The sequence below is a fragment of the Telluribacter roseus genome (assembly GCF_017355915.2).
Classification (GTDB): domain Bacteria; phylum Bacteroidota; class Bacteroidia; order Cytophagales; family Spirosomataceae; genus Telluribacter.
The window spans coordinates 115344-173014 of the sequence record NZ_JAFEUV020000001.1; the positions used below are offsets into that span (position 1 = coordinate 115344).

48 protein-coding genes (2 of these 48 cut by a window edge) are annotated in these 57671 nt (G+C 50.5%); 35 read left to right on the top strand and 13 right to left on the bottom strand.

Translation table 11 applies throughout. The features are described from left to right. Positions 1–46 carry the 3' portion of a M42 family metallopeptidase gene (locus tag JTN23_RS00495; RefSeq protein ID WP_247231445.1) on the top strand. It extends 1025 nt beyond the left edge of the window, so 46 of the gene's 1071 nt are visible here — the last part of the coding sequence; its start codon lies off the left edge, out of view; the stop codon is at positions 44–46. Between the two features lie 117 nt (positions 47–163). On the opposite strand, the gene JTN23_RS00500 is transcribed toward JTN23_RS00495, so the two are convergent. Further along, positions 164–922 carry a DeoR/GlpR family DNA-binding transcription regulator gene (locus JTN23_RS00500; RefSeq protein WP_247231447.1) on the bottom strand — a complete coding sequence of 253 codons (759 nt, stop codon included), beginning with the start codon at positions 920–922 and terminating at the stop codon, positions 164–166. A 107-nt stretch (positions 923–1029) separates the two neighbouring features. Between JTN23_RS00500 and JTN23_RS00505 the strand changes: the two genes are divergently transcribed. Then, a complete protein-coding gene (locus JTN23_RS00505) occupies positions 1030–1560 on the top strand; it encodes a 5' nucleotidase, NT5C type (protein ID WP_247231449.1) in 531 nt (176 codons plus the stop codon). Positions 1561–1577: 17 nt separating this feature from the next. Continuing rightward, positions 1578–2438, top strand: coding sequence for an ABC transporter substrate-binding protein (locus tag JTN23_RS00510; protein WP_247231451.1), 861 nt, complete (start codon positions 1578–1580; stop codon positions 2436–2438). Positions 2439–3042: 604 nt separating this feature from the next. Here JTN23_RS00510 and JTN23_RS00515 read toward each other — a convergent pair. Beyond that, entirely contained in the window at positions 3043–3591 is a 549-nt protein-coding gene (locus tag JTN23_RS00515; RefSeq protein WP_247231453.1) for a TlpA family protein disulfide reductase, read from the bottom strand. A gap of 278 nt (positions 3592–3869) precedes the next feature. Here JTN23_RS00515 and JTN23_RS00520 point away from each other — a divergent pair, with 278 nt between their 5' ends. After that, positions 3870–5216, top strand: a complete 1347-nt coding sequence (locus JTN23_RS00520; protein ID WP_247231455.1) for a tetratricopeptide repeat protein — start codon at positions 3870–3872, stop codon at positions 5214–5216. A 119-nt stretch (positions 5217–5335) separates the two neighbouring features. On the opposite strand, the gene JTN23_RS00525 is transcribed toward JTN23_RS00520, so the two are convergent. Genes JTN23_RS00525 through JTN23_RS00535 form a run of 3 tightly spaced genes read right to left on the bottom strand, consistent with a single transcriptional unit; the run spans position 5336 to position 7017 of the window. Continuing rightward, complete coding sequence (locus tag JTN23_RS00525) at positions 5336–6049, bottom strand: superoxide dismutase (protein ID WP_247231457.1); 714 nt, start codon at positions 6047–6049, stop codon at positions 5336–5338. Positions 6050–6080: 31 nt separating this feature from the next. After that, positions 6081–6695 carry a recombination mediator RecR gene (gene recR, locus JTN23_RS00530; protein WP_247231459.1) on the bottom strand — a complete coding sequence of 205 codons (615 nt, stop codon included), beginning with the start codon at positions 6693–6695 and terminating at the stop codon, positions 6081–6083. A gap of 46 nt (positions 6696–6741) precedes the next feature. Then, a complete protein-coding gene (locus JTN23_RS00535; RefSeq protein WP_247231461.1) occupies positions 6742–7017 on the bottom strand; it encodes an ATP-dependent Clp protease adaptor ClpS in 276 nt (91 codons plus the stop codon). Positions 7018–7128: 111 nt separating this feature from the next. Here JTN23_RS00535 and JTN23_RS00540 point away from each other — a divergent pair, with 111 nt between their 5' ends. Together JTN23_RS00540 and JTN23_RS00545 are read left to right on the top strand one after the other, a co-directional pair. Beyond that, the gene (locus JTN23_RS00540; protein ID WP_247231463.1) at positions 7129–8577 is read left to right on the top strand and encodes a sodium:solute symporter; all 1449 of its coding nucleotides are present in this window, start codon (positions 7129–7131) and stop codon (positions 8575–8577) included. A 490-nt stretch (positions 8578–9067) separates the two neighbouring features. Further along, a complete protein-coding gene (locus tag JTN23_RS00545) occupies positions 9068–9466 on the top strand; it encodes a hypothetical protein (protein ID WP_247231465.1) in 399 nt (132 codons plus the stop codon). 69 nt (positions 9467–9535) lie between these two features. On the opposite strand, the gene JTN23_RS00550 is transcribed toward JTN23_RS00545, so the two are convergent. From JTN23_RS00550 to galE, 7 genes are all read right to left on the bottom strand, one after another. Beyond that, entirely contained in the window at positions 9536–9865 is a 330-nt protein-coding gene (locus JTN23_RS00550; protein WP_247231467.1) for an MGMT family protein, read from the bottom strand. Beyond that, entirely contained in the window at positions 9852–10439 is a 588-nt protein-coding gene (locus JTN23_RS00555) for a DUF3109 family protein (RefSeq protein WP_247231469.1), read from the bottom strand. The genes JTN23_RS00550 and JTN23_RS00555 overlap by 14 nt, the downstream gene beginning before the upstream one ends. Positions 10440–10477: 38 nt before the next feature. After that, positions 10478–12727, bottom strand: a complete 2250-nt coding sequence (locus tag JTN23_RS00560; protein WP_247231471.1) for a LysM peptidoglycan-binding domain-containing protein — start codon at positions 12725–12727, stop codon at positions 10478–10480. Positions 12728–12773: 46 nt separating this feature from the next. Continuing rightward, positions 12774–13418, bottom strand: coding sequence for an O-methyltransferase (locus tag JTN23_RS00565; protein ID WP_247231473.1), 645 nt, complete (start codon positions 13416–13418; stop codon positions 12774–12776). 133 nt (positions 13419–13551) lie between these two features. Continuing rightward, the gene (gene rfbA / locus JTN23_RS00570; RefSeq protein WP_247231475.1) at positions 13552–14415 is read right to left on the bottom strand and encodes a glucose-1-phosphate thymidylyltransferase RfbA; all 864 of its coding nucleotides are present in this window, start codon (positions 14413–14415) and stop codon (positions 13552–13554) included. A 174-nt stretch (positions 14416–14589) separates the two neighbouring features. Next, entirely contained in the window at positions 14590–15648 is a 1059-nt protein-coding gene (rfbB, locus tag JTN23_RS00575; RefSeq protein WP_247231477.1) for a dTDP-glucose 4,6-dehydratase, read from the bottom strand. A 44-nt stretch (positions 15649–15692) separates the two neighbouring features. Continuing rightward, complete coding sequence (gene galE, locus JTN23_RS00580) at positions 15693–16721, bottom strand: UDP-glucose 4-epimerase GalE (protein WP_247231479.1); 1029 nt, start codon at positions 16719–16721, stop codon at positions 15693–15695. Positions 16722–16919: 198 nt separating this feature from the next. Between galE and JTN23_RS00585 the strand changes: the two genes are divergently transcribed. Further along, on the top strand, positions 16920–17768 hold the full coding sequence (locus JTN23_RS00585) for a transglutaminase-like domain-containing protein (protein ID WP_247231481.1): 849 nt from the start codon (positions 16920–16922) through the stop codon (positions 17766–17768). On the opposite strand, the gene JTN23_RS00590 is transcribed toward JTN23_RS00585, so the two are convergent. Further along, a complete protein-coding gene (locus tag JTN23_RS00590) occupies positions 17765–18397 on the bottom strand; it encodes a 4'-phosphopantetheinyl transferase family protein (protein WP_247231484.1) in 633 nt (210 codons plus the stop codon). The genes JTN23_RS00585 and JTN23_RS00590 overlap by 4 nt on opposite strands. Positions 18398–18509: 112 nt before the next feature. Here JTN23_RS00590 and JTN23_RS00595 point away from each other — a divergent pair, with 112 nt between their 5' ends. From JTN23_RS00595 to JTN23_RS00730, 28 genes are all read left to right on the top strand, one after another. Beyond that, a complete protein-coding gene (locus JTN23_RS00595) occupies positions 18510–19412 on the top strand; it encodes a WD40 repeat domain-containing protein (protein ID WP_247231486.1) in 903 nt (300 codons plus the stop codon). 184 nt (positions 19413–19596) lie between these two features. Next, positions 19597–20610 (top strand): DivIVA domain-containing protein, encoded by a 1014-nt coding sequence (locus JTN23_RS00600; RefSeq protein ID WP_247231488.1) that lies wholly within the window; start codon positions 19597–19599, stop codon positions 20608–20610. Between the two features lie 153 nt (positions 20611–20763). Beyond that, positions 20764–21114, top strand: coding sequence for a dihydroneopterin aldolase (gene folB, locus JTN23_RS00605; RefSeq protein ID WP_247231490.1), 351 nt, complete (start codon positions 20764–20766; stop codon positions 21112–21114). Positions 21115–21149: 35 nt separating this feature from the next. Beyond that, positions 21150–21908, top strand: coding sequence for a DUF2490 domain-containing protein (locus tag JTN23_RS00610; RefSeq protein WP_262918381.1), 759 nt, complete (start codon positions 21150–21152; stop codon positions 21906–21908). A 306-nt stretch (positions 21909–22214) separates the two neighbouring features. Beyond that, positions 22215–23183: an alpha/beta fold hydrolase gene (locus JTN23_RS00615; protein ID WP_247231494.1), complete on the top strand. Its 969-nt coding sequence runs from the start codon at positions 22215–22217 to the stop codon at positions 23181–23183. After that, a complete protein-coding gene (locus tag JTN23_RS00620; RefSeq protein WP_247231496.1) occupies positions 23170–23847 on the top strand; it encodes an acetoacetate decarboxylase family protein in 678 nt (225 codons plus the stop codon). Before JTN23_RS00615 ends, JTN23_RS00620 begins: the two co-directional genes overlap by 14 nt. Positions 23848–24060: 213 nt before the next feature. After that, positions 24061–24660, top strand: coding sequence for an RNA polymerase sigma factor (locus JTN23_RS00625; RefSeq protein WP_247231498.1), 600 nt, complete (start codon positions 24061–24063; stop codon positions 24658–24660). Positions 24661–24889: 229 nt separating this feature from the next. Continuing rightward, positions 24890–25963, top strand: coding sequence for a FecR family protein (locus JTN23_RS00630; RefSeq protein WP_247231500.1), 1074 nt, complete (start codon positions 24890–24892; stop codon positions 25961–25963). Positions 25964–26131: 168 nt separating this feature from the next. After that, positions 26132–29644, top strand: a complete 3513-nt coding sequence (locus tag JTN23_RS00635) for a SusC/RagA family TonB-linked outer membrane protein (RefSeq protein WP_247231502.1) — start codon at positions 26132–26134, stop codon at positions 29642–29644. An 11-nt stretch (positions 29645–29655) separates the two neighbouring features. Next, positions 29656–31497: a RagB/SusD family nutrient uptake outer membrane protein gene (locus JTN23_RS00640; protein ID WP_247231504.1), complete on the top strand. Its 1842-nt coding sequence runs from the start codon at positions 29656–29658 to the stop codon at positions 31495–31497. An 81-nt stretch (positions 31498–31578) separates the two neighbouring features. Then, positions 31579–31953 carry an SGBP N-terminal domain-containing protein gene (locus tag JTN23_RS00645; protein ID WP_247231506.1) on the top strand — a complete coding sequence of 125 codons (375 nt, stop codon included), beginning with the start codon at positions 31579–31581 and terminating at the stop codon, positions 31951–31953. 18 nt (positions 31954–31971) lie between these two features. Next, entirely contained in the window at positions 31972–32958 is a 987-nt protein-coding gene (locus JTN23_RS00650) for a DUF4466 family protein (protein ID WP_247231508.1), read from the top strand. A 243-nt stretch (positions 32959–33201) separates the two neighbouring features. Continuing rightward, complete coding sequence (locus tag JTN23_RS00655; protein WP_247231510.1) at positions 33202–35259, top strand: right-handed parallel beta-helix repeat-containing protein; 2058 nt, start codon at positions 33202–33204, stop codon at positions 35257–35259. 45 nt (positions 35260–35304) lie between these two features. Continuing rightward, a complete protein-coding gene (locus JTN23_RS00660) occupies positions 35305–36540 on the top strand; it encodes an alginate lyase family protein (RefSeq protein WP_247231512.1) in 1236 nt (411 codons plus the stop codon). 3 nt (positions 36541–36543) lie between these two features. Further along, positions 36544–38460 carry a heparinase II/III domain-containing protein gene (locus tag JTN23_RS00665; RefSeq protein WP_247231514.1) on the top strand — a complete coding sequence of 639 codons (1917 nt, stop codon included), beginning with the start codon at positions 36544–36546 and terminating at the stop codon, positions 38458–38460. A 10-nt stretch (positions 38461–38470) separates the two neighbouring features. Further along, complete coding sequence (locus JTN23_RS00670) at positions 38471–39799, top strand: BNR repeat-containing protein (RefSeq protein WP_247231515.1); 1329 nt, start codon at positions 38471–38473, stop codon at positions 39797–39799. 27 nt (positions 39800–39826) lie between these two features. Continuing rightward, positions 39827–40906, top strand: coding sequence for an alginate lyase family protein (locus JTN23_RS00675; protein WP_247231517.1), 1080 nt, complete (start codon positions 39827–39829; stop codon positions 40904–40906). 43 nt (positions 40907–40949) lie between these two features. Next, positions 40950–42899: a heparinase II/III domain-containing protein gene (locus JTN23_RS00680; protein ID WP_247231519.1), complete on the top strand. Its 1950-nt coding sequence runs from the start codon at positions 40950–40952 to the stop codon at positions 42897–42899. 346 nt (positions 42900–43245) lie between these two features. After that, positions 43246–43740 carry a hypothetical protein gene (locus JTN23_RS00685; RefSeq protein ID WP_247231521.1) on the top strand — a complete coding sequence of 165 codons (495 nt, stop codon included), beginning with the start codon at positions 43246–43248 and terminating at the stop codon, positions 43738–43740. Positions 43741–44167: 427 nt separating this feature from the next. After that, positions 44168–47236, top strand: a complete 3069-nt coding sequence (locus JTN23_RS00690; RefSeq protein WP_247231523.1) for a SusC/RagA family TonB-linked outer membrane protein — start codon at positions 44168–44170, stop codon at positions 47234–47236. A gap of 40 nt (positions 47237–47276) precedes the next feature. Beyond that, a complete protein-coding gene (locus JTN23_RS00695; RefSeq protein WP_247231525.1) occupies positions 47277–48947 on the top strand; it encodes a RagB/SusD family nutrient uptake outer membrane protein in 1671 nt (556 codons plus the stop codon). A gap of 232 nt (positions 48948–49179) precedes the next feature. Continuing rightward, positions 49180–50112, top strand: coding sequence for a sugar phosphate isomerase/epimerase family protein (locus JTN23_RS00700; RefSeq protein WP_247231527.1), 933 nt, complete (start codon positions 49180–49182; stop codon positions 50110–50112). Positions 50113–50224: 112 nt separating this feature from the next. Further along, complete coding sequence (locus tag JTN23_RS00705; RefSeq protein ID WP_247231529.1) at positions 50225–51604, top strand: 3-keto-disaccharide hydrolase; 1380 nt, start codon at positions 50225–50227, stop codon at positions 51602–51604. A gap of 43 nt (positions 51605–51647) precedes the next feature. Continuing rightward, positions 51648–52988 (top strand): Gfo/Idh/MocA family protein, encoded by a 1341-nt coding sequence (locus JTN23_RS00710; protein WP_247231531.1) that lies wholly within the window; start codon positions 51648–51650, stop codon positions 52986–52988. A gap of 123 nt (positions 52989–53111) precedes the next feature. After that, positions 53112–54116, top strand: coding sequence for a DUF6807 domain-containing protein (locus JTN23_RS00715; RefSeq protein ID WP_247232327.1), 1005 nt, complete (start codon positions 53112–53114; stop codon positions 54114–54116). 180 nt (positions 54117–54296) lie between these two features. Next, a complete protein-coding gene (locus JTN23_RS00720) occupies positions 54297–55343 on the top strand; it encodes a DUF6807 domain-containing protein (RefSeq protein ID WP_247232328.1) in 1047 nt (348 codons plus the stop codon). A gap of 131 nt (positions 55344–55474) precedes the next feature. Beyond that, positions 55475–55900: a Dabb family protein gene (locus JTN23_RS00725; RefSeq protein WP_247231533.1), complete on the top strand. Its 426-nt coding sequence runs from the start codon at positions 55475–55477 to the stop codon at positions 55898–55900. A 50-nt stretch (positions 55901–55950) separates the two neighbouring features. Continuing rightward, positions 55951–57671: the 5' portion of a glycoside hydrolase family 9 protein gene (locus tag JTN23_RS00730; RefSeq protein WP_247231535.1), read on the top strand. The gene runs 34 nt beyond the window's last position; only the first 1721 of its 1755 coding nucleotides appear in the window; its start codon is at positions 55951–55953; its stop codon lies off the right edge, out of view.

Consider the following 57671-nt stretch of genomic DNA (forward strand, 5'->3'; position numbering starts at 1 on the left):
GCTCCTGACGCTGAAAGGAGATGAGGACTACCGCTATATCAAGTAGGTAGTAGATGTACTTTGACTTATTTAGGATTCCACAGCCTAAGCTGTGGAATCTTTTTTTTGTCCTGGAAGTATAAATTACCTTAGGACCTCAGGAATCGGCTAATCGATCTGACATTTACCAGATTTCTACGCCTAGTGCCTGGTACGAACTTAATCGCTCCTGGTCCAGTGATGAATCAGTAATCAGCAAATCCAGTTCATCATAATCACAAACCCGACAGGTTTCGGCCGTGTCAAACTTGTCTTTCCAGGCAGTGGCTACCACCCGTTTGGAGGCTCCGACCATCGTCTGTTTTACGAGGCATTCTTCATAATTAGGCGTTGTTACTCCCAGCTCGGAATGAATACTGCAGACACCGACTATGCAAAGATCTGCCTGAATTAGGCGAAATATCTCCACCGTACCGGCCCCGATGGCTACCTGAGCCGATTTGAGCACTACCCCCCCCACCAGTATTACCTCCAGCCTATGATAGGAGCAGAGTATCTGGGCTATGGGAAGGCTATTGGTAAAAATGGTCGCCTGCAGGTCGACAGGGAGCATTCCTGCAATGATCATATTGGTAGAGCCATTATCCAGGATGATTGTCTGCCCGTTTTCAAAAAGTTGCAGGGCCTTCGTGGCTATGACTTCTTTCTCACTACGGGCATAGGCGATCCGTTCATTAAGATTATGGGGCGCCGGGGCTTTGGGTATGAGAGGTACCGCGCCACCGTGTACTTTTCGAAGCTGCCCTGCCTGCGCCAGTTCATTCAGATCACGTCGAATGGTATCGTCTGATACCTGAAGCTCCTCACTCAGGAGCTGAGAGGATACCCTTTGCTGCCTGGCAAGTTTCTGCCGAATATATTCCAGACGTTCTTCTCTTAGCATTTGTGCGGTATTGTGCGTTTTTGTTAAGCAAATTTAATACAAATATCTTAAATAGATGCGTTTTGTTTCGGTATATTTGCGTAAACTAATTTAAAAAACGAAACATCATGAAAAAACAACGCATTGCCATTGATATGGATGACGTACTGGCCGATGCCAACGGGCGATTCAGGGAGTATGCCATAAACCACCTGAGTGTTGATCTGTCGGCAAGTTTGGATACGCCAAATCTGAGTTGGGAGCATGCCTTCCCGGAGCATCAGCCCCTGATCCGCACCTGGATAAGGAACGAGGGGTTCTTTGCGGGTATGCAGGTACTGCCCGATGCTCAGGAGGTAGTAGAGAGGCTCACCCATCGTTACGAGGTTTTCATCGTATCGGCAGCTATGGAGTTCCCGCTATCCATGAAGGAAAAGCTGGAATGGATGAACCAGCATTTCCCGTTCATTGACTGGCGCTTCATTGTCTTTTGTGGGCATAAGTATATGATAAAAGCGGATTACCTGATCGATGATCACGAAAAGAATCTGAAATACTTCGAAGGGCATCCTTTGCTGTTCTCAGCCAGTCACAACCTCGATTTGCAAGGCTATACCCGTGTGAACAACTGGCGTGAGGTAGAGGCGATGCTTCTTTGAAAGTAAATGGCTTACTAGTGGTTTTCGTTATCTTTACCGAAACCATCCTGTCCGCCATGGCTCACTATACCGATCAGACTGGCTTTACGATTGAAATCACTACCCTTCCCCAACGGATAGTGTCGCTGGTACCCTCTCAAACTGAGCTTCTCTTTGATCTGGGGCTTAATGAGCAGGTCGTAGGAGTGACTAAATACTGCGTACATCCTGAGCCTAAAGTGCGGGATAAGGTAAAGGTAGGAGGTACCAAGAACCCCGATATAGCCCTGATCCGTGAGCTGAATCCTACACTTATCATCGGCAATAAAGAGGAGAATACGCAGGAGGTCATTGAGCAACTCCGGACTGAATACCCCGTATGGCTTTCGGATGTCAATACGTTGGCTGAGGCTACTGGGATGATACGCAGCCTGGGCGAATTAGTATGCAAAGAGCCCTCTGCTCAGTGGATTGCAGATAAAGTGCAGGAGCGTTTTCAGGAGCTTGCTGATGAACTGGCTCAGCAGCCACCAGCCAGGCATAAGACAGTACCTCGTCGGGTAGCCTACTTTATCTGGCGTAAGCCCTGGATGGTAGTTGGCTCTGATACCTTTATTCATGCCATGCTCGAAGCTGCCGGATTCAGTAATGTATTTGGCGATCTGACCCGCTATCCGGCCTGCTCGGAAGGAGAACTAGACCAGTTTAATCCCGATGTAGTACTCTTGTCTTCGGAGCCTTATCCGTTCAAGGAAAAGCATTTAGCCGAGCTGCGTGATATCTATCCCAGGGCCACTATCCGGCTGGTAGATGGTGAGCTATTCAGTTGGTACGGGAGCAGGCTGCTTCGTACTCCTGATTACCTGCGGCGCTTGCGGGAGTCGTTACTTCAGCCCTGATTTACTAAAGGAGTTTTACTACCTCACTCTTCTGTTCTGGCCTCCGCTTCGGGGGCTTTTCTGCTTCCTATCCGGTACCTTCCGATCTTTTTTAGGGCTTTTCCAACTTTTGTACAGAAGTTAGAATCCTGATTTATATCATTTTTGATAACCGCTTAATAAAAAATGATTATCTAAAAGATAGAAATGGTATTATAAAAAGAAGAAATAGCCGATTAGGTACATTATTAAATCATTAATTATAAAATTTCGAGAAAAAGTATTCAACAAAAAAGTGTAACTTCACGTTATATTAGAAAGCGAAAATTCGCGATCTGCTTAGTCAACTAGAAAATTTACTTTAAAATTTGTAACTTTATAAAGAGAGCCATCCATGAAAAAAGCATTTTGGTTATTTCCGGTAGCATTAGCTGTAAGTACAGCCGCTGTATTTGTTCGTAGACGTAAGCCCCAGACTAGATTTGAATATCTTGGTGTGTAAGAGTTATAGTCTGTTAGAAGAATGATATATAGATCTACTTCTTAGTCAACCGTACATAATAGCAAAAAGAGCAGGTCGGACCCAAGTCTGACCTGCTCTTAGTATATAGTCCTACTACTACTCTTACAGCGTTCGCAGCTGTTGTTCAATAAAATCTATCACCTTGGGATCGTCCCACCGGTTAGCACCGATCTCCGCAGCAAGTACCTGCCCGTTGCGAAGTATATAGGTACGCGGTATGGCGTCGCCGTTTAGTTCGGGTGGATATATACCTTCATACTGGTAGAAGGGAAGCTCATACCCCTTGCGCTTGATGAAAGGAACCACCGTATTCGGAGCCTCATCCGAAATAATGTAGAAGGCTATCTTACTATTGCTCTTGTACCGGTCGTATAGCGCTTGTATACTGGGCATCTCCATGTTGCAGGGGCCACACCAGGTAGCCCATACATTGATAAATACCAGCTTGGTAGAGTCCATGGTTACCGGAGAGCCCTCCAGAGTAGTCAATGGAAGATATACTGACCCATACGGTACGGGCAGAGCCGACGATTCATCCGCGGGAGTAACATATTCGGTAGGCTCAGGCTCTGATACACTATAATAAATAGCCAGAGCAGCAAAAAGCAGCAACACTAGTATCAGGGTGTATTTTACATATTTTGATCTCATAGCCTGTCTGGTAATAGTTAGTATATTTTATTTTAACGGCAAACTACCGAATTGGATTGTATTAGCCAAACCGGCAGGGCTACCTCCTGAGGCCCAAGTTGAGTAGTCCGAAAAGAGAATCAGTAGCTAAATAAGGCTGCCTCGCTAGCTTACGAATGAGTTTATAACCGTTCAAAAAATTTAACAAGGCTGTGTTTGCCCCTCATCCTATATTTGAATACTTTTAGGGCCTCATTGAGTACCTGTCGCTATTATCCAATTAACTCCTCGCGGTTTTCATGAAAAAAATTTTCCTTTCTCTGGCTTTTGTAGCCTTTTGTGCCAGTGTGCAGCACCAGGCAGTGGCTCAGCGTTCTGCGGCTGAGTTCTTCGAAGAAGGTAACACCAAGGCCCGTTCCGGTGATTTTGCGGGAGCTCTTCAATCGTACAGTGCAGTACTAACTATGAGCCCTGAACATGCTCCCAGCTATTTTAACCGTGGTTTGGCCAAAGCCAATCTGAAAGACCATCGGGGAGCCATTATTGATTATGACAAGGCCATTGATATCAATGCCAAAGAAGCACTTTACTACCAGAGCCGTGGCGTTAGTAAAAGTATGCAGGACGACCACCGTGCTGCGGTACAGGACTATACGCGGGCTATCGAGCTCAATCCGGACGACGCCAGGTCGTACTACAACCGTGGTGTAAGCCGCGCCAAGCTCAACAATAACAGCGGAGCCCTGGAAGACTTCAACAAAGCCGTAACCCTTGATCCCAATGATGCGGTGGCCCTGTACGCCAGGGGAACCAGCAAGCAGCAACTGGAAGACTACTCAGGCTCTCTGGCTGATTTTTCGCGGGTGATAGATCTTAATCCCAAGAAGTCCGGAGCGTTCATTGGTCGTGGACACGCCAAGGTAAAGCTGGCCGATTACAAGGGAGCAGTGGCTGATTTCACCAAGGCCATTGAGCTAAGCCCTCAGGATAATTTTGCGTACGGTCAGCGGGCCTATGCCAAGTCTAAGATTGATGACTTTGCCGGAGCTATTGCCGACTATGATAAAGTATTACAGGCTGACCCGGCTAATATTGATGCGTACTACGGCCGTGGATTTGCCAAGAGCAAACTGGGTGATCAAAAGGGGGCCATCCTGGATCTGAACCAGGCTGTTGATATCAATAACACCTACACCACCGATCCCAAGAAGATCGTATACATAGGACCGATAACCCGCCCGGTACTGGACAACCTGCGTAGCCAGGTACAGGAGCACATCAAGATTAACGAGCTGTCTGATGTAAGAGCAGAAGCTTACTTCGTACGCGGACTGAGCAAGAGCAAGAGTGGCGACAGCAAAGGGGCTATTCAGGATATGAACAGTGCCATTGAACTGAACCCTTTATACGCGGATGCTTTCTTCTCACGGAGTATTGTTAAATCAGCTATCGGTGATCAGATGGGAGCTATCCTGGATTGCAGCAGTGCCATTAAGCTACGCGCGAGCTATCCCGAAGCGTACTACCTGCGGGGTATTGTCAAGCACAGCCTGGGTGATGTCAACGGGGGATGTCTGGATCTGAGTAAAGCTGGCGAACTAGGCTATACTCCATCTTATAAGGTCATCAGTGATTTCTGTAACTAGGCCGGAAGGTAGTTTGGAAGTAGGTAGCTATAAGAGCACTTCTAATATATAGTAACCAGAAGAGCCTCGGTGATCAATCACCGAGGCTCTTTTGGTTTTGCTGTTATATGAACAACTGCTTATTTGGCTTTAGTAAGATTGTCGGCTACTGTGTCCCAGTTGACTACGTCCCAGAATGCACTTACGTAATCAGCCCGCTTGTTCTGGTATTTGAGGTAGTAGGCATGCTCCCACACATCCAGCCCCAGTACAGGCATACCTTTGAAATCAGCTACATCCATAAGTGGGTTGTCCTGGTTGGGAGTAGAGCCCAGCGATAGCTTGCCGTTTTGGGCGGTAAGCCAGGCCCAGCCTGATCCAAAGCGTCCGGTAGCTTCCTTACCAAAGGCTTCCTTGAACTTATCGAATGATCCGAACTGAGCGTTGATCGCATCAGCTACGGCTCCTTTGGGAGCGCCTCCTTTGCCCGGTGCCATGACGTTCCAGAAGAACTCGTGGTTCCAGTGACCTCCGGCATTATTACGAACTGCGGCAGGAGCGCCTTTTATGTTTTTTAGAATTTCTTCAAGAGCCATGTTCTCGAACTTGGTACCCTTTACCGCGTTGTTCAGATTAGTAACATAGCCAGCATGATGCTTACCATAGTGGATTTCCATGGTAGTCTTGTCGATGCTTGGCTGCAGGGCATCAAAAGCGTACGGTAGGGGCTCCTGCTTGAAAGGGGCTGCCAGCACTCCCGAAGATGAGGTACCCTTAGCGAATGACTGCGTAGAGAAAGCACCAAACGCCAGCGCAGAGCCAGCCAGAGAGCGAAGAAATTCGTTGCGATTCATAATAATGTGGTTATAGGAATTAATAAACGGATCAATCGTAAGCCACCCGGCTTACGATACTACGCCCGAGTGTAACTTCATCGGCGTATTCAAGATCACCACCAACGGGTACACCCCGGGCAATGGTACTTACTTTTACTCCGCTGGGTCTGAGTTTTTTCTGTAAATAAAAAGCCGTAGTATCTCCCTCCATGGTAGGGCTCAGGGCCAGTATTACTTCCCGCACGGGCTCATCAGAAGGCGAGTCTGCTATACGCCTCACCAGCGATTCGATATGCAGGTCAGCGGGGCCTATGCCTTCCAGCGGAGAGATAATCCCACCTAACACATGATACAGGCCGTTGTACTGGCTGGTATTCTCGATGGCGAGTACATCACGGGTATCGACTACAACACAAAGCAGGGAACTATCGCGCTTAGGACTCTTGCAGATGTTGCAGAGCTGATCATCAGCTATATTGTGGCACTGCCGGCAAAACTGAGTCTGGGTGCGCATGGCTACCAGCGCATCCGACAGCGAGCGGGTATGTTCTTCTTCTCTTTTGAGTAAGTGTAATGCAAGTCGTAATGCTGTTTTTTTGCCTATCCCCGGTAACTTGGAAATCTCATTAACAGCATCTTCTATTAATTTGGAAGGATAATTCATGGGCTAACGATACAAACGGTCGTATGCAATGGTAGTGAATATAAAATCAGAGAATCTCGGCTGAGATACCCCGGCGGCATATTTCGTTCCGCATAGGTACCAGCTCTTCAAAATCCCCCTCCTTGACGCGGCATTTACCCTTATAATGAATGATAAGAGTACACTGCTCGGCCTGCTGAGGAGTATGTTCGCAAACCTCTATGAGTGTTTCGATAACCCAGTCAAATGTATTGACGTCGTCATTAAAAACGACAAGCGCTTTTACTTCCTTCTCAACGGTTTCTTCTACTATTTCGACGTCGGTTTCTATAAAGGGTTGCATAATCTTCAAATTTCCGTTTGATTAGCAAATCTAATCATAAAAAGGCACTAAAGGAAGCCCTTCAGCTCCTACTTTACAACGTAGAAATCCTCTAAAAAGTTACCGTAATACATGAATCCTTACATTGCTCTTGCCATATTAGTAGTCTATTTTGGTATGCTGATCATAGTGTCAGTATATACGTCAAGAGGAGCTGATACTAATACTTTTTTTACGGCCAACCGGCAGTCGCCCTGGTACCTGGTGGCGTTTGGTATGATCGGTACTTCGCTATCCGGCGTGACCTTTGTGTCGGTTCCGGGAGCAGTAGCCAATATCCAGTTTTCGTACTTTCAGGTAGTGATCGGGTACATACTGGGGTACCTGGTCATTGGTACCATACTGATGCCCCTGTACTATAGGCTCAACCTGATTTCTATCTATACCTACCTGGACCAGCGCTTTGGCTTCTGGTCGTACAAGACCGGCTCGGCCTTCTTCCTGCTTTCGCGTACGGTCGGGTCGGCGGTGCGGCTGTATGTAGCAGCGGGGGTACTGCAGCTGGCTATATTCCAGCCGCTTGGGGTACCTTTTGAGATATCCGTAGCAATCACCATTCTACTGATCTGGATCTATACCTTCAAGGGGGGGATCAAGACCATCATCATTACTGATACCTTACAAACAACCTTTCTGGTCACGGCGGTGATCCTGACCATCATTCTGGTATCCAGAGAGCTGCAATTAGGCGGTCTGGTGGATATATTCACTACCGTGCAGGACAGCGATTACTCCAAGATATTCTACTGGGATGGCAATGATCCCAAAAACTTCTTCAAGCAGTTTTTTGCCGGAGCGTTTATCGCCATAGTGATGACGGGCCTGGACCAGGACCTGATGCAGAAAAACCTGACCTGTAAGAACATCGGTGAAGCCCAGAAAAACATGTTCTGGTTTACAGTAGTACTGGTTATCGTTAACTTCCTTTTCCTCTCGCTGGGGGCGCTGCTGTACGTCTACGCCAATGCCAAGGGAATACCTACCACGGCCCGTACGGACGACTTCTACCCGATGCTGGCGCTCAATCACCTGGGACTACTCGTCGGTATCACGTTTCTGCTGGGTATTACGGCTGCGACCTACGCCAGCTCCGACTCAGCTCTTACGGCGCTTACTACGGCCTTCTGTATCGACTTTATGAATGTAGAGGGCAAGCCCGAAGCCCAGCGGTCACGAATCAAGTTTTGGGTACATATAGGCTTCTCGGTACTTTTCTACCTCGTGATTATCGTCTTCAATCAGCTTAACAGCAAGGAAGTTATTACGGCCGTCTTTGATCTGGCAGGCTATACCTATGGTCCTCTGCTCGGGCTTTTTTCGTTTGGTATGTTCCTGAAGCGGCCGGTTCGTGATCGGTGGGTACCGGTAGTATGCGTACTTTCACCAGTACTTACGTACATAGCCAATCAAAACTCGGCAGAGTGGTTTGGAGGGTACCAGCTGGGCTTTGAGCGTCTGATCCTAAATGGCCTGTTCACATTCATGGGGCTGATGCTGCTGTCAGTAGGGCGTAAAGCCTGATTTTTCTACAAGGCAACCGGCGCTCGGGAAACCTATTCCACAAAGAAGTCCGTTAAAAAGCCATTTTAGGCCGAAATCAGCAGGGATTGGTTTTTTACTATCTATTATCGAAACCAATAATAGATATAGATATGGATGCTTTACTATTTTTTGTTGCTTCGGTCACCAGTGGTGTTTGGTGTGCCTACCTGGTAGAATACCTGGAAAAGCGAGAGACTCAGCGTGAGCTCTAATACATATACCTAGTTAAAAAGTAAGAGTACCTGGTGAGCAAGTGTCCGGTTGTCCGGCATCGCACAAAAATGTTCGATTCTGAACAGATAGCCGTAGCCTTTACTAGCTTCCAGTTTTATAAATATATTTGAATATAGCTCATTTATAGATAGTTGCAGATAGTGGTGGCTTGTGAATGGTAGAGGTTGGCACGATTGGCATGGACTTTTCAATAAGTATAATATAGCCATGAAAAAAACCTTAAAATAGAAAAGCCATGAAAACGTTCGTTATCTCTACCATCATTACTCTTTTGTTAGCTCTTGTACTTCCTGTTACTTCTGCCCGTGCCGATAACCACATGCTTCGGCCTACAGATGCTAAGGCTCCCAAGGCATTCAATGTCGGAATGTACCGGATTGTTAATTCGTCTAAAGTAAGCCTGGCAGTAGCAAAGCACCCTTCTTCTCGTATGACCATTACGCTGAAAGATGAAAACGGAGACGTACTCTATCAGGAGAATCGGGGCAAAGGGACAGAGCTCTACAAAAGAAAGTTTGACTTCAACCAGATCGGCAACGGTACTTACTACTTTGAAGTAGAAGTAGACGGCCAAAAGGTTACCAAAAGCATTCAGTTGTTAACAGCTGTACAGCAGACTATTGAAGTAGAATAGTCCCAAATCCTTACAAGCAAAGAAGTCCGGGCTACTCAGCCCGGACTTCTTTGCTTTAAGATAGATAGGTCAAACCAGCTCAACCAGAGGATCCCAGAAATAGCGGCTCCATTCCTGCACCTGATCGTCTTTGACGGGTACTCCCTCGGCCTCGAGTAGTTCCTGCATGGCCGTAGGGCTGCCAAAACAATGCTTGCCGGTCAGTAGGCCCTGGCGGTTGACGACGCGGTGGGCGGGTACATCGGGCCGGCTGTGGCAATTGTTCATGGCCCAGCCTACCATGCGTGCTCCCCGTTTAGAACCCAGGTACGCAGCAATGGCACCGTATGAGGTAACGCGCCCGGATGGAATAAGCCGAACCACCTCGTATACATCCTCAAAGTAATCACCTTTTGGCATTACTGGCGGCAGTTCGCTCATCAATCTCCTGCACCAGTTGTTCGTACCAGGCCTCGCCATAGGCACGGATCAGCGGCTCTTTCAGGAATTGGTACAGAGGTACGCCCAGGTCCTGCCCCAGCGAACAGGCCGGGTTACAGATTTGCCAGCGATCGTAGTTGATGGCGTGGTACTGATCGTACTTGGTTATACGAATAGGGTACAGGTGGCACGAAATCGGCTTCTTGTAGTCGATCTTACCGTCATTGTAAGCCGCTTCAATACCACATTTAAGGGTACCTTTCTGGTCGTAGAAGGCATAGGCGCACTCCTTGCCATCAATCACCGGCGTAACCAGATCGCCTTCCCAGTCTTTGGTATACACTCCTTCTTTGGCGATTACCTGCTTGCCCGCTTCGGTCAGGTAAGGCTCTACCTGTGGGTAAATCTGCTCAAGAATAGGTAGTTCCTCGGGCTCAAGCGGGGCTCCCGAATCCCCCTCTACACAGCACGCACCTTTGCATTTTTCGATATTACACACAAAAAACTGATCCCCGATATCATCGCTTATGCAGGTGTTATCAATCAAAATCATAATGAGGGGGTGTTATATTTTCTTAAATTAAATGGTTATCAGCGCTTCGGAATTTTGATCTTCTGCCCAACTTTTACCGTGTTATCCTTCATATTGTTGAGCACTTTGAGCTCCTCTATGCTGGCCTGGTAGTTCTGCGAAATCCGGAATAGCGTTTCACCAGCCATAACAGTATGAAACTGATATTCGTTTCCGGCCGGAGCAGTTCGTGCCGGAGCAGAGACCGGAGCTGTGCTATTGCTACTACTGCTACCGCTGCTCTGTTTTACCTGAAGGCGCTGCCCTACGTATAGTTTGTCATTGGTGGTAAGGTTGTTCAGCGAAAGCAGGTTATTGACCGACATGTTATACATCTTGGAGATGCTGAAGTAGGTCTGTCCGCTTGCTACCAGATGATAATCAGCGTTAGGTGCCGTGGCCACCGGACGACTCTCTACCGGGCTGGTGCTGGTGCTTACCGGGCGGGTGCGAGTGGTAGGTACATCGGAGCCCCAGTCGGAGGTGGTGATGTTGGTAGAGGCAACGGTGCTGGTACTTGGGCTGGTGCTTGTACTGTTACTCATAGCAGCGGGGCGTCTGTCCTCTTCCGTAACAATGACGATGCGGTCGTTGGTATTACCGGTAGAGGCAGCTGCTGACGTAGTGGCCGGTGACTTGGTCGCTACTGTTTCGGGCCGGCTGGGCTGATAGATACCTACCTGAGCAGGTGTACTCTCAGGTTTGGCCGTGCTGGCCTGCTGGGGCGCACTGGTACTTGTCTGGCTTGTACCAGCTGTGCTGACGCGTGCGGGTATGGAGGCCGCAGGAGAGGCCTCTGATGGGTATGATGTATCGGCCAGCTTGGGAGTATACTTCTTGCGATCGGCCGCTGTCTGAGGTATCTCTGAGCTGGAAGCAATAGGTGCCGTGGCGGCAGGGGCAGGCTTAGTATCCTGTACGGGACCTTTGCCAGGAACAGGGCTATTGATTACCTCAACCGGCTGACTGTTCGGACGCTTTTTCATGAGCCACATTACCCGTCCTGTCTGCAGGCGCAGGTTCCGGTTGGTGAGCCGGTTGTACTTCATAAGCTCCCTGAGTCGCATACCATAGGTTTGCGAGATTCCCCGCAGGGTTTCTCCCTCCCGCACCGTATGGAAAGGTACGATGGCTTTCTTGTTCTTGCTGGCCAGGTAGTAGATCTCATTGGCTACAATGGGATCGTTGATGGTCATGTCGTTGTAGCGCAGAAAGCTCGATACGCTGATCTTAGCGGCTTTGGCCAGGGTAGCAGGTTTATCACCCTGCCGGGCCTGGATACCGGGTAGACCATTGATTTCGTAGTAGGTGTGGTCGTTGCGGCCTTTCATTTGTACACTAGCCTTGCGCAGTACCGGAAATCCAATGTCCTCACGAGCGTATTCAACTCTGCCGGCAGATGGTCCCATGGCTAACTTTTCCCTTACTACATTGATCTGATTGGTCGCGACCGGGATCGTCAGCATGTAGTCTTTGTCAGCGGGTATCTGATCTCCATTGACCCAGCGGTTGTAGTTTCGGAGTTCCAGGGCATTGATACCCAGATCGGCTGCTATGTCATCAAAGTGACGTCCCTTACCAAGGGCCGACTCGAGTAGCACGATGGTATTAGTGGTACGGTGGTGATCCAGTGCGGCTTCAAAAGCGATTTTATGGGCAAAGAACCGCAGTACGTAGCGGTCTGTCTTGGCATCCAGGGTAATCTGGCGGGCGTATGACCAGTCGGCGGGGACGATCTGGCTGATGCCACCCATGCCCAGGTAGTAGGAGTAGAGGGCCGATACCCAGTTGTTGTACTGCTTGTTGCTGCGCTTGAGGTATTTAGCGGCGGCATGCGTGGAGGCCGAAATACTCTTGCGCTCGTCTATTTCATTATCCACCCGGATACCGAACTCTACGGCGGTTTCCTGTTTGAACTGCCAGAAACCTACGGCATTGGATGTCGAAACGGCGTCAGGAGCCAGTGAGCTTTCCTGTACGGCCAGGTACTTAAAATCAATAGGTACTTCCTCTTCAATAAGTACTCCTTCAATGATTGGAAAATACAATACAGCCTTATCCAGTTTGTCTTCCCAATAGCGGCGATTGGCCATCAGGCTACGTACATCTGATTCGACTATACGTCTTGCACCCGGGTCCAGTTTAACATTGATTCCTGCAAAAGACAGGCTGTTGGGAATGTCTGGATATTCCTGAGCAAATACATCTCCGCACGTTAATCCTACGCACGTCCAGATGAGGAGAAGGTATTGTAGAGGGAATTTTAGCATAGTATAAGTAGCTAAAGGGTACAACAATGAGAAACACGATTAACTTTTATATCTTTTCTACGATCATCAGACCGTCACGTATGGGTAGCAGCACGTTCCTGACGCGGGTGTCATCCTGAACCATACGGTTAAAATCCAGCAGGGCCTGGGTCTCCTTATCGACTTTTTTGAGGCCTTGCTGTACTACCTTACCGCTCCAGAGCACATTATCAGCAATGATGATGCCACCCGGCCTTACTTTGTCAAAAATCAGGTGGTAATAGGTCGCGTAGTTGACTTTGTCGGCATCGATAAATACCAGATCAAAGGTTTCGTCCAGGTCGGGAATAATGTCGGCGGCCCGCCCAATGTGAAAATCAACCCTGGATCCATATCCGGCACTATTCAGGTAGCGGCGTACCAGAGCTTCCAGTTCCTCGTTTTTGTCGATGGTAATAAGTTTGCCGTCGGGTGATAGGCCTTCGCAGAGGCAGAGGGCTGAGTAACCGGTATAGGTACCTATTTCAAGAATACGCCGGGGGCGGATCAGGCGGGAGATCATTGACAGGAACCGTCCCTGCATGTGCCCCGAGAGCATCCGGGGCATGAGTACTTTGGCGTGTGTTTCGCGGCTGAGGGCACGAAGAAGGTCACTCTCAGCTTCGGTATGGGCTTCGGCGTAGGCTTCGATCTCTTCGGGTAAAAACTCCATTCCGTAGGGTAGGGGCAAAAATAAAGATGTCGTTTCTTCAAATTTATCAAAGAAAACGACATCTCCTTCTTATTCCAGTACAAAAATATCCGGGGTAGGTAGCTAAGCTATTCAGTACTAACGGATAGTTCTACTATTGTTCAATAATCTGCATGAGGTACTTTCCGTAGCCACTCTTCATCAGAGGAGCCGCTACCTCTCTCAGCTGCTGCTCTGTGATGAAGCCCATGCGGTAGGCCACCTCCTCAATGCATCCCACTTTCAGTCCCTGCCGGTCCTCGATCACCTGTACAAACTGTCCTGCCTGCATCAGCGACTGGAACGTACCTGTGTCCAGCCAGGCGGTGCCTCTATCCAGTACTCCTACTTTCAGGTTACCCCGTTCCAGATACACCCGGTTCACGTCCGTGATCTCCAGCTCCCCGCGGGGTGAAGGCTGGATGTTCTTAGCGATGTCTACCACATCGTTGTCGTAGAAGTACAGCCCCGGCACGGCGTAGTGCGACTTGGGCTGCTCGGGCTTCTCCTCGATGGAGAGCACGTTGAAGTCCTTGTCAAACTCCACCACCCCGTAGCGCTCCGGATCGTGTACCTGGTAGGCGTAGATCACGCCTCCCTCGGGATCGTTGTTGGACTGCAGCAGCTTGGACAGCCCCGAGCCGTAGAAGATGTTGTCACCCAGGATCAGGGCTACCTTGTCGTCCCCGATAAATTCCTCACCGATGATGAAGGCCTGCGCCAGTCCGTCCGGGCTGGGCTGCACGGCGTAGCTGAACTGGCATCCGATGCGGCTGCCATCGCCCAGTAGCTTCTCGAAGTGGGGCAGATCGTGCGGCGTGGAGATGATCAGGATCTCGCGAATGCCCGCCAGCATCAGGATCGAGAGCGGGTAGTAGATCATGGGCTTGTCGTAGACGGGCATGAGCTGCTTGCTCACGGCCAGCGTCAGGGGATGAAGCCTTGTGCCGGAGCCTCCGGCCAGTATAATTCCTTTCATGGTAGTTATTGAGTGAATGAGTGATTTAGAGATTGAGCGGACGGAGGAGCCATCGTGCGACGGTCGCCGTGGCAGCGGCGCCTCCCGCCGCACGGAGAATAAGCGAACAATTTCATAATTATTCACTCATTCACAACTCGCTCAATCACCGCGCGGCGGCCGCTCAATGATATCTTACCTTCCCGCGTACATGTCGTCGTAGTACTTCTGGTAGTTGCCCGTGGTGACGTTCTGCAGCCACTGCTGGTTGGTCAGGTACCATTCTACGGTCCGCTCCAATCCCTCGGCAAACTGCAGCGAAGGCTCCCAGCCCAGCTCTTCTTTGAGCTTGGTGGCGTCAATGGCGTAGCGCAGGTCGTGGCCGGCGCGGTCGGTGACGTAGGTGATCAGCTGCTCGGAAGTACCCTCGGCGCGGCCCAGCTTCTGGTCCATGATGCGGCACAGCAGCAGCACCAGGTCGATGTTCTTCCACTCGTTGTGGCCACCGATGTTGTAGGTCTCGCCGTTAGCTCCGCGGTGGTAGATCACATCGATAGCGCGGGCGTGGTCCTCCACAAAGAGCCAGTCGCGGATGTTCTCACCCTTGCCGTAGACGGGTAGCGGCTTGTTCTGAATGATGTTGTGGATCATCAGCGGGATGAGCTTCTCGGGGAAGTGGTTGGGACCGTAGTTGTTGGAGCAGTTGGAGATCACAACCGGCAGCCCGTAGGTATTGTGGTAGGCTCTCACGAAGTGATCCGACGAAGCCTTGGAAGCCGAGTAGGGGGAGCGAGGATCATATTTGGTCGTCTCCAGGAAGAACTCGTTGGGGTCGTGCAGCTCACCGTATACCTCGTCGGTAGAGACGTGGTAGAACCTACGGTCCTCCATATTGCCCTTCCAGGCGGTACGGGCGGCGTTCAGCAGGTTTACGGTGCCGATGACGTTGGTCATCACAAAAGCCAGCGGATCGGTGATCGAGCGGTCCACGTGTGACTCGGCCGCCAGGTGGATCACCCCCTGAAAATCGTGCTGGGCAAAGAGTTGGTCCAGAAAATCAGCGTCCACGATATCACCTTTGACGAAGGTGTAGTTGGGAGCGTCTTCAATGTCTCTGAGGTTCTCGAGGTTGCCGGCGTAGGTCAGCGCGTCGAGGTTGAAGATATGGTACTGGGGGTACTGGGTCACGAAGCGGCGCACCACGTGTGAGCCGATAAAGCCCGCGCCACCAGTGATTAGGATTTTCCTGGTCATACTACTTTTTAGCTATTTCAGGTGTAGGTACTTATTAGTTGAAATTAAACGTTATCAACACTATTAGTGATTTTTTGCTGCCACCGCCATGCGTCACGCAACGCATCAGCCAGTGATTTTTCGGCCTTCCATTTCATCACAGTATTTACTTTGTCCGACTGGGCGTAAATCTTCTCAACATCACCCGGGCGTCTGGGGCCGATGTTATAGTTAAGTTTAACACCATTGACCTCTTCAAAGGTAGTGATAAGCTCCAGTACGGTATGGCCTTGCCCGGTGCCGACATTAAAAACATCATAATAGTCACTAATTGTTTGCTCGTCGAGCAATTCTATGGCTTTTACGTGTGCTTTAGCCAGGTCCACTACGTGAATAAAGTCACGAACGCAGGTACCATCAGGGGTATCGTAGTCGCTGCCGAATACAGTCAGCGAATTGCGCAGACCCGCCGCTACCTGAGTGAGGTAAGGTACCAGGTTGCTCGGTACTCCGTTAGGAAGTTCGCCGATCTCGGCCGTAGGATGGGCTCCAACGGGGTTGAAATAACGAAGGGCTATCGCTTTCAGAGCCGGCTTTGAAAATACATGGTCCCGGATGATGTCTTCGCTGATAGCTTTGGTATTGCCATAGGGCGAGGTCGCCGGCTGACGAGGTGTACTCTCGGTAACAGGTAGCTCGTTGGGTTGCCCGTAGACGGTACACGAAGAAGAAAACACAAACTTATTGATCCCATACTCGCGCATAGCCTTAAGCAGAACTATGAGCGACATGAGGTTGTTTTCATAATAGGCTAATGGCTTTTCTACTGATTCGCCTACTGCTTTATAGGCTGCGAAATGGATAACGCCATCAAATTTTTCCTTTTCAAACAACTCACGAATCGCCTGCTCATCGTTGCAGTCAATGTCGTAGAAGGGTACTTCCTTACCGATAATATTATATAGCCCGGTCAGGACGTCCCGGTTTGAATTGTACAGGTTGTCAATAATGACGGGCGTATATCCTGCGTTGTGGAGTTCTACTACGGTATGGGATCCTATAAAGCCTGCTCCCCCGGTAACCAGAATTTTCATAATGTAGAATTAATGTGGAAATGTTATCTATATGTCTGTTAAATAGGATCTGGATATCGTTATGACCAAAAATCAGCCACAAAAAGCCCCTGGTACGTCAATAGTAAAGTTTGAGGTAGGGCAAAAGTAGAAAATTTGATAGCCATACAAAAATTGTTTTTATTTAAGCATTCGTTACCAAAACAAAGCTAGAAAGGTATGACTGATAAGGAAATAAAGGCATTAGTTTCTTTGCTGGATGATGAGGATGCGGAGGTTACTACCCATGTGGAGGAGAAAATTCGTTCGCTGGGAAGTAGTGTTATACCCTTCCTGGAGACAGAGTGGGAAGAAAGTTTTAGCCCGGTAATACAACGAAAGATAGAAGAACTGATCCATGATCTGCAGCTGAGGGTGATGATCGAGCGCCTGCAGGACTGGAAAAACGGTGGTGCCCTGGATCTGCTGGAAGGTATGTGGATCGTAGCTACCTATCAGTACCCGGAGTTGTCTCTGGACAAGCTCCGCTCTGATATAGAGCAACTATACTATGATATATGGCTACAGGTAAAAGAGGACATGAACCCGGTAGACCAGATCAAGATGATGAACGGGATCTTTTATGGAAACATGAATTTCGGGGCGAATACCAAAAGCTTCCATTCGGCCTCTAACTCCATGATCAACGTAGTACTGGAGAGCCGCCGGGGCAACCCTATAACGCTTTGTGTGATATATATGCTGATCGCCCGTAAGCTGGGTATGCCTGTACATGGCGTTAATCTGCCTAATCTGTTCGTGTTGACGTATAAGCAGGATAAGCTGCAGTTCTATATCAATGTATTTAACCGGGGGATTATTTTCTCCAAGACGGATATAGATCATTACATTGCGCAGCTTAATCTTAAGCCCAAAGATTCGTTTTACCAGCCCTGCTCCAACCTGGAAATCGTGCAGCGCGTACTACGTAACCTGATCCTTTCGTACGAGAAGGCCGGTGAGCCCGAGAAGATCAAAGAAGTGGAGTCGATCCTCAAGTCCATCATTGATGATCTGATCGAGGACTAGATGGCTAACGCCAGACAGTAGTCATCCACCCAGCGGATGTAAATGCGGGCTCTGATCTGGCGGTCCGTATCTGTGAGGGTACCCTCCAGTACCGTAGCGCTTTCGGTAAAGGGGGCAATACTGATGGAGTCTCTGAAACTTACTTTCTTACGGCCGTTGAGCTTATAAAGCGCTTCCTTGGCGCACCAGTACATACAGAGCCGGACCAGATGGTCACCGGCCTGATGTACTTCCGGGTCCGAAAGAAACTTTCGGGCAGTGCGTATCAATTTGGGATGTACCTTTTCCATATCAATGCCTACGGGCGAACTCTGATGCAGTACCCCGGCCACGTACTCGGAGGTGTGGGTAATAGAGATAGGGCAGGAGACACCTACCAGAAACGGCTTCCCGTGTTCGTCCTTCCACATGCCCTGGTACTCTGCACAGGCCTGTTCCTCGACCAGTTTCTTTACCAGCACCCGCCCGGCCAGCCATTCGCGCCGCTTTTGGGGGTGGGTAATCGTGTCCAGTTCGGTGTGATCGTCGGTAACGGGCAGCAGCTCACGTAGTTGGTCTTCGTCTTCATCCAGCTTCCATAGCAATAGCCGGCAGTAGTCCGGCGTGGTTTCGGCATAGTGAAGCGGCATAGGCGTTAAAATGGATGGAGCAATAGATTAATAAACTAAAACCGATTGGCAACTTATTACGTTGTTTCATACAAACCAAGCCTCATTGCATTTTTTAGGTAATCCCTCTCTCATGAATATTCGTAAAGTCGATACTTTCTCCGGTCACCGCGACTGCGTCTATACCCTTGCTCCCGGTCATATCCCCCAGCAATTTTATTCAGCCGGTGGCGACGGGCTGGTTGTAAAGTGGGATCTTAACAAGCCCGATCTGGGTGAACTGGTAGCGCAGGTAGGTGCTTCCATCTACGCGCTCGCTTACGATGGTACTTCCCAGCAGCTTTGGGTAGGTCATAACTTCGAAGGGATACAGGTAATAGACCCGGTCAATAAAGCGCAGATAGCTTCTTCCAAAATCGCTTCCGCGGCTATTTTTGATATCAAACTACTGGGTGACAAAGCACTGCTGGCCCTGGGAGATGGGGTGATCGTTGTAATGGACATTCCGACCTTTGCCGTACAAAAGCATATCAAGGCCTCGCAGAAGAGCATACGTTCGCTGGCGGCCAATCCCCTTAGCGGCGATATAGCCGCCGGGAGCAGCGACTGGCACATTACCGTCTTTGACAGCGACGGCTTTACCCTCAAAAAAAGACTACCGGCTCATGTCAACTCGGTGTTTACGGTACAGTACTCACCGGATGGCCGTTATCTGCTTTCGGCGGGCCGGGATGCCCACCTGAAGGTATGGGATGTTACCAATGATTACGAACCGGTACAGGATATTCCGGCGCATATGTTTTCCATTAACCACCTGACGTATAGCCCTGATAGGAAATACTTTGCAACTTGTAGTATGGACAAGTCAGTAAAAATATGGGATGCAGTGACTTTTCAGCTTAGAAAAGTAATTGACCGCGCCCGACACGCCGGACATGGTACTTCAGTCAATAAACTACTGTGGTCAGAATACGAGGATCTGCTGGTTTCGTGTAGTGACGACCGGACTATTTCGGTGTGGGAGGTAAAGGAATAAAATGTGGGGTAGTAGTGGCAATGAAAGGTACTATTTTCTTTATTTTGCCCTAGTTACTTACCGATAGTACATTGATTTGGAAATTATGTTTTTGAAATTTGTAATTTTAGTCAGTAATTGACGAATTAGGTAACTAAGTGAGCAAGGTAATCAAGTAAGCAAAACACCAAAACGTACAGTCCCAATGAAGATTTCACCCATTGATATACGGCAGCATACTTTCGAAAAAGGATTCAGGGGGTATGATGTAGACGAAGTAAGTGCATTTCTTAATTCACTTTCGCAGGAATGGGAGCGGGTGACCAATGAGAATAAAATGCTCAAGATGCAGCTCGAAATCGCCGAAAAAGAGCTGAACAAGCTCCGGGACGTAGAACTGACGCTTTTCCGTACGTTGAAGACTGCCGAAGATACCAGCACTCAGATTACCGAGCAGGCCAACAAAGCCGCCGAAAAATACCTGCAGGAGTCGCGCCTCAAGTCCGATGAAGTGATTAATGAGGCCAAGCGCAAGGCTAGTATGCTTATACAGGATGCCGAAAATCAGTCGCGCTATATCAAGGAAGAACTTGTCAATGAGCTTAAGAACCAGGAGCGTGACTTCAAGGCCATCGAGAAGTACCGTGACAACCTGATCGTTCAGCTCAAGACGCTGGTGAACAGTACCAACGATACCGTAGATCGGTTTGAGAAGAAATTCTCAAAGGACTCGTACCAGACCCGGATCGATGACCTCAAGCAGCAGATCGCCGAGACGGGCAAGAACAGAGGGATTGAGGATCAGAACATACAGACCGAAGCAGGCGTAGAAGAAGCCGTAGTAGCCCAGGTAGAGGAAACACCGGCTCCCTCCCTGGACGATACTACCGCTACCACTACCATCGTTGATACACCCGTTGAGGTAGTAGAAGTGACGGAAGAGGCACCGGCTGAGGAAGTGGTTGCCGAAGAGGTAGCCGTGGAGGAAGTAGCCCCGGCTCCGGTGGAGGAAGTAAAGGCAGAGGTAGTTACTGATACCGAAGTAGCCGAACCCCAAGTAGAAAAGACAACTCAGGAGGACGCCAGCGTGGCCATGGCTGAAGCAGAGCAGGTGGCGGAAACGTCGCAGCAGGCTAGCGGAGCCCTGAAGCAAAACCGGAATCCGGAGCCCGTTGAGGAGAAAAAATCAGGAGGTTCGTTCTTTGACCAGATCGGTTAGAGAAGAAGCCCGATAGATCTATAAAAAGTGCAGCAGTGATCGCTCCCGTGCGGTCGCTGCTGCACTTTTTATATACTGTCTGAAACTAACTACCTTTGGTGATTAGTTTGATAGGCTAGGGATTAGCAAGTACATAATCAAAACACAACTACCTTGGGGACAATAGCACTAGAAGGTCTGGAATTTTTTGCCTACCATGGCTACTACGCCGAAGAGCAAAAGATCGGAAATAAATATTCCCTCGATATTACTATCAAAACTGATATTGAAGATGCCGCACAGCGTGATCGCCTGAGCGAAACGGTAAACTACGAAGAGTTGTACCGCATAGCCGCAGATGCCATGCAGGAGCGGTCCCGGTTGCTGGAGCACGTAGCCTTTCGGGTTATTGAGCGCATCAGGGAGAAATACCCTGCCGTAGAAAAAGTAGTGGTATCCGTATCCAAATTTAATCCCCCCGTGGGAGGTGTATGTACCCGTGCCCGCATAACCCTCGAAGGGTAGTCTTCTTACCTTGATCATACACCAGGTCATTTTCCATGTTTTTAGAAACAAATAGTAAAGGTGCTGCAAAAGTAATTTGTAGTTTTATACTATTTTTTTGGATTAGTAGTATAGGTATAGCTTATGCTCAGAATCGTGTCCATCAGCAACTCTACTGGACACGGATCAATTTGCAGTCGCAGGTATCTGACAAATGGCAGGTAAATGCTGAGGTGGATAACCGGCGCTTCATGGATCCGGACAGGCAGCAGCAGATTATCTTCCAGACCCAGGCACTCTATACAATCCGGCCCGGCATATTGGGAGGTACAGGGGTATCTCTGTCATGGGTCTATACGCCCACTAAGTCAGGTACAATGGTGGTACCTGAGATACGGCCTTTTCAATCCATTGTAGTTACTCAGCCCCTGTCGACCCGACTGATACTTCAGCACCGCTACCGGATTGATGAACGCTTTTTTCATAAACATGATGGTATACGCCTGACCGAAGGGTATCGGTTCAACTGGCGTTTTGCGTACCAGGCACAACTGAGTTATCCGGTAGTGGCAGTTAAGCCTGGCTCTTTTCTTAAAATATCAAATGATATTATGGTCAATGCGGGAAAAAACATCGCCAGCAACTTTGACCAATACCGCTTCTATGCCGGATTTGAATACCCTATTACTCCTCATTGGGCCACCGAGGCTGGCTATATGTACATATACCAACAGGGACGCCAGAATTTACTGGTCAGGGATGTATTGCGTCTGACCATTTTTGGCCGCTTCGGGGGAGCCAGGTACCCCCGGTAGGTACCCCCTTCGGCTTGTTGTGTCTTCTGCTTCGGCACAGTTTTTTATTATTTTCTTTTTAAAGAATGTTAAAAGCGATTTGGCATCTTGGGTACTACCGGGTGCTGTATCTGTCTGTTATCAGGAAAACCTTGCTCCTGAAATATTGATCTTCTGTTTAGGGGAGATCATGGGTAAGCAGCGTTGCGGAGCAGGAATAGCGACGAGGAGATAGGATCGAGTACATATGAATGTAGCTAATCAGATAATAGCAGAGAGCTCTTTATCATGGTCTGCATTCGTTGTATGTATTATATCTATTTCAGCATGAAAAGCTTTCAGAAAAAATCCGTTTGTGGGGTAGTAGTCATGATTACCCTGCTGTTGGTGCTCACGGCCAACTCCTGCACCAAAGTACCCGAAATACCAGTAAGTGAGCTGTCCCGAAAGTACAATATCAGACCTACCGACTTTGTGGCGGTGGATGGGATGGATGTACATTTCCGGGCCGAAGGCCCCGCGTCTGATTCCGTTCCGCTGGTACTGATTCACGGAACGGGCTCCTCGTTGTTCACCTGGAATGAATGGACTCGCCACCTCAAGGACAAGCACCGCATCATCCGGATGGATCTGCCCGGCTTTGGCCTGACGGGCCCTCATCCCAAGGATGACTATACCCTGGATATTTATGTAGACTTTCTCCATTCGTTCCTCAAAGCGCTGAACGTAAAGCGCTGTATACTGGCTGGAAACTCGCTAGGGGGGGAGATAACCTGGCAGTATGCCCTTAAGTACCCCGAGCAGGTCCAGAAAATGATCCTGATCGGCGCCGCCGGCTATCCTACCAAATCCAGGAACGTGCCCCTGCCTTACATTGTCATGCGACTGCCGGTACTGAGGGAGGTATTTGAGAAGTCAACTACTCCTGCGGTTATTCGCAGTAGTCTGGAGTACCTCTACGCTGACCCGAGCAAGGTAACAGATAGCCTGGTTAACCTGTATTTTGATATGACCTGCCGAAACGGAAACCGGGAAGCGCTGACCGAGCGGATGGAAAGCATTGCTGAAGATGGCCCCTGGAAACTACTACCAACGATCAAGACGCCGACCTTACTCGTGTGGGGAGCGAAGGATCAGTTGATCCCCCTGGAGTACGGGCATAGATTTGATAAGGATTTGCCTAATAGTACGCTGGTCGTGATTCCGAACGCGGGGCATATGCCTATGGAGGAGTCGCCGAAGGAGTCAATACGGCCAGTACTAAGATTTATCAAAGAGCCTGATGATCATCTATGACCCATTTTCGCCGGTTCCGTCCCAGATAGCGCCCGCTCCCTGGCAGCTAACAGGTAACGGGTATATTTTTCTGTTTCGGTACCGCAAAGAGTGGGTTTATGAGCACGGCTTTCTTTTACCTTTCCAGCAAAGACACTACAAGCTCTCTGTGGGAGCCGTCATCATGGCTGATTATCACAGCTCCGATGTAGGGCCTTATCGGGAGCTGATGTTTATTCCCGGTCTTTTCAGGCTAGGCGGGCGTTACTTGTTTTCAATTTCCAAAATCTACGTATCCAGCTACGACAGCCTCTGGAACGGCGTAGAAAACTGGGGTATTCCCAAAGAACTGGCGGACTTTCATATAGACACCACTTCCGGGCAGCAGGAAACCTGGCAGGTAAGCCGTGGGGATAAAGCTGTCTTCTCTGTCAATCTAAAAAGCAAAGGCTGGTCATTCCCCGTCACTACTACGCCCTTCCCATTCCGGATCGGGCAGGACCTTCGGGGGCAGCTACTCATTACCGAGCCCAACGTCTCCGGCCGGTGCCAGTTGGTCACCTCAGATAGCTGGCATACCGACCCCGATTATTTTCCTCCCGTCAACCAGCTACGCCCGTGGCTTGGCTTCTCCATCCGTAACTTCCGAATGACATTCCCGAAGGCGGTTAAGTCTGTAATCTGAGATAGGTTAAAAATAAATGCGGAAAAATGATAGAACGGAGTAGGGGAGCCCGTGCTAATATTCGTCAACCTTTATGGTAACTGGCAGTGCCATAGCGGTGAAGTCCTCAAGCCGACAGATACTTGTCAACTTTTCTGAAAATTTAAATGATTAGAACCTTGTTGATGCCTGCTTTACACAGCATAAACCGGGTATCGTGTTAATTAGTCTTGCATGAAGTTGGAGAGCGTTATATCCCGTACGGAAGCTCAGCAGTGGGAGTTGCTACGAGCAGGTGATCCTGCCGTATTCGAACAAGTATTCAAATCATACTACAATTTTCTGTATAACTACTGCCTGCGTCTTCAGGATGATGAGGATGAGGTTAAAGACTGCATTCAGATCCTGTTCCTGAACCTTTGGGAGCGACGGGAGTACCTAGGGCCTACTACTTCCATCAAGGCGTATCTGCTGGCTTCGCTGAGGCGACTGGTGCTGAAGCGGATGAAGGCAGGTACTATATTTCAGGTCATTGATCCCGATACCTTTGATCTGCAGCCGGAGCTTTCGTCCGAAGCCATCATGATCCGGGATCAAACCGTCAAGGATAATCTGCAGCTCCTGCAAAGGGCGCTGGATAAGCTGCCAGTCCGGCAGAAAGAAGCGCTTTACCTGAAGTTCTACGGAGAGCAATCCTTTGCCGAAATAGCCACGGTAATGTCTATTTCTACCCGCGCTGTCTACAAGCTTGTCTACAAAGGGCTGGATTCGCTGGCCGAAGAGCTCCGTATGAGTCCTTCCAAGCTCCCTTTCCTGATGAATTTCCTTCTTTGAGCCTCGCATTCTAAGGCAGTTCTTCTCCCCGTACAGCTGATATATGGGGAGCTCAAGCCTTTATAGTACCTACCATCTTCGGCTTATTTACTGCCGGCTTTCTCAAACCGGTAGCCTTTTCACTGCTTCATTTTACCCAAAGTATTTTTTTTAGAAAAAATTTGATTCACAGAGGGTCACTTCAGAAATAGTCAAGCTTTATAGTAGTAAAAGACAATTTGTAAAGCTATTGGAAAAGCAGCGCTATACGCATTTTAGTGCATCGGACTTCCTACTGGATGCTGATTTTCTGGCCTGGGTTCAGGGGCAGGCTCCCGAATCGGACCAGATCTGGCAACAATGGCTGGCCGAAGATCCCACCATGCAGGCAGAGATAAAAAAGGCAAAACAACTCTATGCAGCTTTGTCATTCAGGGAAAAGAAAATCAACTCCCGCCAGGTTGACGCTGAATGGGAGAAAATGAAGCTGGTCTTTGAATACAGAGAGGTAGACATGTACCCTGAAGAGACTACGGGAAAAAAGAAGGTGCTGCCCGTGTTGCTGCGCGTAGCGGCAGCCGCGGCACTGCTCCTGATGGTAGTGTGGGTAGGGAAGGGGTACCTATCAGCGGGTGGCCCGGGAGCTACTGCTATGATGCAGCGTGAAGTAGCCAATGGTCAGCAGCTTACCATCAAGCTCACCGATGGTACCGTCATCAGGTTGAACGCGGGTTCTACGCTGTCATATCCCGAGAAGTTCCGGTCCGAAAAGCGTGAGGTACACCTTACGGGTGAGGCGTACTTTGAAGTCGCTCCCAATCCCAGTGCCCCTTTTATTATTCATACCGGTGATGTTCAGGTCAGAGTAGTAGGTACCAAGTTCTCCGTGAAGGCTTATCCCGAAGGTGACGAAGTAAAAGTGGCTGTAGTAGAAGGCAAGGTAGGTGTCAATACATCGGCACCGGCCTCGGCTCAGCCGGGTACTGCCGCTCAGGCGGAAGAGGTATACCTGACCCCGAACGAGATGGCCACTTTTGAGAAAGAGAATAAGGAGATCAACGTCACCTCCTTTGACAAGGCTGAATTGCTCGGCTGGAAGGACGGCATCCTGTACTTCGAGAAAGCCGACTTCACCGAAGTGGTCAGAAAGCTGGAGCGGTGGTACGGGGTAAAGATCAGGATACAATCAGGAAAGAAAGTAGACCCCGAGTGGCGGTTTAGCGGGAAGTTTGAGAATAAGTCGATTGACTACATTCTGGACATTTGCAGCTATCCCGACCGGTTTACCTACGAGGTAACGGATAGGGAGGTAATCATACACTAACTCGTAAGCAAAGACACATGCAACCACTGGATAGTAGCTAAGAGTAAGGTCGGCAACCACTGATTGCCGACCTGTACTTATGGCTTAGGTCATGCACTGAGTTGGCGCTCCTGGAGCATGACACTGGCCTTATTCAAAACACGGTACGTATTTCAAACACTTAAATATATGAAATTCAAACTACTACCACAAATCATAGCCATGTCGAGGTATACAATGATTGGGGCTTTGGTCCAATGCCTGTTCGTGGGGTTGCTGACCGCGGCCGACCTGAGGGCACAGGAGAAAAGCATTGAAAACATCTACCTCTCCGCTGATATGCGCAATGTCAGTCTGGAAGATGCTTTCGTTCAGATCATCAAGATGACGGATCTGAATTTTCAGTATGATCAGAAACTGGTAGCCAGCAAGCGGCTCAACCAGAACTTCCGGAACGAGAGCCTGGGCAAGGTACTTCGTTCTATCTCCAAAGAAGCCGGACTGAGCTTCCGTCGGATCAACGAAACAATTTATGTAGCTGATAATCCGGGTAAGAAGGAGGCCGTATCAGAAGTAGTGATTCCGGCCAAAAATGTTCTCCCGGTACATCTGGCCGCGCGCGAGACTGCCAGTGGACTACCGGTACCTTTCCGTACCAATCCTATTTCGATGCAGCCTGCTAACAAAGTACAGATGCAGGCCATTGCTGTAACGGGTCGCGTGACCGGCGAAGGCAGTGACGAAGGTATACCCGGGGTAAGTATCGTAGAGAAAGGTACTGCCAATGGTACTAATACCGATGTAGAGGGACGATTCACCATCAATGTTACCAATCAGAGCTCGGTACTTGTATTCAGTGCGATCGGCTATATTACACAGGAGGTGACCGTAGGGGCGCAAACTACGCTGAACCTGAGCCTGAAGACCGATGTAAAATCGCTGGAAGAGGTAGTAGTAGTAGGATACGGTACCCAGAAAAAGGTAAACATGACGGGTGCCGTGTCAGCTATAACTGTTGACGACAAAATCACCAGCCGCGCCCTGTCCAATGTATCGTCAGGTCTGTCGGGTCTGGTGCCGGGGCTATCAGTAACCCAGGGTTCGGGTATGGCCGGCCGTAACAACGCCAGCCTTGTCATTCGTGGACTAGGTACGGTGAATAATGCCAGCCCGCTGGTGGTAGTGGACGGTATGCCCGATGTAGACATCAACCGTCTGAACATGAATGACATCGAGAGCATCTCGGTACTCAAAGATGCTACCTCGGCGTCGGTATACGGTTCACGGGCGGCTAACGGGGTAATCCTGATTACGACCAAGTCGGGTAGAGGGCAGGAAAGAGCCAGCATCAACTATACAGGCTCATATGCCATTACCAACCCAACCCGCGCCTACGATTTTATGGCTGATTATCCCCGTGCCCTGACCCTGCATCAGCGTCTGGCATCGGTCAATACACTGCGTTCCAACCTTTTCTTTAAGGATGGTACCATTGATCAGTGGATGGCCCTGGGTATGATCGATCCGCTGCGTTATCCCAACACCGACTGGTGGGACATAATCATGCGTCAGGGATCTATCCAGAACCACAACCTGTCGGCTTCGGGTGGTGGTGATAAGTCCAACTTCTTTATCTCCCTGGGAGTGATGGACGAGAAAGGTCTGCAGATCAATAATGACTACAGCCGCTATAACGCCCGCTTCAACTACGACTACAAGATCCGCCCTAATATCAATACCGGAGTGAAGTTCCAGGGGAACTGGTCTAACTTCACTTACGCTCTGGAAGATGGTTTTACGGATGATAACGCCAATAATACGGCTGGTTTTGATATGCAGTACGCCATTGCCGGTATTACTCCGTATGATCCGGTCACTGGCTACTACGGTGGTGTAATGGCGTATAATGAGGATCCTCAGGCCTATAACCCCTATACGCTGTACATCAATAACCTCACCCGCCGGAACCGTCAGGAGGCCAATACGATGATGTACGTAGACTGGTCACCCATCAAAGGACTGACTGCCCGGGTGGACTATGCGCTGAACTACTACAACCAGTTTAGCTGGAACGCCAACATGCCTAACCGCTCCTACAACTTCCAGACCAATACGTTTGGTAGCCGGGTGTACGTAGGGGACAATGCCGGTGTAAGTAACGCGACCAATATGGGATACAAAACCCTTTTGAACGGGCGGTTGAGCTACAATACTACCATTGCCCGTAACCACGAGATCAGTGCCCTGGCCGTATATAGCGAAGAGTTCTGGTCGGATCGCTACCAGTTTACCTCCCGCAACGACCGTCTGCACCCGTCACTCCATGAGGTGGATGCTGCCCTGACCGATATCCAGGCTACAGGAGGTAACTCCAGCATGGAAGGACTTCGTTCCTACATCGGTCGTATTAACTATACCGCTTTTGATAAGTACCTGTTCGAAGCCAACTTCCGGGTTGATGGTTCGTCCAAGTTTCTTCCCGGCAGTCAGTACGGATTCTTCCCATCGGTGGCCCTGGGATGGCGCTTCACCGAAGAGAGCTTCCTGCAACCAGTTCTGAGCAATATCCTGGCTCAAGGTAAGCTACGGGCGTCGTACGGTGCACTGGGTAACAACAGTGGTGTAGGCCGCTACCAGCAGCAGGAGACACTGGCCGCCAGCAACTACTTCCTGGGTACTAGTATCGCGAAAGGTTTTGTGAACCAGAAAATGATCAACCGCGACTTATCGTGGGAGACTACTACGGTATTTAACCTGGGTCTGGATCTGGGCTTCCTGAACAACCGCCTGACTACTGAATTTGACTACTACGATCGTCTGACTACCGGTATGAACCGCCCTTCGGATATGTCTATTCACCTGACTGGTGCGTACGAAGCGCCCCGTCGCAACATCGGTGACCTACGCAACCGGGGGGTCGAAGGTAACATTACCTGGAGAGACAAGTATGGCGACATCACTTACGGGGTTAATCTGAATGCTTCTTATAACGCTACTACTCTTGAAAAATGGAATGAGTTTCTAGGTAGAGGCTGGGTGTTCCTGAACATGCCTTATCAGTTCCTGTATACGTATGAGGATCAGGGTATCGCACAGACCTGGGAGGATGTATACAATGCTACTCCTCAGGGAGCCGCTCCGGGGGACATCTTGCGTAAAGACCTGAATGGGGACGGCCGTATTGATGGCAATGACATGAGGGCGTATCCACGCATTCAGCGCAACCGCCCCACTACCTTGTTTGCTCTGAATACCAACTTTTCCTGGAAAGGCTTTGACCTGGGTATCCTGTTCCAGGGCGCTACCGGCCGCAAAGACTACTGGCTGAATATCTATAACAACATGAACTTTGGTAACCAGCGCTATGCTTCGGGCTGGGGGCACTGGAACAATCCCTGGTCGGTTGAAAACCGTGAAGGATCCTGGCCGCGTCTGGGAGGAAGCGGAAACAACCGCGCCGAAACGTCCTTCTGGCTGGATGACCTTACCTATGTGCGCCTGAAGAACATGCAGTTTGGGTATACGGTCCCTCAGGTACTTCTGCGTAAGGTGGGACTTAACAATCTACGCATCTTCGCTTCATCCGAAAACCTGCTTACCATTACCAAGTTCCGTGGCCTTGATCCGGAGAAGGATGGCAACCGAAGCGACGCGTACCCATTGAATAAATCTTATTCACTTGGTCTAAATATTGGATTATAAATTTTTCACCAATGAAAAAAATAACCTCTAAAATACTTACACTTTCTGCTCTGGCAGGAATGCTGGTCTGTGCCAGTTCGTGTACCAAGGACTTGCTGGACCTGGAACCAACCACCGAGCTTGCTTCCAATGCTTTCTGGAAAACCGAAGCAGATGCCACCTTTGCTCTGCAGGGTGCTTATGCCTCTATTCGTCCTTTGTTCGATCGTGATTATTACTTTGATGGTCACGGTGAGTACGTACGTACCCGTGGTACCAGTGCTACCAGTGGTAACCTGCGCCTGGGCGATGCCTACCACAATGGTAACTACAACCCTGTAGGATATGGTGCGAGCTTCGACAAGTACTACCGCTACCTGTACGGGGGCGTTAACCGTACCAACTATGTGATCGAAAATGTCAATAAGATGCTGGCTACGGCTAGTCCTTCGTCAAGAGAAAACCTGGAAGCCATCATAGGGGAAGCACGCCTGCTGCGGGGCATGGTGTACTTCCGTCTGATCTCGATGTGGGGAGATGTACCTTACATCAGCAAGGTAATTACTGACAACTCCCAGGTAGCGGATATTACCCGTACTCCCATGACTCAGGTCAAGGACTCTATCATGGCTGACTTTACCTACGCCTACGAAAAACTACCCGCCAAGGCACCGGTAGTAGGTCGGGCGGCCAAGCCGGCAGCTTTGGCTTTTCGTGGTAAAATGCAGCTCTACTGGGCATCCTGGAATCGTTTTGGCTGGCCCGAACTAGATACCTTTAAGCCAAGTGCTGCGGAAGCCAATGCCGCCTATGCTGGCGCTGCCGAGGACTTTGGTAAGGTAATAAACGACTTCGGTCTGACGCTTTTCCGGAACGGTGAGCCGGGTGTAATTGATGACCTGGGCAAGGCCGAAAGATTACCCAACTACTACTACCTGTTTACACCGGTAGCTAACGGCGATCCTGAGATGATCATGGCCTTTACCCACGGTGGCATTGGTACCAACCAGGGCGAAGAGCTGATGCGTGATGTTGCGGGCCGTTCGCACGAGGGGTCACAGGCGTGGGTAACGCCGCGTTACGAAATAGCTGATCGCTACCAGTCCCTTACAACCGGAGATTTTGTTGATCCGCTTATCCCTATGAACCCCAACACCGCCGGTGCCCGCACAAGACCTGGCTCAGCCGTAAATCCACAGAGCTATGCTGACCGGGACTACCGGATGAAGGCGTCCATCATGTGGGATTATGAAATGAGTGTGGGGATGATTAACCTTCAGCCAACCGGTTGGGTACCCTTTATCTACCAGACCTGGAACCAGCCCATCACGATCAACGGGGTACGCTATACTACCTACAATACCGACGGATCCAACTCCGGCTACGTATTCCGCAAATTCCTCCGCAACTACGCCGGGCAAGGCCGTAGCGAAGGTAACTACAACTTCCCGGTCATGCGTCTGGCTGACGTATACCTGATGTACGCGGAGGCTACCAATGCCATCAACGGACCACAGGCCGATGCCATCGCGCTGGTTAATAAGATTCGCCACCGGGGTAACCTGCCTCCCCTGGCAGCTGACAAAACGGCTAGTGCAGATGCTTTCTTTGCGGCTATTGAGCAGGAGCGTATTGTCGAATTGCTGGGCGAAGGCCACCGCGGCTTTGACCTCCGTCGCTGGAGAGCCATTGAGCGGGTGTGGGGCGCTCCGTACAGCGAAGGCGTATGGCGCCGGGATACGCATGGGGCCAACCAGCAGCGCTACTACCAGAATGCGGATGAGCGGACCTATCAGCAGGCTTACATCTTCCGTATTCCTCCCGGAGAGCGTGATCGCAACCAGAACCTGACCCAGAATACTCCCTGGATGTAATTCTTAGACTAACTTAAAACTGATCTTAACTTATTAATAATGAATGCGATGGTAAAATACAGTAAAATAACAATCGCACTTTTGTTGTCATGCCTGGTATGGGTAGGGTGCAGTCCGGATTTTCCTGTTGACGAGGACGGACTGCTGGTTACCAACAGAGCGGAGTGCTATGTGAGTAATTTTGAGCTGCTGGGCTCTGATTTTCAGACGGTCCGGACGAAGAATGCGGTCATTGACACCGTAGCTCAGACTATAGATGTAGAGGTATTTTATGGTACCGATCTCCGCAATCTGTATCCGCAGTTTACGCTGGTAACGGACGCCAAACTGGACCCGAAAATTACCGGAAAGGTAGACTTCTCTGATCTGGTTACGCCTAAAGTATATACGGTAGTATCCGGAAACCGGAAGGTAAGAAAGCCTTATACACTCAATATCACTGTACAGAAACGGTAATCAGAACCACTACATACCATGCAACGAAACTTTCTAAAATATACGTCATTGCTGCTGTCATTGGTGCTACTGATGACAGCCTGTGAGGAAGAGAAAAGCATTATTCCACCCGCCAGAACGGAACTGCAGAATGATGTGATCAAACGTACGCTGGGACCCAATATAGTTGGTCTCAATCTGGAGTTTGCCTATGCCATGGCACTGGCTCCTGAAAGAGGAAAACTGGTCTCTGCCCAGGTGGAGGCGTCTATTCCCGGTGCCGGTGGAACCTACATGGAAAACAAGACCTACTATACCAACGGTAGCGGCCAGGATGTAGGTACTGAAGTAGGAACAGCCCTGCCCACCGAAGGTAAGATCACGAAGGTGAACTTCACGAAGGATACGTCGGCTTCTACCCTTCGGTACTACTATGTAATTCCGGAAGCAGCCCGTGGTCAGGAAGTAACGTTTAACTTCTCGGCTACCAGCAGCACCGGTGAAACCGTTACGTACAAAATGGGGCCATACAAAATAGCCAAGATGGACATGAAGCTGGATATGGCCGTAACAGATGCCGCCGCCAGTTATATTTCTATTGCCGACATGGCGGTATACACAGCGGAAGAAGCCGCCACAAAGGCCGATAAAATCGACCTTGTATACCTGTACCGTTCTATTCCCGGCATTATGTTCAACCACGCACTGGTTTCGCCGGGAGCCAATCCGGAGTATATGCCCGACCTGACGTTGCCAGCCGGAGTGAACCGTAGCACCAAAATCAAGAAAGAGTGGAACCTGCGGGATCAGCACCTGGCTCGTCTCCAGTTTGGCGTCTTTATTGATGACCTGGACTTTGAGAAGATCAACCTGACTGATATGCCCAACTACGCGCTCAATATGCGGGCAGAGTCGGGTGCGTGGGTAGAGACGGCTGATGGCAGATATAGAGCCTATGTCTACATTAACTCTGTGAATAACAACGGGAAGAGCGCGAGAATCAGTATCAAGCGCTACGCTCTTTGATCCTTTTGAGAATAAGGGTTACTGTACCGGCTAGCCGGTACAGTAACCCTTATTTATTAGTGCCTTATAGTAGTAATTGCTGCTTCCCTGTTTGCACCCATACACCACATACCACCTGAGCAGACGGTTCCTTGCCGGAAACTAATTTAGTACCAGCCAGAGAGTCTGCTCTTCGATAGTACCAATGACAAGTTCAGTTGCCGGATTTTGGTAAGCTGACTACTCCTAACCCTAAAAAATACCATGAAAAAGATCTACACAGCCGTACTGGTTGTCGCTGTTATGGCTATGGCTTCTATGGTTGCTACTGCCCAGCGATTTGTGCACCCGGGCGTCAGCCAAACGGCGGCTGACCTGGCGTATATGAAGCAACAGGTACGCAAAGGTGAACAGCCCTGGAAAGAGGCCTTCGACCGACTTAAAGCCGAGACAGATCTGAAATTTGAGGTCAAGCCATTTACCCACGTTTTCCGTGGCCCCTACGGCCGCCCCAATATTGGAGGCGTGGACCTGATGAAGGGAGCTGAAATGGCCTATAACTGTGCCCTGATGTGGTACATCACCGATGATAAAGCCTACGCCAATAAGGCCATCGAGATACTCAATGCCTGGTCGCCCGTGATCTGGGACTTCGACTACAACGACGCCAAGCTACTGGCCGCCCTGACGGGACACGTATTCATTAACGCGGCCGAAATACTCCGCTATACCAACTCGGGTTGGCAGCAGAAGGATATTGATCAGTTCAGCCACATGCTGATGACCGTGTACTACCCCCTGATCCGGTACTACTTCCCCCAGGCCAACGGCAACTGGGATGGCGCCATTATTCATACCCTCATGGCCATCGGCATCTTTACGGACAACCGCCCCCTGTTCAACAACGCCGTGGATCACTTTCTGCATGGGCCCATCAACGGGGGGATATTCAAGTACATATATCCCAGCGGACAGTGTCAGGAAACTACCCGCGACCAGGGGCACGTGCAGCTGGGGCTGGGGGAGTTCTCGGGAGCGGCTCAGGTGGCCTACACCCAGGGGGTAGACCTCTTTTCGATTGGGAATAACCGCATAGCTCTGGGCTATGAGTACACAGCCAAATTTCTGATGGGGGAGAAACCGCACAGCTACGGGGTAATTTCGGAGCGGGCCAAAGCTATCAGGGACGACTTCGAGTACGTGTATCGTCACTACACTTCCAAAGGTATCGACATGCCCTACACCAAAATGGCCGCTGATTCCATTCGCCCAAAGGCCAGCCGTAGTGTACTGACGGCCTTCCGGGCACCTACGGGTAAAGCAGTAGCTAAGCAGGGGGCACCAAGGCCCGGCACGATTGGCTACATAGCGGGTGCCAGAGAAACCCCATCCGCAAAGGCACCTGCCAACGCCATCCTGGTCACGCCCGAGCAGTCACTCCAGGAGGCGCTCAATTCGGCCGCAGGCACTGGCAGATGGGTAGTGGCAAAGGCGGGTCTTCACACGCTTCCGGCTACGCTTAAGGTACCCAGTGGCGTGACCCTGGCCGGAGAGGGACTGGCAACGATACTCTTTCTTGACCCCAAGTCGGCTGATCGGGAGGTAGTTACTAATGCCGATCCCGACCTGCACGATATCACCATTCGTGATCTGGTCATTGAAGGTTCCAATCGTCCGGTTCCACCTTCGGATCCTAACAGCAACCGCTCGTACCGTAATCCCAGCAACCGGGGAGGCGTCTTCTTTATATCCATGAAGGAGGGGCAGATGAAGAATCTGGACTTTATCAACCTTACCGTCCAGAACTGTACGGTCAATGGAGCCTTCATCAGCGGAGCCTCCAATGTCACTATCACCAATTGCAACTTCGACGAGAACGGCTCCAGTATGATACCTGGCCCCCGGCTCCAGCACAACCTGCTGCTGACGCACTGCGTGGGGGTGAAGATCCGGGACAGCCGCCTGGACACCTCGCCCTACGGGAGTGGAGTAGCCCTGGGGCATTGCCGTGATGTATCTGTGACAAGTAATGAAATAGCCCGTAATGCCCAGTACGGTATTCTGGTCAGCGAAAGCCAGAACATCACCATCGAGGGTAATTTCATTGAAGCTAATGACCTCAGTGGTGTCATGGTAGAGTACCTGTCCAGAGGCTCCCGCAATATCTCCATCCGCAACAACCAGATCCAGTACAACACCGGCTACGGTGTAGAGTCGTACGCTGCGAGTAATGTGAAGGCTGAGAAGAATACCTACGTGGGGAATGGTAACAGTGAAGCGCAGCAGAAGATCAGTAACGAGAGATTTATCGTGATGGAGTAGGTGCGTTGGCGCCTGCATGGAAGTACTTCAAAAAACCAGTATTCTATGAATTATTCTAAACCCTATTCGATACAAGTAGCCTTAATAGGTCTGTTTCTGGTACTAGGAGTACTTAGCTACGTAAGAGCAGCACCGGTACAGTTAAGCCCGAATCCACAGACGTTTCTGCTCAATGGAGACCAGCTGGTGGCAAATAAGCAAAAGGTAAAGCGGAAGGATAAAGTACTAACAAAGGCTTTGGCCGACCTGGTACAAACGGCTGATCAGGCGCTGCAGAGGGGGCCGTATTCAGTCACTTCCAAAAGCAAAGTACCTCCCAGCGGTGACAAGCGTGACTACATGAGCGTTGGCCCGTACTGGTGGCCCGACTCTTCCAAAGCCGATGGACTACCCTATATTCGTAAAGACGGGCAGGTCAATCCGGAGCGGCATGCTATCAAGGATTCTGAGTACTTCAATGCCCTGTGTCGTGAGGTACATCTGCTGGGGGTAGCCTGGTACTTTACGGAGGATAGGAGGTACGCTGACCACGCGGCGAAGCTCCTGCGGGTGTGGTTTCTGGATGAGGCTACCCGCATGAATCCGCACCTGAACTACGGACAGGCCATACCCGGTCATACCGAAGGCAGAGGCATCGGCCTGATCGATACCCGCAACCTGGCGAAGCTGATTGACGGCGTACAGCTCTTGAAAGGCTCGACCAGCCTATCAGCTCAGGAGTACAACGGTATCCGGGACTGGTACCGGCAGTACCTGAACTGGATGCTTACCAGCCCCATCGGGCAGGATGAAGCCGATGAACATAACAACCACGGTACCTGGTACGATGTACAGGCTGTGTCCATAGCGCTGTTTACGGAGCAGCCCGAGCTAGCCCGGAAGCTACTGGAAAATCAGACCAAAGCTCGTCTGGAAAGTCAGCTGAAGCCGGATGGGAGTCAGCCCCACGAGCTGGCCCGCACCCTCTCCTGGAACTACTCCCAAATGAATCTGAAAGGCTTTTTTGAGCTGGCTATGCTGGCTGAAAAGGTAAACGTAGACCTGTGGAATTACGAAGCGGGAGGGAAAGGCATCAGAAAGGCCTTCCTCTATATGCTACCCTATGCCGAAGAGAGCAAGCAATGGGAGCACAAGCAGATCAAGCCCCGGGATACCCATAACTTCCTGGAATTGGCACGTATGGCTGAACTGAAGTACCCGGGTATTGACCTGAAATCACTCCGGAAACAACTGCAGGCGCCCGACAACAGCGTGCTCCTGCTCACCAACTGGACCTTTTGACCTATGAAACTTATACGAATCCTACTGTTCTGGCTCTTGCTGACGCCCGTTATGGCGCAGACAAGTACCGCACCACTGACACCCGAAGTACTGCGTAAAAACATGAAGCAGGAGCACCCGCGCCTGCTGCTGCTCAAAGGCGAAGAGGCTACCATTCTGAAGCAAGTAAAAGCCGACAAAGGCTGGAGTCGGGTACATAACGCCATCCTGACTGAGGCGGACCGGATGATTGACTTACCCCCGGTAGAGCGCATCCAGATCGGGCGTCGGCTACTGGACAAGTCACGTGAGTGTCTGCGCCGGGTGTTTCAGCTTTCGTATGCCTACCGCACTACCGGCGACGAGAAGTACCTGCGCCGGGCTGAAAAGGAGATGCTGGCCGTAGCGGCCTTCTCCGACTGGAACCCCAGCCACTTTCTGGACGTAGCCGAGATGACCATGGCCGTGGCTATTGGTTACGACTGGCTGTACGATGCCTTGCCCGCTGCCAGCCGCAGTACCATCCGGGAAGCCATTGTTCAGAAAGGAATTAATCCCTCCTACGACAAGAAGTACAACTGGTTCCTGACCGCCGAGCACAACTGGAACCAGGTATGTAACGCGGGCATGACCTTCGGAGCCCTGGCTATTGCTGAGGACGAGCCGGAACTGGCCAGCCGCGTGATCAGCCGGGCCATCGAAACCATTCCCAAGTCCATGCATCCGTACGGACCCGATGGCGCCTATCCCGAGGGCTTTGGCTACTGGGAGTACGGCACGAGCTTCAATGTGATGTTTCTGAGTGCGCTGGAAAAAGCATTGGGTACCGATTATGGACTGGCGGGTATTGACGGATTCATGAAAACAGCCGGTTTTCAGCAGAGTATGATGGGACCCATTGGCCTGGTGCATAACTGGGGCGACAGTGGCCTGAAGGGCAGTCTGAGTCCGGCTATGTTCTGGTTTGCTGAAAAGCAGCGTGACCCATCACTACTGTGGAATCAGCGGGATTACTTCTCAGAAGGTAGCCCCACCGACTACGTCAGGAACCGCTTGTTACCGGCCGTACTGGTGTGGGGGATGAATACGGATTTAAAATCCATCAAAGCGCCCAAAGCGAAGATATGGGTAGGGCAGGGGGATAGCCCGGTAGCTCTCATGCGCACCTCCTGGACCGACCCCAATGCTATTTTTGTAGGGTACAAGGGCGGCTCCGCCTCCGTCAACCACGCCCACATGGATGCCGGCTCCTTTGTGCTGGATGCCATGGGCGAGCGCTGGGCCATGGACTTCGGACCGCAGGAGTACAACTCCCTGGAGAGCCGCGGTATTCAACTGTTCGGACGGACGCAGGATGCCGAGCGCTGGCAGATATTCCGGTACAACAACCTGGTACATAATACCCTGACGTTTGATAATCAGCACCAGCTCGTCAAAGGCTACGCCCAGGTGGATAGCTGGTCGGATGCCGCTTCGCAGCCCGCCCTAGTTTCGGACCTGTCTACCGTGTACGCCGGTCAGGTTGCAGCGGTCAAGAGAGGAATCACCATTCTGGATGATAAGCAGATAGTGGTTAGGGATGAGGTAAAAGCTACCAGCAAGCCCACTACCCTCCGCTGGACGTTGTTGACTCCGGCCAGTGTTACTATCGTGGACGAAAAAACGGTGGAGCTTTCGCAGAAGGGCAAGAAGATGTACCTGATTTTTGACTCCAAAGTACCTCTCACCATCAAGACCTGGTCGACCGAACCCACCCACGACTACGACGCGCCTAACCCTGGTACCCAACTGGTAGGTTTTGAGGCTATACTGCCCGCCGGTACCGAGCAGGCCTTCAATGCCTATTTTTCACCCACCAGAGCCACCAAACCCGTAAAAGCGCTGGCGCAGTGGCCGGTAAATCATCGGGCTGCTGCCATTTCCAGCCATTCAAAGAACTAGAAACATTATTATGAACAAGCGTTCTATTATAGTACTCCTTTTCATTTTTCAGGCTGGCTGGGCGGTGGCTCAGAACCAGTCACGGACATCGTCTGACCAGGTAATACCCGTAGCGAAGGTATGGTCGGGGCACCCCGTTGGCTTTGATCTGCTCACTACCGACAAGTACCAGTACGTGGCCTACTACGATGCCGACCGCAACATGGTAGTAGCCCAGCGCCCGCTGGACTCGAAGGAGTGGAAAATGACCAAACTACCTACCATCATTGGCTGGGACAGCCACAACTACGTCCGGATGGCGATGGACCGGAACGGGTACCTGCACGTATCTGGCAATATGCACAATGTACCTCTGATCTATTTCCGGTCTACGAAACCCGAGAGCGTTGAAGCTTTCGAAAAACTACCCATGACCGGTAAGAATGAGGAGCGGGTCACGTATCCGGTATTCTTCAAGGACCAACAGGGCGACCTGTACTTCCAGTACCGCAACGGTGGCAGCGGGCAGGGCATCTCGTACTGGAACAAGTACGATGCGGACCGGAAGGAGTGGAAAGGTCTGTTTGATACGCCGCTTTTCGACGGGGAGCAGGAGTCTAACTCCTACATGACAGACCCGAAGCTGGGGCCGGATGGTTACTTCTATACCGTGTGGATGTGGCGGCTGACACCCATGGCTAATACTAACCATAACCTGTCCTGCGTCAGAAGCAGGGATCTGGTACATTGGGAGAATCTGCGGGGAGAGTCCGTGACGCTGCCGATCAAATGGCGGGATAATGCCCCCGTAGTCGATCCGGTCGGGCCCTGGAACGGCCTGATCAACATGAGCTTTCAGGTCAACTGGGACCAGCAGCAGGTACCTCTTATCAGCTACCACAAGTTTGATCAGAAGGGCATTAGCCAGCTATACCTGGCCCGCTGGGACAAAGGTACAGGTATCTGGCAGATCTATCAGATCAGCGACTGGAAAGACTTCACCTGGGACCTGAACCGCAACGGTTCTCTGGCCAATAGCGTAGGCATCAGCTTCGTAAAGCCGCAAGGTACCAGCGATATAGCCGTTGCCTACCATCATGAAAAACACGGCAAAGGTATCTGGATACTGGACCGCAGCACGCTGAAAATAAAGAAGCAGCTATCGGGGCAAGAGGCCTCCAATTCACCGGTACTTTCGGCTATGCGTATCCAGCCGGGTATGAATGAGCAGCGGAAGATGGATAACACGGGCCAGTACATCATGCAGTGGCAGACCCTGCCTACCAACCAGGACCGTCCCCGCGAGGCTCCCTATCCGGCTCCCTCCGATCTGGTAGTATACAAGATAGCAGGCAACTAATTTTCTCTATTTCAGACAAGCGAAGAAATGAAAACACTGCTGATAACCCTACTGATAAGTACCCTGGCTACCTGGGGCTACGGGCAGTACCCCCATCCGGGAGGTATGCACCCGCAGGCGCAGCTGGAGTTTGTGAAGAAGAAGGTCAAGGCCCGGGAGCAGCCCTATCTCAACGCCTACCGCCAGCTTATCCAATATGCCGATTCGGCTTTTCAGCATCCTACCCATGCGCTGGCTGATTTTAGGGTACCGGGCTACTACATAGATGCCGTCGGCCACCGAACCAACTCCCGCTCCCTACAGTCCGACGCTTTTGATGCCTACGCCTGTGCCCTGACCTTTCAGCTAAGTGGTCAGAAAAAGTACGCCGACCAGGCCCTGCGATTTCTGAAGGCCTGGGCCGACCTCAATACTTCCTATTCGGAGCGCGACGGATCGCTGGTGATGGCCTACTCGGGTACGGCTATGGTAATGGCAGGGGAGCTGCTTTCTGATTACAAAGGCTGGAAGGCGGCCGACCGGGACCAGTTCAGAACGTGGGTACGTGATGTGTACCGGAAGTCGACCAACGAAATAAGAACCAAGAAGAACAACTGGGCCGACTGGGGGCGCTATGGCTCCATACTCTCCGCGTACTTTCTGGACGATACCGCTGAAGTCAACGAGAATATACGGTTGATGAAGAGTGACCTGTTTGATAAAATAGCGGAGGATGGGCACATGCCGCACGAAACGGTGCGCGGCAACAACGGAATCTGGTACACCTACTTCTCGCTGGCTCCCATTACGGCGGCGGGCTGGGTAGCCTACAACGCTACCGGCGAGAACTTGTTCACCTACTCCCAGGGCAGTCGCTCTATCAAAAGAGCCGTGGATTACCTCTACCAGTATACCCTGCATCCGGAGGAGTGGCCGTGGTTTAAGAACCCAAACCGCGGCTCGCCGCAGAAGTGGCCGGGCAACCTGCTGGAGGTACTGGGAGATGTCTATAACGATCCCCGCTACACCGATTATGTCCGGGAGGCCCGCCCACTTATCTACAACCTGCACCACTTCGCCTGGACCTTCCCGACCCTGATGAAGGTACAACTGACTGAATATAAATAGAAAGTAGCTACTCCTAACCCCTTATACAGCTATGGCTTTAAACATGATGAAACTCCTGATCCTCCCGATACTGCTCCTGCTTTCAGTAGGTAGCTGGGCACAGAAGCAGAACCTGCTAAGTGGCAAGTACACAGTTGATGAACTGGGTAAGGTACTTATCCCACAGGCGCAGTGGACACCCTTCCCCCGGCTGGACGATCGCGCTGGCTGGGCCAAAGCCGACAAGGCCATGATGCAGGCCTTTGTCAAGAAGGCCGAAGGCTACCTCAACTACGAGTGGCCCTTTATACCCGCGACCAAGTCGCTGCTGATCGAGCGGACCGGTGACCGCAACGAGTACCAGACCATCAGCTTTAAGAAGCGTGAAGTACTGGGTACTATGATCCTGGCCGAGATTTACGAAAATCAGGGTCGTTTTGTAGATCCCATTATCAACGGCGTGTGGTCTATCTGCGAAGAGTCATTCTGGGGGGTACCGGCTCACCTGCCCAAAACCAAAGAGCTGTCGGGGCTTATGGATGTGTCGAAGCCCTTCGTTGATCTGTTCGCCGCCGAAACGGCCACTTTTCTGGCCTGGGCCGACTACTACCTGGGCGACAAGTTTGACAAAGTATCGCCCCAGATCAGGAAGCGGATTTATAACGAAACGAACTACCGGGTACTTGAGCCGCTCATGACCAAGCACCACGGCTTCATGACGTCCAACGCCAATGGACGCCGCCCCAACAACTGGAATCCCTGGATTTGCTCCAACTGGCTCAACGCGGTACTACTACTCGAAAAAGATCAGAACAAGCGCACCCAGGCCGTTCAGAAAGTACTAACCGTACTGGACAACTACCTCAATCCGCACCCCCTCGATGGCGGCTGCGACGAAGGCCCCAGCTACTGGGGAGCCGCCGCCGCTTCGCTGTTTGACAACCTCGCTCTGCTGAATCAGGCTTCCAATGATGCCTTTCGGTACGTCTATGAAGATGAAAAGATCAGGAATATGGGGCGATTTATCTACCGGGTACAGATCGGGCCGGAGTACTTTCTCAATTTTGCTGATGCAGATCCACAGCCCAAAATGTCAGCCAGCATGATCTACCGCTTTGGCAAGGCCATCGGGGATGAGGAGATGATGAAGTTCGGAGCCTACTACCGCGAGCCCGAAGACGGCTCCATCGGACGGTTCCACTATTTCCGAAATTTCTACTCCCTGTTTATGCAGGACGAGTACCGCAAGGCTCCCCAGGGCTTGCCGCTCCCTAAAAGCGTGTGGCTCCCTGACTTGGAAGTAATGGTAGTACGCGACCGGGCCGGCAGTACGGATGGTCTTTTCGTGGCCGCCAAGGGAGGGAATAACGACGAAAGTCACAACCACAACGACATTGGCAACTACGTGGTGTACTACAACGGCCTGCCGCTGCTGATTGACGTAGGGCGGGGTACCTATACACGTAAAACATTCAGCGACGGGCGCTACGATATCTGGTACAACCGCTCCGACTACCACAATGTACCCACCATCAACGGCCACACGCAACCACCGGGGCCGCAGTTTAAGGCCAGTAACGTCGCTTTCCGGGATGACGAAGCTAGCGCGCAGTTTTCGCTGGATATGGCTCCCTCGTATCCTGCCGAAGCGGGTGTTACCAGTTGGCAGCGTACCATCCGGCTCAACCGGGGGCGCAATGTCCAGGTTCAGGATGTTGTTAGTCTGAAAAACGCTACCGGCCTTACGCACCATCTGATGACCAGCTACCCCGCTGAGGTAGGTAAGCCCGGAGAACTAATCATCCACTACCAGCCCCAGGGGCACTCGGCCAAAGACTTTATAGTAAAGTATGACGCCAGGAAAATGCAACCCGTCGTAGAGAAAGTAAAACTGGAGGCCATGGAGGATGAAGGTATCAGGACCAAGTGGGGAGATACCATCTACCGGATCAACTTTAAGGTTATTTCTCCTAAAAAAGTAGATAAATTTGATTTTGTGGTAGCGGAGAAATAGGACTGTAACTCAGTCTAAAAGCTACAGAAACTATCATACGGAAGGCGCCCCTGGGGGCGCCTTCCGTGCATGAGGGGCCTGAATTTGGCACATATTTTGTAACCTATATCGTAATACTGTCTATTAATATGTTAGCATGTAAATAGTTAGTATTTTAATTAATTGTAAAAAGTAAATGAAATCAGGGGTGAGTAGAACTTCCGGGAGCGGTACCTTTGTTAAAATAATCTTTGTAAAAGGAGAACCAGGATTCTCCCATCAGGATTAACAAATCTTTCTGGCCGGTCCCGAATCTACCGGGCAGAGAGGTACTTGACTAGTAATTTTTGCTTTACCCCAACTGCCGATGAAACCCTATTCGGAATATTCTGCCGAAGAGCTTGCGATGGAGCGCCTGTTTATCAGGTGGGTTCGGTACCCTAATGACCTGCCCATACGTGCGTTCTGGGAGAACTGGCTCATTCAGCACCCGCACATGGATGAGACAGTAACCGTAGCCAGGCAGCTGGTCGAAACATCTTCGGCTCTGGGGGCAGATGTCCTGTCAGGGGAGGAGGTGGGCTCACTCTGGAATAAGATCCGTACCTCCATTGAACAAATGCCCGATGTAGAGCCACTGGATGCTAAGCTGAAGACCGTGGCTACCAACTGGTACATCATCAGGTGGAGTGTAGCAGTACTTACTGCTTTTGTAATGGTGTTGCTTTGGTATTTTCTTCAACCCGCTCACAGCTGCAAGGCACTGCTGCCTTTCTATGCCAAAGCTAACAGTGTTCAGGCAACGTCTCCGGCTGATTCGCTTAAGAAGCCGTTTACCATTTCTAAGAATCTTACTGACTAGTTACAAAGCTGCTTTGTAACTGCTTCTTTTTACCTGGTCCTGCCACCCTTGCGATACTGGCGGGCTCATCAGGACCGCCTGCATGTGTCCGTCTGTGTATTAACCGATTCAAAAAATTAAGTGACTAAATCTTGTCGGGAGATAAGTAGGCCTACGTTCAATTATTCTTCTTAACACAATTCTAAGAAAAAATTGTAGGAAAGGCGTAGGGGTAGCCGCAGGAATGGCTCGTCAGTCAGAATTAAGAAACCCAATGAGGGGTATAGGTAACATAGTGTCTGGTGGATACATACAAAAAGTCCTTTATATATTCATAATTAAAGGTGCTTTTGCAGGATCCGGCTCAAAAGAGTACAAATCAGTAATTCTTTTCTCACATAATAATAATTTCCAATCAACCTATGTTCAACTCAAATCTCAAAGCGCTATGAAGAGACGCTTTACACGCATCGAACACATTTTGTACAGCTGTGCGGTAGCTACTCTGATAGGTACCTGCACCACTGTCAAAGCCGGATCTTTCAACTCTCTGAATAAGGGAGTTAGCGTTGGCATAGCCATTGACAAAACAGTCACCGGTAAGGTGGTATCTACTGAAGATAACAGCCCGGTCCCTGGTGTAACTGTAGTAGTTAAGAATTCAACTGTAGGTACCACTACCGATGCCGATGGTACTTACCGGATCACTGTACCCAACGATAATGCTGTACTGGTATTCTCAGCCGTTGGTTTTACTACCCAGGAGGTAACTGTTGGGGCCCGCAGTGCCGTTAACATCAGCATGACCACCGACCAGAAGACCCTGAATGAGGTAGTTGTAGTTGGGTATGGTACTCAGAAAAAGAGTCAGTTAACAGGAGCTATTTCTTCGGTTTCGTCCCGTGAAATTGGTGAACTTCCCGTGACTAATGCCCGTCAGGCCTTGCAGGGCCGGGCTGCGGGGGTAGATGTTAACCAGGCAGGTAGTAAGCCAGGCTCGGCTCCTCAAATTCGTATCCGGGGGCGTCGTTCATTCAACGCTTCCAATGATCCGCTGTTTGTAGTGGATGGTATTCCACTGTCCGGAGGAATCGATGACATCAACCCCAATGATATTGCCTCCATGGAGGTACTAAAAGATGCTTCTTCTACCGCTATTTATGGTTCAAGAGGTGCCAACGGGGTAGTTATTATTACTACGAAGCGGGGTACACCGGGTAAAACGACTGTAAGTTTGGATGCCTATAGCGGCCTTAATAAGGAACTGGGTAGAATCGATGTAATGAATGGTCCCGAATTTGCAGAATTTAAAAGGGAATCACGTCGTGCTGTTGGTAATTATACCACAGATGAAGCTCTTTTTGAACCAGTTGAGTTAGAATCCATTAAATTAGGGCGTACTACCGATTATCCGGCTGCTTTACTTCGCACCGGCTCTATTAAGAGTTATCAAGTGGGTGTATCGGGGGGAACCGAAAAAACCCAGTTTAATATTTCAGGTAACTTTTTCCAGGATAAAGGAGTCGTCAAAAATCAGGACTTTACCCGTTACACCTTCCGGGTAAATCTGGACCACAAAATCAACGATAAGATACGGGTTGGTACCTCCACGTTTGCTGTGTATGGAATACGTAACGGAGAGAACTTTAACCCCATAGGCGGTGCCCTACAGGAAAACCCACTGGGTAAGCCCTTCGATGATAATGGGAATATGATATTCCTGCCCACGCAGGATGGACTACGTACCAATCCTTATGCGGAAATTGTACCAGGTGCGATCGTTGACGAACGTAAAAATTACCGGATCTTTAACAGCATCTATGGAGAGTGGAGTATCCTTGATGGTCTGAAGTACCGCTTCAACTTCGGCCCGGACATTAACTCAAACCGATATGGTCGCTTCTTTGGCAGTATGACCAATGCACGTCGTGGTGCACCTGCTTCGGGTAGTATTTTCAATGAGTTTACCTTCAACTATACAATTGAAAATATCCTTACTTATGCTAAGCAGTTCAATCAGATTCATAACCTGAACGTTACACTTCTACAATCCTACCAGAAGGATAATTTTGAAGCCTCGGGAATAGACGTAACGGGAATTCCTGCCCCAACCCAAAAATTCTATAACTTGGGAGCTGCCAGCTTGATCAATAGTGTTGGAACTAACCTGCGGGAGTGGGCTCTGTTATCATACATGGCTCGTGTTAACTATGACTACAAAGAAAAGTATCTGGTTACTGCTACTATTCGGGCTGATGGTTCTTCACGGTTTGGAGCTAACAACAAGTTTGGTTACTTCCCTTCGCTGGCCCTGGGCTGGAATATATCCAGCGAACCTTTCCTTCAGAATGTAAGGTGGCTGGATATGTCCAAGTTGCGCTTGAGCTACGGTTCTACGGGTAACCAGGCCATTGATCCTTATCAAACTCAACCTTTACTATCGCGTACTGCTTACGCCTGGGACAATACAGCTGCTTTTGGTTATCGTCCGGGCTCGATCGGAAACCCCGATCTACGCTGGGAATCGTCGGCTACTGCCAATGCCGGTCTTGACTTTAGCATGTTCAACGGCCGTATTTCGGGTGCTCTCGAGTACTACGTGACTACGACTACTGATCTGCTGGCTCCTCAGCCCCTACCTAACTCAACAGGTTTTGGTGGGTTTACAACCAACATCGGAAAAACCCGGAACCGGGGTATAGAGCTCTCGCTTTCTACCGTAAATATTGACAGAGGTAGTTTCCGCTGGAATACTGACCTGATGTTCACCCGCAACCGTGAAGAGATCGTTGAACTGGCAAACGGTAAAGTTGACGACGTGGCCGCCGGACGTTTTATAGGTCAGCCTCTATCGGTCATCTTTGATTACAAGAAAATTGGTATCTGGCAAAGCAACGAAGCCGATGAAGCAGCCCGCTATCAGAGCAAAGTAGGTGAGATCAAGATCCAGGACCTGAACAATGACGGAATCATCAACGCATTGGATCGTCAGATACTGGGGTCTGCTGTACCTGATTTCGTAGCTGGTCTTACCAACCGTTTTGAATACAAAGGTTTTGATTTTTCTTTCTTCCTGTACGCCCGGGCCGGACAGTTTATCGTGAGTACTTTCCATAATGACAGAAACCAGCTGGCCGGACGCTATAACAACCTGGATGTTGATTACTGGACGCCTGATAATCCTACAAACGAATTCCCCCGTCCAAACGTAAACCAGGAGTTCCCCCGTTATAACACATCACTTCTATATTTCGACGGGTCGTTCCTGAAGGTGCGCAATATTAATCTGGGTTATAATGTTCCGGCAAACTGGGCTTCTAAATTGGGGATGTCAAGCCTGCGTTTATACACCAGCATCCAGCAGCCGTTCATATTCTCGGAATACCGGACCAAGTACAAGGGCATAGATCCCGAAGTTGAACTGGACAATGGGCCCAGCAATCAGAACCGTGGAATTAGTGCGGATCTGGCGCCAGCTACAACCATTTACACTTTTGGCTTAAATGCTCGCTTTTAAGCAATAAATCAAAGTATCGAACATGATAAGGTTTAATCATATGAAGAATTATATAAATTCATCGAAAGTGCTAAAAACAGGGGCCATGGTGGCTGTCCTGTTTATGGGCCAGTCGTGTGGAATAAGTGTACTTGATGAGGATGTTGTATCCGGTATTAGCAACGATTACCTCAATACTGCACAGGGCTTTAATGATGGCGTCAATTCTGTTTATACAGGATTACGGGATTGGTATGGTACTGAGCGGGGGAATAATTTTACCGTATTCGGTACAGATACCTACCAGAATGGCGCTGATGGAAGTCATAAATTTATCAATACCTACGATGGAGCCTTTGATGCCCGTTCGGCTCACGTTCGGGAAGTATGGGATCTGTTTTACGCTACAATTAACGGCGCTAACGCTGTAATAGAGCGGGCACCAAACGTAACAGGTATTACTGATGCAGTTCGAAAAGAACGTGTTGCCGAAGTAAAAGCCATCCGGGCTCACCATTACTTTATCCTGACGCAACTTTTTGGTGGAGTTGATCTGCGTCTTACCGAAACACTCACCCCCACCAAAGTAGCGGCCCGGGCTACGGTTCCGCAAATGTATACGGCTATCATCAAGGACCTGGAAGAAGCTATTCCTGATCTGGACGCGCGCTACCGCCATCCTAATTATGGACGATTCACCAAAGCGGCTGCTCAGCATCTCCTGGGTAAAGTATACCTGACCAAGGCTACCTCCGAAGCCAAGGCTGCCGACGACTATGCCAAAGCCGAAGCCCTGCTGAAGCAGGTAATTGCTACACCGGGTGCCGCACTGCTGGCTGACTTTGGTGATGTACACCGCCAGGGTAATGAGATGAATAACGAAGTAGTATTCGGAGTGCAGTATACTACCAACCCGTTGTCAAACGGAGGAGGAAATAACTCCCACCTGTACTTCCTGATGGAGTATGATGTAATGCCTGGTATGCGTCGTGACGTTACCAACGGACGTCCGTTCAAGCGGTATATGCCTACCAAGTACACGCTGAACCAGGTCTTTGTAAACCGTGAGAATGACAGCCGCTACTACAAGACCTTCAAGGATGTGTACTACAGTAACAACCCAGGTACTTATAACACAAACTACGATAAGTCAAAGGCCAAGATAACCGTGGCTGCGGGTGATACGGCTATCTATGATCCGGGCTTCGAAATGCCCGAGGCCGAGAGAGCCAAGCGTAAATACCAGGTACTGACCCCCAGCATGTACGATGAGCGTCGTTTCCCGGCTCTGCGTAAGAACATTGACGGTAATCGGGCTGACCTTACCGCTGAGCAGGGGGTACGCGACTATATCGCCTTCCGTCTGGCTGATACGTATCTGATGCTGGCCGAAGCGCAGTTTAAGCAGGGTAAAGTAGACGAAGCTACTCAGAATATTAACATGGTACGTCGGCGGGCGGCCTGGCCTGGTAAGCAGAAAGAAATGGAAATCACTCCGGCTCAGCTCACCATGGACTTCATCATGGAAGAGCGCGAGCGTGAGCTGCTGGGCGAGCAGATGCGCTGGTTTGACCTGAAGCGTTGGGGTGTACTGGTAGAGCGTGTGAAGCTGCATAACAATCAGGCAGCTCCTAATATTAAGGACTTCCACGTGTTGCGTCCTATTCCTCAGAACCAGATCGACCGGGTAGAAGGAGGCCCTTCTGCATTCCCTCAAAACCCGGGATTCTAAAAATACTGCCTGTGTGAGGTAGCGTGATGAGAAGTTATCTGGTAGCGGTTGCCGCACAGCCGTCTGCCAGGTAGCTATTCATCAAAGTACGATTCGTCTTCCCGACGGATTGCCGAACGATTGAATCCTCAGAAGAAAGTCTCCCACTGGGGGGCTTTTCTCTTTAGAAAGGTAGTATATGCCCCTGGTTTGGGGCTTTTCTGAATAGATAACCATTACCGCTAACACCGTTATGAACTACATTAGTGATAAGAACAACTACGAACTAGACCGTCGCTCGTTTCTGCGTACTGCCGCCCTGGCCGCCTCTGCGTTGGTCACCTCACCTGTCTGGGCCGATGAGCTTGTCAAAAAAAGTGGCATCAAGATTGGCTACTCCTCCATTACCTGGGGAGGCAAGGACGAGCAGGCTATCAAAGATCTGGCTTCGCTGGGGTACAAGGGCGTGCAGCTCAGAGCCAATACATTTGGCCCCTACCGTAATAAGGTGTCGGATCTGCGGCGGATGCTTACCGAAAACGGACTTGAATTATGTATGTTCTCGAGCGGCAACGTGGAAATAGATCCGGCCAAAGAAGCCAGTACCATTGACACGCACGTAGCTCATGCGAGCTTTGTAAAGGCCCTGGGAGGTAGCTCACTACAGCTCACCAATAACGTACGTCCCAAGGATCGTGCCCCCTCGGTGGATGAGCTCAAAAGGCTGGCGGCTGTAATGAACGAGATCGGAAAGCAAACCGCCGACATGGGGGTTCAGGCGGTATACCACAACCACATGCACCAGCTGGGCGAAACACCCGAAGAGGTAGATGTGATCGTACAGGCCATGGATCCACGGTACGTCAAACTGCTGCTGGATATCGCCCACTACAAGCAGGGGGGAGGAGAGCCCGAGAAGGCCGTACTCCAGTATAAGAATATGATCCACGCGCTTCACCTGAAAGATACCAAACCAGCCGATACCAAGAACGGCTACAAGTTTGTAGAGCTGGGTCAGGGACGGGTGGACGTACCGGCTGTATTCAAGGCGTTGAACAAGATCAAGTTTGATGGCTGGGCGGTAGTGGAGCTGGACGGGGTGCCCGATCCCGAAAAGAGCCCGCTGGTATGTGCTGAAATCAATAAGAAATTCATTACCGAAACCTTACGTCACCCTTTAAGCTGATTAACTGCTTAGTCTTGTAAGGGTAACATAGCTAAATTATCGTTAGTAGTATTCGAAAGAAATGATACTCTTTCCTCGAGAAATACTAATAATCTACTAATCAAATATGTACATGAAGAGAATTAAGTATGGCGTCGCCCTCTTTTTGCTGGCCGCTTCTCTGAACGGAGCCGTAGCCCAAAAATCCAAAGATGGCTGGCAGATGCTATTCAATGGTAAAGACCTTACCGGCTGGAAACAGCTCAACGGAAAGGCTAAGTACGAAGTAAAGGATGGTGTGATCGTAGGGACGTCTACCGTCAACACGCCTAACTCCTTCCTGACTACCGAAAAGAACTACGGAGACTTTATTCTAGAAATGGATGTCATGGTAGATAACCAGCTCAACTCTGGTATCCAGATCCGTAGCTTATCCAAGCCTGAGTATATGGATGGTCGTGTACACGGTTATCAGGTGGAGATCGACCCGAGCGATCGGGGCTGGTCGGCCGGTATCTACGACGAAGCGCGTCGAGGCTGGCTGTATCCGGTGGATCTGAACCCGGATGCCAAGAAAGCTTTCAAGAAGGGTGAGTGGAACAAGTACCGGATCGAAGCCATGGGGCCCTCTATCCGTACTTTCCTCAATGGAGTACCCGTTGCGCACGTCATTGACGACATGACTCCCGAAGGTTTTATATGCCTGCAGGTACATGGTATCGGCAACGACGCCAAAAAAGAAGGTACCCAAGTACGCTGGAAGAACGTTCGCATCAAGACGACTGACCTGCAACCATCGCCCCCGGCCAACATCCGGGTAGTAAACAACCTGCTCAATACCCTCTCGGATGCCGAGAAGGCCCAGGGCTGGGAGTTGCTGTATGATGGTAAGTCGGCCGCTCACTGGCGTGGCTACAACAGCACAGAGTTTCCGCCTAAGCGCTGGAGCTACAACGATGGTACTATCACAGTATCCAAGTCGGATGGCTCTGAAACCGGCAACGACATCGTAACCCGCGAAAAATTTGGCCCTGCATTTGAGTTTCAATTTGATTTTAAACTGACCGAAGGAGCCAACAGCGGTGTGAAGTACTTCGTCAACGAAGAGCTCAACTCTAAAGGCAAGTCAGGCCTCGGACTGGAGTACCAGGTACTGGACGATGAGCGCCACCCCGATGCCAAAATGGGCGTGGTAGGTAACCGTACCCTGGCTTCCCTGTATGACCTGATTCCTTCCGAAAAGCCCCGTAATTCCATTAATAAGATTGGTGAGTGGAACAACGGCCGCATTGTAGTGCAGGCAGATGGTACCGTAGAGCATTTTCTGAATGGTCAGAAGGTACTTGAGTACAAGCGTGGTTCGGCCATTTACAGAGCGCTGGTAGCTCGCTCCAAGTACAAAGACTTCCAGGGCTTTGGGTTGGCCGAGCAGGGAAATCTTCTCCTACAGGACCACGGCGACCATGTGTCGTTCCGTAACCTGAAAGTGAAGCGGATGAATCCCAAGATTTAATACACGTTTCTGATTCTCACAAAAACATAAAGCTAAACAATCCATGACCAGTAGAAGAGATTTTATAAAGAAAACCGCTCTGGCCTCCGCAGGTATAGCCGTGAGTGCCAACGCTGTCAGCGCAGCCAGCTACCGTCGTATTCTGGGCGCCAATGACCGGGTACGGGTAGGTATCATCGGTTTCTCTGACCGTTTCCGTAGCTCCCTGGCCCCCAGCTTCGCTGAGCACGCCAAGGAGATGAACTTCGAGTTTATGGGCGTATCCGATATCTGGAACCGTCGCCGCGACGAGGCCGAGAAGTTCTTTAAGGATAAGCCTTCGGCTACTAAAGACTTCTTCAAGGCGCGAAACAATGACGAACTACTGGCTCGTAAGGATGTTGACGCCGTAATCATCAGTACGGCTGATTTCCAGCACGCACTGCATTGCGTGGATGCCGTGAAGTCAGGACGTGATGTATATGTGGAGAAGCCATTTGCCGAGTCGCTGGAAGATGCCAAACTGGCTCTTAAAACCGTCGAAGCCTCCCGCCAGATCGTACAGGTAGGTTCGCAGCGCCGCTCAGCTCCTAATTACCATGCAGCTAATGAGTTTATCCGCTCAGGTAAGTTTGGTGATATCTCCATGGTAGAAATGACCTGGAACGTCAACCAGCCCGGCCGCTGGCGCCGTCCTGATCTCGTTAATTCTATTAAAAAAGAAGACGTAGACTGGGATCGCTTCCTGCTCAACCGTCCTAAGGTAGCCTGGAATCCGCGCTACTACCTGGAGTACCGCTTGTTCTATCCCTACTCATCGGGTATTCCCGGTCAGTGGATGTCACACCAGATCGATACGGTACATTGGTTCTCAGGGCTGGAAGCACCACGTAGCGTAGTAGCCAACGGTGGTGTGTACGTATGGAAGGATGGCCGTACCAACGCCGATACCTTCACGGCAGTATTTGACTACGGTCCGTTCGATAATAAAGAAAAAGGCTTCCAGGTGATCTACTCATCGCGTATGCACCAGGCCGCCGGTGATGTGAAGGAGTACTACTACTCGAATGGTGGTATGATCAACCTGGATACCAACCAGATTACCCCGGAGGGAGGCTTGCAGGCCGGACCAGCCAAGTCCATGGGTATGGAGGCTAACCTGCTGCCCAAGATGGAGCTTAAGCAGGGGCCGAAGATCGAAACCTCGGCCAACACCGGTTCGGATCCGATGACATCGCTGCACATGCGCAACTGGATGGAATGTATTCGCAGCCGCAAGGAGCCCAATGCTCCTGCTCGTGCCGGCTTCAACCACTCCGTTGCCAATATCATGGCTACTCAGGCTATGCATACGGGTAAGCGTATCACCTGGGATACCAAGAAGACGGACATCGTCATCAGCTAATAGCGCTGCACCAGTATCCGGCAGCCACTGGGCTGCCGGATACTTTCTTCTCTTCAACCTATAACTCTTGCTAACGTGTATTCAAAAATAGTTACTAAAGCCAGTGTAGCTGCGACTTTAGCCATAGGGCTATGGGGAGGTGCGGCCAATGCTCAGCGTGTGGATCTGGTCCATAATCAGGCGGATAAGAAAGTCGAAGTAACGGTAGACGGCAAGCCTTTTACGGCCTACATCTATCCGGGTCAGGAGGTGTTGCGTAAAGCTGTGCTGTACCCGGTACTAACGGCGAAAGGAACGGCCATCACCCGTGGCTGGCCGATGGACCCGCGTCCTGACGAGCGGGTAGATCACCCGCACCACGTGGGAGTGTGGCTCAACCATGGCGATGTGAACGGCTATGATTTCTGGAACAGCTCCAATGCTGTGGACCGTACCAAACATAAGTACGGGGATATCCATCATACGGGTATCAAGTCCATGAAAAGTGGCAAAAGTAAGGGTGAACTGACCGTGACTGCGGACTGGATCAATCAGGACGGAGGGTTGACACTCAAAGAAACGACTACGTACATTTTCCGGGCAGAGGGGGACCGTCGGATCATTGATCGGATTACAACCCTTACCGCACCAGAAGGGGATGTTACTTTTAAGGATTCCAAGGAAGGCGTATTTGCTATCCGACTGGCCCGCCAGCTCGAACATCCTTCCAACAAGCCTGAGCTGTTTACGGATGCGAGTGGTATAGCTACCAAAGTACCCGCTCTTAACAACAATGGCGTAACGGGAAGCTATAAAAACAAGGAAGGAGTGAAAGGAGAAGATGTATGGGCCAAGCGTTCGGTATGGACTAATCTTACCGGGCAAATTGGCAACGAAAAAGTAAACGTAGCCATCATTGACCATCCACAGAACGTTAGCTATCCATCGTACTGGCATGCCCGTGGCTATGGTCTGTTTGCCATAAATCCAATGGGTACCAAAGAGTTTACCAATGGAAAAGAAGCGCAGAACTTCCAATTAAAGAAAGGAGAATCCAAGACATTCAGGTACCGTTTAGTTGTTGACTCCAAGGACCTGGCTGATGCTGACCTGGATGCACTGGCGGCTGACTTTGCCAAAGTAAAGTAATTGCTTTACCCGCTACTGAATACGTGACTCCCCCTGAGCTTCGGTTCTGGGGGAGTTGCTTCTTCAGATCAAAATTTTCAAACGTTTTCGACTCCAATATACTCCTTGTCTTGTAAGTTTGATGTCATAGGGGCACTGCCTCAGATATTATTCAACCCTTATTTACTAATAGCTGTGAAGATCAAGACACTACCTGCCGCCAGAGCTGCGGCTATCTTTTCGCTGGCTCTGCTGACGAGTGCCGCCAGTGCTCAGCGTGTGGACCTGGTTCATTACGAAGCGGACAAAAAAGTAGATATAATCGTAGATGGCAAGCCATTTACCTCCTACATCTATCCGGGGCCGGATAAGCTCAAGAAAGCCGTGCTGTACCCCATCCGTACCTCCCACGGCAAACTCGTGACCAGAGGGTGGCCCCTGGACCCACGTCCGGGTGAACGCGTAGACCACCCGCACCACGTGGGCGTTTGGCTCAACTACGAAGACGTCAACAAGCACGACTTCTGGAATAATTCGAACACGCCTCCCCGGCCTAACAGTACCTACGGGACTATTGTACATACGGGTATACAATCCATAAAGAGTGGCAAACGGAAGGGAGAGCTGGCCGTCACGGCCGACTGGCTGGATAAGGACGGGAACGTGATGCTGAAGGAGAAAACTACCTACCTCTTTAGTGCTTTGGGTGAACGCCGGGTTGTAGACCGCATCACTACCCTGACGGCCGCTAACGGTGAGGTGGAGTTTCCGGATGTAAAAGACGGTATGTTTGCCATACGGGTAGCCCGGGAGCTGGAACACCCTTCCAACAAGCCGGAGATCTATACGGATGCCAGTGGAGTAGCTACTAAAGTACCCGTCATGAACAACGAAGGAATAACGGGGAATTACCGAAGTAGTGAAGGGGTAGAAGGCGAAGATGTATGGAGCAAGCGTGCCAGCTGGGTAAACCTGCGCGGCAAGATAGGCGAAGAGAAAATTAGCGTAGCTATCATTGATCATCCCAAAAATGTAGGGTACCCTGCTTACTGGCACGCGCGCGGCTACGGCCTGTTTGCGGTAAATCCGTTGGGTGCCAAAGCCTTCACCAACGGCAAGGAAGTACTGAATTTTAAGCTGAAAAATGGGGAGTCAACTACTTTTCGCTACCGGTTGGTGATAGATTCCGATCATATCTCAGATGCTGACATGAAGGCTCTGGAAGCCGAATTTGCGAAGCTGAAGTAGTAGTGCTATTTTATCAGAAATCCATACAAAAAGCCACGGGCCGGTTCCGTGGCTTTTTGTATATCCCTAATTTAAGTACTTTTAGAAACTTTTACGCTTTTTGTCCTGAATTCATAATCCCTTATTAAACAATGAAAAACACGTCCCGTCGCAAGTTTCTGAAGGCATCGGCTCTCGCCGGTGTAGGTACCACCATTGCTACCGGTGCAGTAGCTGCATCCACAGCGGCTGCTCCCAAAAAAGAACTTTTTGTCCACCATGTTTATTTTTATCTGAAAAATGCGGGTAGTGCCGCGGACAAGGCCAAGCTGATGGAAGGACTGGAGAAGCTTTCTAAGGTACCTACCATCCGGATGGTACACATCGGTACGCCGGCTACTACCAACCGGGATGTAATCGAGCGCGGGTACTCTATATCATGGCTATGCTTATTCGACAACCTGGAAGAGCAGGAAGTATACCAGAAGCACCCGATTCACCTGAAATTCGTCGATGACTATTCACATCTGTGGGAGAAAGTAATCGTATACGATTCGGTAGGTCCTAAGCGGGCTTAATGGAGCCGACCGCTTACCAGACAACATTGGCCGCAACTTATATTAATTTTATGCACAAGGTTAAATCCTTACTGGTACTACTGGCCGGAACGATCGGTTCGTCAGTAGCACAAACACCTACCGAGAAGATTCGCCTGAATCAGATTGGATATTATCCCGATGCTCCCAAGGTAGCCGTAGTAGTGGGGGAAGAGGCACAGGGGCCGTTCCAGATCAAGGAAGCCGGGAGCAACAAGGTTGTATTTAAAGGTACCCTGAGCGCGCCCCGTAGCAATCAGCATTCGGGCAAGAAGAGTCGGATTGCTGATTTTTCAGGCTTTACGAAAAGGGGGAACTATGTAGTCGAGATCCCAGGCGTAGGTACTTCGTATTCGTTCTCCATCAAGCCCGCCGTACACCGCGAGGTAGCGGCCGCTTCGCTCAAAGGATTCTACTACCAGCGCATTTCGACGCCTCTACCCGAAAAGTACGCCGGGAAGTGGGCCCGGCCAGCCGGGCATCCCGACGACCAGGTCCTGATCCATCCGTCAGCGGCTTCGGCTGAGCGTCCGGCTGGTTCAATGATCTCTTCGCCCGGGGGCTGGTACGATGCCGGTGACTACAACAAGTACATTGTTAACTCAGGTATTACGGTGGGTACCTTGCTCTCGCTGTACGAGGATTTTCCGCAGTACACCCGGGGGCTGGATGTGAACATACCCGAAAGTGGTGACCAGGTACCCGATCTGCTCGACGAGACGTTGTACAACCTGCGCTGGATGCTGACCATGCAGGACCCCAATGACGGAGGCGTGTACCACAAGCTCACCAATCCTAGCTTTGACGGTATGGTGATGCCTGATAAAGCTACGAAGCCCCGGTACGTCATTCAGAAGAATACGATCGCTACGCTCAATTTCATAGCTGTAACAGCACAGGCGGCCCGAATTCTGGACAATTACAAGAAGGAGCTCCCCGGACTGGCCGACTCCTGCCGTACGGCTGCTCTCAAGGGCTGGGACTGGGTGAAGAAAAACCCGAATGTGCTGTACGATCAGAACGAAATGAACAAGCAGTTTGATCCGGACGTATCCACAGGTAGCTACCAGGACCGTAACGGAGAGGACGAATGGATATGGGCGGCTACCGAACTATACGTAACCACCGGACAGGACAAGTACCTCCAGGGAATCAACCTGTTTCCCGATGCCACGCTGCAATTGCCTTCCTGGAATCAGGTGCGGGCGCTGGCCTACTACACGCTGGCCCGCTCGCAGAAAAAGCTACCTGCCGGTGGAGCGCAGCACGTCAATCAGGCCAAGCAGGTACTCCTGAAATTTGCCGATGATCTGCTTACGGATCTGGACAAGCAGCCGTATCATACGGTCATGGGCAAGACCAAGGGGGACTATATCTGGGGAAGTAGCGCTGTCGCGGCCAATCAGGGTATCACGCTCATACAGGCTTACCAGCTCAGCGGCGACCGCAAGTACCTCCATGCCGCACTCGGTAACCTGGATTATATCATGGGCCGTAATGCCACCGGGTACTCGTTCCTGACTGGTTTTGGACATAAGACGCCCATGCGCCCACACCACCGCCCATCCGTGGCCGATGGTATCGAGGAGCCCGTGCCGGGACTGCTATCGGGCGGTCCTAATCCGGGACAGCAGGATAAGTGCAAAACGTACACGAGCAACTTTGCCGATGAGTCCTTCACGGATGATGACTGCTCGTATGCCTCCAACGAAATCGCGATCAACTGGAATGCTCCCATGGTGTACCTGGCCAC

Coding starts and splice junctions, on each gene's coding strand:
- JTN23_RS00535 (WP_247231461.1), bottom strand. CDS start 7,017: ATGCAACCCTTTATAGAAACCGACGTCGAAATAGTAGAAGAAACCGTT.
- JTN23_RS00705 (WP_247231529.1), top strand. CDS start 50,225: ATGAAGAGAATTAAGTATGGCGTCGCCCTCTTTTTGCTGGCCGCTTCT.
- JTN23_RS00695 (WP_247231525.1), top strand. CDS start 47,277: ATGAAGAATTATATAAATTCATCGAAAGTGCTAAAAACAGGGGCCATG.
- JTN23_RS00640 (WP_247231504.1), top strand. CDS start 29,656: ATGAAAAAAATAACCTCTAAAATACTTACACTTTCTGCTCTGGCAGGA.
- JTN23_RS00680 (WP_247231519.1), top strand. CDS start 40,950: ATGATGAAACTCCTGATCCTCCCGATACTGCTCCTGCTTTCAGTAGGT.
- JTN23_RS00505 (WP_247231449.1), top strand. CDS start 1,030: ATGAAAAAACAACGCATTGCCATTGATATGGATGACGTACTGGCCGAT.
- JTN23_RS00670 (WP_247231515.1), top strand. CDS start 38,471: ATGAACAAGCGTTCTATTATAGTACTCCTTTTCATTTTTCAGGCTGGC.
- JTN23_RS00615 (WP_247231494.1), top strand. CDS start 22,215: ATGAAAAGCTTTCAGAAAAAATCCGTTTGTGGGGTAGTAGTCATGATT.
- JTN23_RS00710 (WP_247231531.1), top strand. CDS start 51,648: ATGACCAGTAGAAGAGATTTTATAAAGAAAACCGCTCTGGCCTCCGCA.
- rfbA (WP_247231475.1), bottom strand. CDS start 14,415: ATGAAAGGAATTATACTGGCCGGAGGCTCCGGCACAAGGCTTCATCCC.
- JTN23_RS00685 (WP_247231521.1), top strand. CDS start 43,246: ATGAAACCCTATTCGGAATATTCTGCCGAAGAGCTTGCGATGGAGCGC.
- JTN23_RS00565 (WP_247231473.1), bottom strand. CDS start 13,418: ATGGAGTTTTTACCCGAAGAGATCGAAGCCTACGCCGAAGCCCATACC.
- JTN23_RS00625 (WP_247231498.1), top strand. CDS start 24,061: ATGAAGTTGGAGAGCGTTATATCCCGTACGGAAGCTCAGCAGTGGGAG.
- JTN23_RS00665 (WP_247231514.1), top strand. CDS start 36,544: ATGAAACTTATACGAATCCTACTGTTCTGGCTCTTGCTGACGCCCGTT.
- JTN23_RS00595 (WP_247231486.1), top strand. CDS start 18,510: ATGAATATTCGTAAAGTCGATACTTTCTCCGGTCACCGCGACTGCGTC.
- JTN23_RS00725 (WP_247231533.1), top strand. CDS start 55,475: ATGAAAAACACGTCCCGTCGCAAGTTTCTGAAGGCATCGGCTCTCGCC.
- JTN23_RS00515 (WP_247231453.1), bottom strand. CDS start 3,591: ATGAGATCAAAATATGTAAAATACACCCTGATACTAGTGTTGCTGCTT.
- JTN23_RS00545 (WP_247231465.1), top strand. CDS start 9,068: ATGAAAACGTTCGTTATCTCTACCATCATTACTCTTTTGTTAGCTCTT.
- JTN23_RS00540 (WP_247231463.1), top strand. CDS start 7,129: ATGAATCCTTACATTGCTCTTGCCATATTAGTAGTCTATTTTGGTATG.
- JTN23_RS00675 (WP_247231517.1), top strand. CDS start 39,827: ATGAAAACACTGCTGATAACCCTACTGATAAGTACCCTGGCTACCTGG.
- JTN23_RS00600 (WP_247231488.1), top strand. CDS start 19,597: ATGAAGATTTCACCCATTGATATACGGCAGCATACTTTCGAAAAAGGA.
- JTN23_RS00525 (WP_247231457.1), bottom strand. CDS start 6,049: ATGAATCGCAACGAATTTCTTCGCTCTCTGGCTGGCTCTGCGCTGGCG.
- rfbB (WP_247231477.1), bottom strand. CDS start 15,648: ATGACCAGGAAAATCCTAATCACTGGTGGCGCGGGCTTTATCGGCTCA.
- JTN23_RS00500 (WP_247231447.1), bottom strand. CDS start 922: ATGCTAAGAGAAGAACGTCTGGAATATATTCGGCAGAAACTTGCCAGG.
- JTN23_RS00610 (WP_262918381.1), top strand. CDS start 21,150: ATGTTTTTAGAAACAAATAGTAAAGGTGCTGCAAAAGTAATTTGTAGT.
- JTN23_RS00555 (WP_247231469.1), bottom strand. CDS start 10,439: ATGATTTTGATTGATAACACCTGCATAAGCGATGATATCGGGGATCAG.
- JTN23_RS00560 (WP_247231471.1), bottom strand. CDS start 12,727: ATGCTAAAATTCCCTCTACAATACCTTCTCCTCATCTGGACGTGCGTA.
- JTN23_RS00690 (WP_247231523.1), top strand. CDS start 44,168: ATGAAGAGACGCTTTACACGCATCGAACACATTTTGTACAGCTGTGCG.
- JTN23_RS00620 (WP_247231496.1), top strand. CDS start 23,170: ATGATCATCTATGACCCATTTTCGCCGGTTCCGTCCCAGATAGCGCCC.
- JTN23_RS00635 (WP_247231502.1), top strand. CDS start 26,132: ATGAAATTCAAACTACTACCACAAATCATAGCCATGTCGAGGTATACA.
- JTN23_RS00585 (WP_247231481.1), top strand. CDS start 16,920: ATGACTGATAAGGAAATAAAGGCATTAGTTTCTTTGCTGGATGATGAG.
- JTN23_RS00650 (WP_247231508.1), top strand. CDS start 31,972: ATGCAACGAAACTTTCTAAAATATACGTCATTGCTGCTGTCATTGGTG.
- JTN23_RS00655 (WP_247231510.1), top strand. CDS start 33,202: ATGAAAAAGATCTACACAGCCGTACTGGTTGTCGCTGTTATGGCTATG.
- JTN23_RS00550 (WP_247231467.1), bottom strand. CDS start 9,865: ATGCCAAAAGGTGATTACTTTGAGGATGTATACGAGGTGGTTCGGCTT.
- recR (WP_247231459.1), bottom strand. CDS start 6,695: ATGAATTATCCTTCCAAATTAATAGAAGATGCTGTTAATGAGATTTCC.
- JTN23_RS00590 (WP_247231484.1), bottom strand. CDS start 18,397: ATGCCGCTTCACTATGCCGAAACCACGCCGGACTACTGCCGGCTATTG.
- JTN23_RS00700 (WP_247231527.1), top strand. CDS start 49,180: ATGAACTACATTAGTGATAAGAACAACTACGAACTAGACCGTCGCTCG.
- JTN23_RS00660 (WP_247231512.1), top strand. CDS start 35,305: ATGAATTATTCTAAACCCTATTCGATACAAGTAGCCTTAATAGGTCTG.
- JTN23_RS00520 (WP_247231455.1), top strand. CDS start 3,870: ATGAAAAAAATTTTCCTTTCTCTGGCTTTTGTAGCCTTTTGTGCCAGT.
- galE (WP_247231479.1), bottom strand. CDS start 16,721: ATGAAAATTCTGGTTACCGGGGGAGCAGGCTTTATAGGATCCCATACC.